General features: G+C 68.6%; 59 protein-coding genes (1 of these 59 only partly in view). 26 read left to right on the forward strand and 33 right to left on the reverse strand.

The genetic code is table 11. From position 1 onward, the window contains the following. Positions 1-262: 262 nt before the first annotated feature. Positions 263-2,548 carry a DUF1631 family protein gene (locus DX912_RS14625; protein ID WP_181902852.1) on the reverse strand — a complete coding sequence of 762 codons (2,286 nt, stop codon included), beginning with the start codon at positions 2,546-2,548 and terminating at the stop codon, positions 263-265. 123 nt (positions 2,549-2,671) lie between these two features. Between DX912_RS14625 and DX912_RS14630 the strand changes: the two genes are divergently transcribed. Genes DX912_RS14630 through DX912_RS14640 form a run of 3 tightly spaced genes read left to right on the forward strand, consistent with a single transcriptional unit; the run spans position 2,672 to position 4,822 of the window. Next, positions 2,672-3,274: a nitroreductase family protein gene (locus tag DX912_RS14630; RefSeq protein ID WP_115843578.1), complete on the forward strand. Its 603-nt coding sequence runs from the start codon at positions 2,672-2,674 to the stop codon at positions 3,272-3,274. Further along, positions 3,259-4,218 (forward strand): 5'-3' exonuclease, encoded by a 960-nt coding sequence (locus DX912_RS14635; RefSeq protein WP_115843580.1) that lies wholly within the window; start codon positions 3,259-3,261, stop codon positions 4,216-4,218. Before DX912_RS14630 ends, DX912_RS14635 begins: the two co-directional genes overlap by 16 nt. 37 nt (positions 4,219-4,255) lie before the next feature. Then, positions 4,256-4,822, forward strand: a complete 567-nt coding sequence (locus tag DX912_RS14640) for an NUDIX hydrolase (RefSeq protein ID WP_115843582.1) — start codon at positions 4,256-4,258, stop codon at positions 4,820-4,822. Between the two features lie 49 nt (positions 4,823-4,871). Here the strand turns inward: DX912_RS14640 and DX912_RS14645 are convergent, their stop codons facing one another. Beyond that, positions 4,872-6,284, reverse strand: coding sequence for a sugar porter family MFS transporter (locus DX912_RS14645; protein ID WP_115843584.1), 1,413 nt, complete (start codon positions 6,282-6,284; stop codon positions 4,872-4,874). Positions 6,285-6,414: 130 nt separating this feature from the next. Further along, positions 6,415-7,359 (reverse strand): prolyl aminopeptidase, encoded by a 945-nt coding sequence (gene pip, locus DX912_RS14650; protein ID WP_115843587.1) that lies wholly within the window; start codon positions 7,357-7,359, stop codon positions 6,415-6,417. A 162-nt stretch (positions 7,360-7,521) separates the two neighbouring features. On the opposite strand from pip, the gene DX912_RS14655 reads away from it, so the two are divergent. After that, positions 7,522-8,142, forward strand: a complete 621-nt coding sequence (locus DX912_RS14655; RefSeq protein ID WP_115843589.1) for a hypothetical protein — start codon at positions 7,522-7,524, stop codon at positions 8,140-8,142. Positions 8,143-8,198: 56 nt separating this feature from the next. Here the strand turns inward: DX912_RS14655 and prmC are convergent, their stop codons facing one another. Then, positions 8,199-9,068, reverse strand: coding sequence for a peptide chain release factor N(5)-glutamine methyltransferase (gene prmC, locus DX912_RS14660; protein WP_115843591.1), 870 nt, complete (start codon positions 9,066-9,068; stop codon positions 8,199-8,201). Between the two features lie 216 nt (positions 9,069-9,284). Here prmC and ahpC point away from each other — a divergent pair, with 216 nt between their 5' ends. The 3 genes from ahpC to DX912_RS14675 all read left to right on the forward strand — a co-directional run bounded on the left by ahpC (position 9,285) and on the right by DX912_RS14675 (position 12,682). Beyond that, positions 9,285-9,848 (forward strand): alkyl hydroperoxide reductase subunit C, encoded by a 564-nt coding sequence (ahpC, locus tag DX912_RS14665; RefSeq protein WP_115843593.1) that lies wholly within the window; start codon positions 9,285-9,287, stop codon positions 9,846-9,848. A gap of 209 nt (positions 9,849-10,057) precedes the next feature. Next, a complete protein-coding gene (gene ahpF / locus DX912_RS14670; protein ID WP_115843595.1) occupies positions 10,058-11,644 on the forward strand; it encodes an alkyl hydroperoxide reductase subunit F in 1,587 nt (528 codons plus the stop codon). A 102-nt stretch (positions 11,645-11,746) separates the two neighbouring features. Further along, positions 11,747-12,682: a LysR substrate-binding domain-containing protein gene (locus DX912_RS14675; RefSeq protein WP_115843597.1), complete on the forward strand. Its 936-nt coding sequence runs from the start codon at positions 11,747-11,749 to the stop codon at positions 12,680-12,682. A gap of 28 nt (positions 12,683-12,710) precedes the next feature. Here DX912_RS14675 and DX912_RS14680 read toward each other — a convergent pair whose 3' ends face one another. The 3 genes from DX912_RS14680 to DX912_RS14690 all read right to left on the reverse strand — a co-directional run bounded on the left by DX912_RS14680 (position 12,711) and on the right by DX912_RS14690 (position 14,196). Next, complete coding sequence (locus DX912_RS14680) at positions 12,711-13,262, reverse strand: hypothetical protein (RefSeq protein WP_147298654.1); 552 nt, start codon at positions 13,260-13,262, stop codon at positions 12,711-12,713. A gap of 89 nt (positions 13,263-13,351) precedes the next feature. After that, a complete protein-coding gene (locus DX912_RS14685; protein ID WP_115843601.1) occupies positions 13,352-13,873 on the reverse strand; it encodes an adenine phosphoribosyltransferase in 522 nt (173 codons plus the stop codon). Positions 13,874-13,920: 47 nt separating this feature from the next. Beyond that, a complete protein-coding gene (locus DX912_RS14690) occupies positions 13,921-14,196 on the reverse strand; it encodes a putative signal transducing protein (RefSeq protein WP_115843603.1) in 276 nt (91 codons plus the stop codon). 155 nt (positions 14,197-14,351) lie between these two features. On the opposite strand from DX912_RS14690, the gene DX912_RS14695 reads away from it, so the two are divergent. The 5 genes from DX912_RS14695 to DX912_RS14715 all read left to right on the forward strand — a co-directional run bounded on the left by DX912_RS14695 (position 14,352) and on the right by DX912_RS14715 (position 19,044). Next, on the forward strand, positions 14,352-16,118 hold the full coding sequence (locus DX912_RS14695; RefSeq protein WP_115843613.1) for a glutamine--tRNA ligase/YqeY domain fusion protein: 1,767 nt from the start codon (positions 14,352-14,354) through the stop codon (positions 16,116-16,118). 17 nt (positions 16,119-16,135) lie between these two features. Then, positions 16,136-16,567 (forward strand): hypothetical protein, encoded by a 432-nt coding sequence (locus DX912_RS14700; protein WP_115843615.1) that lies wholly within the window; start codon positions 16,136-16,138, stop codon positions 16,565-16,567. Next, a complete protein-coding gene (locus tag DX912_RS14705; RefSeq protein WP_115843617.1) occupies positions 16,567-17,142 on the forward strand; it encodes a nucleoside deaminase in 576 nt (191 codons plus the stop codon). The genes DX912_RS14700 and DX912_RS14705 overlap by 1 nt, the downstream gene beginning before the upstream one ends. 13 nt (positions 17,143-17,155) lie before the next feature. Next, a complete protein-coding gene (gene rlmM, locus DX912_RS14710) occupies positions 17,156-18,235 on the forward strand; it encodes a 23S rRNA (cytidine(2498)-2'-O)-methyltransferase RlmM (protein WP_115843619.1) in 1,080 nt (359 codons plus the stop codon). 119 nt (positions 18,236-18,354) lie between these two features. Next, positions 18,355-19,044 (forward strand): EF-hand domain-containing protein, encoded by a 690-nt coding sequence (locus tag DX912_RS14715; protein ID WP_115843621.1) that lies wholly within the window; start codon positions 18,355-18,357, stop codon positions 19,042-19,044. Between the two features lie 54 nt (positions 19,045-19,098). Here DX912_RS14715 and DX912_RS14720 read toward each other — a convergent pair whose 3' ends face one another. Next, the gene (locus tag DX912_RS14720; protein WP_115843776.1) at positions 19,099-20,292 is read right to left on the reverse strand and encodes an FAD-dependent oxidoreductase; all 1,194 of its coding nucleotides are present in this window, start codon (positions 20,290-20,292) and stop codon (positions 19,099-19,101) included. After that, the gene (ubiH, locus tag DX912_RS14725) at positions 20,289-21,581 is read right to left on the reverse strand and encodes a 2-octaprenyl-6-methoxyphenyl hydroxylase (protein WP_115843623.1); all 1,293 of its coding nucleotides are present in this window, start codon (positions 21,579-21,581) and stop codon (positions 20,289-20,291) included. The genes DX912_RS14720 and ubiH overlap by 4 nt, the downstream gene beginning before the upstream one ends. Before the next feature lie 53 nt (positions 21,582-21,634). Between ubiH and DX912_RS14730 the strand changes: the two genes are divergently transcribed. Genes DX912_RS14730 through DX912_RS14740 form a run of 3 tightly spaced genes read left to right on the forward strand, consistent with a single transcriptional unit; the run spans position 21,635 to position 23,757 of the window. Next, positions 21,635-22,261, forward strand: a complete 627-nt coding sequence (locus DX912_RS14730) for a DUF6580 family putative transport protein (protein ID WP_198173813.1) — start codon at positions 21,635-21,637, stop codon at positions 22,259-22,261. Positions 22,262-22,274: 13 nt separating this feature from the next. Next, entirely contained in the window at positions 22,275-22,829 is a 555-nt protein-coding gene (locus tag DX912_RS14735) for a cob(I)yrinic acid a,c-diamide adenosyltransferase (protein ID WP_115843625.1), read from the forward strand. A gap of 13 nt (positions 22,830-22,842) precedes the next feature. Continuing rightward, entirely contained in the window at positions 22,843-23,757 is a 915-nt protein-coding gene (locus tag DX912_RS14740; protein ID WP_115843627.1) for a histone deacetylase family protein, read from the forward strand. Between the two features lie 15 nt (positions 23,758-23,772). Here the strand turns inward: DX912_RS14740 and msrB are convergent, their stop codons facing one another. Continuing rightward, complete coding sequence (gene msrB, locus DX912_RS14745) at positions 23,773-24,192, reverse strand: peptide-methionine (R)-S-oxide reductase MsrB (RefSeq protein ID WP_115843629.1); 420 nt, start codon at positions 24,190-24,192, stop codon at positions 23,773-23,775. 129 nt (positions 24,193-24,321) lie between these two features. Between msrB and lptD the strand changes: the two genes are divergently transcribed. From lptD to DX912_RS14775, 6 genes are all read left to right on the forward strand, one after another. Next, positions 24,322-26,784, forward strand: a complete 2,463-nt coding sequence (gene lptD, locus DX912_RS14750) for an LPS assembly protein LptD (protein WP_115843631.1) — start codon at positions 24,322-24,324, stop codon at positions 26,782-26,784. After that, on the forward strand, positions 26,781-28,142 hold the full coding sequence (locus tag DX912_RS14755) for a peptidylprolyl isomerase (RefSeq protein WP_115843633.1): 1,362 nt from the start codon (positions 26,781-26,783) through the stop codon (positions 28,140-28,142). The genes lptD and DX912_RS14755 overlap by 4 nt, the downstream gene beginning before the upstream one ends. Positions 28,143-28,153: 11 nt before the next feature. Continuing rightward, on the forward strand, positions 28,154-29,146 hold the full coding sequence (pdxA, locus tag DX912_RS14760; protein ID WP_115843635.1) for a 4-hydroxythreonine-4-phosphate dehydrogenase PdxA: 993 nt from the start codon (positions 28,154-28,156) through the stop codon (positions 29,144-29,146). Positions 29,147-29,153: 7 nt separating this feature from the next. Continuing rightward, a complete protein-coding gene (gene rsmA, locus DX912_RS14765) occupies positions 29,154-29,978 on the forward strand; it encodes a 16S rRNA (adenine(1518)-N(6)/adenine(1519)-N(6))-dimethyltransferase RsmA (protein WP_115843637.1) in 825 nt (274 codons plus the stop codon). A 67-nt stretch (positions 29,979-30,045) separates the two neighbouring features. Then, positions 30,046-30,429, forward strand: coding sequence for a Co2+/Mg2+ efflux protein ApaG (apaG, locus tag DX912_RS14770; protein ID WP_115843639.1), 384 nt, complete (start codon positions 30,046-30,048; stop codon positions 30,427-30,429). A gap of 10 nt (positions 30,430-30,439) precedes the next feature. Further along, positions 30,440-31,450: a symmetrical bis(5'-nucleosyl)-tetraphosphatase gene (locus DX912_RS14775; RefSeq protein WP_233433605.1), complete on the forward strand. Its 1,011-nt coding sequence runs from the start codon at positions 30,440-30,442 to the stop codon at positions 31,448-31,450. Positions 31,451-31,722: 272 nt separating this feature from the next. Here the strand turns inward: DX912_RS14775 and DX912_RS14780 are convergent, their stop codons facing one another. The 8 genes from DX912_RS14780 to DX912_RS14815 all read right to left on the reverse strand — a co-directional run bounded on the left by DX912_RS14780 (position 31,723) and on the right by DX912_RS14815 (position 37,477). Next, positions 31,723-32,217, reverse strand: a complete 495-nt coding sequence (locus DX912_RS14780; RefSeq protein WP_115843641.1) for a dihydrofolate reductase — start codon at positions 32,215-32,217, stop codon at positions 31,723-31,725. A gap of 2 nt (positions 32,218-32,219) precedes the next feature. Next, positions 32,220-33,014 (reverse strand): thymidylate synthase, encoded by a 795-nt coding sequence (locus DX912_RS14785; RefSeq protein WP_115843643.1) that lies wholly within the window; start codon positions 33,012-33,014, stop codon positions 32,220-32,222. Between the two features lie 16 nt (positions 33,015-33,030). Beyond that, on the reverse strand, positions 33,031-33,912 hold the full coding sequence (gene lgt, locus DX912_RS14790) for a prolipoprotein diacylglyceryl transferase (protein ID WP_115843645.1): 882 nt from the start codon (positions 33,910-33,912) through the stop codon (positions 33,031-33,033). Between the two features lie 84 nt (positions 33,913-33,996). Further along, positions 33,997-34,485: a TPM domain-containing protein gene (locus DX912_RS14795; protein WP_115843647.1), complete on the reverse strand. Its 489-nt coding sequence runs from the start codon at positions 34,483-34,485 to the stop codon at positions 33,997-33,999. A gap of 10 nt (positions 34,486-34,495) precedes the next feature. Continuing rightward, positions 34,496-35,458, reverse strand: a complete 963-nt coding sequence (locus DX912_RS14800) for a TPM domain-containing protein (RefSeq protein WP_181902853.1) — start codon at positions 35,456-35,458, stop codon at positions 34,496-34,498. Positions 35,459-35,488: 30 nt separating this feature from the next. Beyond that, positions 35,489-36,151, reverse strand: coding sequence for a LemA family protein (locus DX912_RS14805; RefSeq protein ID WP_115843651.1), 663 nt, complete (start codon positions 36,149-36,151; stop codon positions 35,489-35,491). A 193-nt stretch (positions 36,152-36,344) separates the two neighbouring features. Further along, complete coding sequence (locus tag DX912_RS14810) at positions 36,345-37,079, reverse strand: TerC family protein (protein WP_115843653.1); 735 nt, start codon at positions 37,077-37,079, stop codon at positions 36,345-36,347. Positions 37,080-37,096: 17 nt separating this feature from the next. Next, positions 37,097-37,477 (reverse strand): diacylglycerol kinase, encoded by a 381-nt coding sequence (locus tag DX912_RS14815; RefSeq protein WP_115843655.1) that lies wholly within the window; start codon positions 37,475-37,477, stop codon positions 37,097-37,099. Positions 37,478-37,771: 294 nt separating this feature from the next. Here DX912_RS14815 and DX912_RS14820 point away from each other — a divergent pair, with 294 nt between their 5' ends. Both DX912_RS14820 and DX912_RS14825 read left to right on the forward strand, forming a co-directional pair. Then, positions 37,772-38,074, forward strand: coding sequence for a putative quinol monooxygenase (locus tag DX912_RS14820; RefSeq protein WP_115843657.1), 303 nt, complete (start codon positions 37,772-37,774; stop codon positions 38,072-38,074). A 72-nt stretch (positions 38,075-38,146) separates the two neighbouring features. Further along, entirely contained in the window at positions 38,147-38,623 is a 477-nt protein-coding gene (locus DX912_RS14825; RefSeq protein ID WP_115843780.1) for a VOC family protein, read from the forward strand. Between the two features lie 233 nt (positions 38,624-38,856). On the opposite strand, the gene DX912_RS14830 is transcribed toward DX912_RS14825, so the two are convergent. The 6 genes from DX912_RS14830 to DX912_RS14855 all read right to left on the reverse strand — a co-directional run bounded on the left by DX912_RS14830 (position 38,857) and on the right by DX912_RS14855 (position 45,679). Beyond that, complete coding sequence (locus DX912_RS14830) at positions 38,857-39,888, reverse strand: isoaspartyl peptidase/L-asparaginase family protein (RefSeq protein WP_115843659.1); 1,032 nt, start codon at positions 39,886-39,888, stop codon at positions 38,857-38,859. 106 nt (positions 39,889-39,994) lie between these two features. After that, the gene (locus DX912_RS14835; RefSeq protein ID WP_115843661.1) at positions 39,995-41,236 is read right to left on the reverse strand and encodes an ABC transporter permease; all 1,242 of its coding nucleotides are present in this window, start codon (positions 41,234-41,236) and stop codon (positions 39,995-39,997) included. Further along, a complete protein-coding gene (locus DX912_RS14840; RefSeq protein WP_115843663.1) occupies positions 41,233-41,961 on the reverse strand; it encodes an ABC transporter ATP-binding protein in 729 nt (242 codons plus the stop codon). The genes DX912_RS14835 and DX912_RS14840 overlap by 4 nt, the downstream gene beginning before the upstream one ends. Continuing rightward, positions 41,958-43,532 carry an efflux RND transporter periplasmic adaptor subunit gene (locus DX912_RS14845; RefSeq protein ID WP_115843665.1) on the reverse strand — a complete coding sequence of 525 codons (1,575 nt, stop codon included), beginning with the start codon at positions 43,530-43,532 and terminating at the stop codon, positions 41,958-41,960. The genes DX912_RS14840 and DX912_RS14845 overlap by 4 nt, the downstream gene beginning before the upstream one ends. Positions 43,533-43,675: 143 nt before the next feature. Further along, the gene (locus tag DX912_RS14850) at positions 43,676-44,953 is read right to left on the reverse strand and encodes a sensor histidine kinase (protein WP_115843667.1); all 1,278 of its coding nucleotides are present in this window, start codon (positions 44,951-44,953) and stop codon (positions 43,676-43,678) included. 9 nt (positions 44,954-44,962) lie between these two features. Next, complete coding sequence (locus DX912_RS14855) at positions 44,963-45,679, reverse strand: response regulator transcription factor (protein ID WP_115843669.1); 717 nt, start codon at positions 45,677-45,679, stop codon at positions 44,963-44,965. 97 nt (positions 45,680-45,776) lie between these two features. Between DX912_RS14855 and DX912_RS14860 the strand changes: the two genes are divergently transcribed. Further along, positions 45,777-46,127: a DMT family protein gene (locus DX912_RS14860; protein WP_425477955.1), complete on the forward strand. Its 351-nt coding sequence runs from the start codon at positions 45,777-45,779 to the stop codon at positions 46,125-46,127. 21 nt (positions 46,128-46,148) lie between these two features. Here the strand turns inward: DX912_RS14860 and DX912_RS14865 are convergent, their stop codons facing one another. From DX912_RS14865 to nudE, 4 genes are read right to left on the reverse strand one after another with little or no spacing between them, the layout of a single operon-like run. Further along, positions 46,149-46,451: an Mpo1-like protein gene (locus tag DX912_RS14865; protein ID WP_115843673.1), complete on the reverse strand. Its 303-nt coding sequence runs from the start codon at positions 46,449-46,451 to the stop codon at positions 46,149-46,151. 35 nt (positions 46,452-46,486) lie between these two features. Next, complete coding sequence (gene mazG, locus DX912_RS14870) at positions 46,487-47,350, reverse strand: nucleoside triphosphate pyrophosphohydrolase (protein ID WP_115843675.1); 864 nt, start codon at positions 47,348-47,350, stop codon at positions 46,487-46,489. 50 nt (positions 47,351-47,400) lie between these two features. Further along, complete coding sequence (gene cysQ, locus DX912_RS14875; RefSeq protein ID WP_115843677.1) at positions 47,401-48,210, reverse strand: 3'(2'),5'-bisphosphate nucleotidase CysQ; 810 nt, start codon at positions 48,208-48,210, stop codon at positions 47,401-47,403. Continuing rightward, complete coding sequence (gene nudE, locus DX912_RS14880) at positions 48,207-48,758, reverse strand: ADP compounds hydrolase NudE (RefSeq protein WP_115843679.1); 552 nt, start codon at positions 48,756-48,758, stop codon at positions 48,207-48,209. Before nudE ends, cysQ begins: the two co-directional genes overlap by 4 nt. 90 nt (positions 48,759-48,848) lie before the next feature. Here nudE and bioA point away from each other — a divergent pair, with 90 nt between their 5' ends. Together bioA and DX912_RS14890 are read left to right on the forward strand one after the other, a co-directional pair. Beyond that, on the forward strand, positions 48,849-50,258 hold the full coding sequence (gene bioA, locus DX912_RS14885; protein ID WP_115843681.1) for an adenosylmethionine--8-amino-7-oxononanoate transaminase: 1,410 nt from the start codon (positions 48,849-48,851) through the stop codon (positions 50,256-50,258). Continuing rightward, complete coding sequence (locus DX912_RS14890; protein WP_115843683.1) at positions 50,249-50,986, forward strand: 16S rRNA (uracil(1498)-N(3))-methyltransferase; 738 nt, start codon at positions 50,249-50,251, stop codon at positions 50,984-50,986. Before bioA ends, DX912_RS14890 begins: the two co-directional genes overlap by 10 nt. 25 nt (positions 50,987-51,011) lie before the next feature. On the opposite strand, the gene DX912_RS14895 is transcribed toward DX912_RS14890, so the two are convergent. The 5 genes in view from DX912_RS14895 to DX912_RS18645 are tightly spaced (at most 20 nt apart) and all read right to left on the reverse strand, a layout consistent with a single transcriptional unit that may run on beyond the window. Next, positions 51,012-51,350, reverse strand: coding sequence for a hypothetical protein (locus DX912_RS14895; RefSeq protein ID WP_115843685.1), 339 nt, complete (start codon positions 51,348-51,350; stop codon positions 51,012-51,014). 20 nt (positions 51,351-51,370) lie between these two features. After that, complete coding sequence (locus DX912_RS14900) at positions 51,371-52,522, reverse strand: acyltransferase family protein (protein ID WP_267896524.1); 1,152 nt, start codon at positions 52,520-52,522, stop codon at positions 51,371-51,373. After that, positions 52,519-53,034 carry a chemotaxis protein CheW gene (locus DX912_RS14905; RefSeq protein ID WP_115843688.1) on the reverse strand — a complete coding sequence of 172 codons (516 nt, stop codon included), beginning with the start codon at positions 53,032-53,034 and terminating at the stop codon, positions 52,519-52,521. The genes DX912_RS14900 and DX912_RS14905 overlap by 4 nt, the downstream gene beginning before the upstream one ends. 17 nt (positions 53,035-53,051) lie before the next feature. Next, positions 53,052-54,734: a chemotaxis protein CheB gene (locus DX912_RS14910; protein ID WP_147298655.1), complete on the reverse strand. Its 1,683-nt coding sequence runs from the start codon at positions 54,732-54,734 to the stop codon at positions 53,052-53,054. Next, positions 54,727-54,852, reverse strand: the end of a protein-coding gene (locus DX912_RS18645; protein WP_233433606.1) for an Hpt domain-containing protein. Its footprint extends 6,339 nt past the window's final position; the window shows 126 of its 6,465 coding nt (coding positions 6,340-6,465); its start codon lies off the right edge, out of view; the stop codon is at positions 54,727-54,729. The genes DX912_RS14910 and DX912_RS18645 overlap by 8 nt, the downstream gene beginning before the upstream one ends.

The following is a 54,852-nucleotide window of genomic DNA, read 5'->3' on the forward strand; positions in this document are numbered from 1 at the left end:
ATGACGGTGATGTAACTCACCGCTGCCGGAGTGCCCGGATGTTACGGGCCTGGATCCCGGCTTTCGCCGGGATGACGCGGTGTGGTTTTCCGTCGATGGAGTGCCGGGACGTTACGAGCCTAGGTCTCAGGCCTACGGAATGACGGTGAGGTGGTTCGCCGTCATCGGAGTGCCCATTCGCTACGGGCCTGGGCCCCGGCGTTCGCCGGGATGACGATGAAGACGATCGGCCGAGCAAACCGCTCGCCTGAAGTCGGAGAACTCAGCGCGTCGCCGACGCCCGGTCCAGATGGCGCTTCACCTGTCGCATCGCCTCGTCGAACGCCGTGCGCTCCGCGCCGATCGTCAGGCGGCCGGCGCCGGCCAATGCGGCCAGTTCCTCGGCCGAGGCGACCAGCACGCGCAGGCCGCGGCGGTTCACCAGCAGGTAGCGCGAGGTGAGCGGGCTCAGCCAGGCCACCTTCACCGCCGTGCTCTCGCCTTCGACGTTGGTCAGGCGCAACCAGTCGCCCACTTCCAGCGTGCTCATGCGCTCGGCCAGCAGCGGGTCGTGGCGAACGCCGTCGGCATCGCCGACCAGCCACAGGCGACGCTCGGCTTCACCCGCATCGTCCTCGGGCATGGACTCGGGCGATACCGGTACGTGGCGGCGCGGCGTATCCGGCGTCGCCAGTGCGCGCACCAAGCCGGCCATGCCGTGCTGGGCGGCGCTGTCGTCGAGGCCGGAGCTGGCCAGGCAATCGATGATCGCCGGCTGCAGCGCGAGCAGCTGGTCGGCCAGTTCGCGGCCGCGCCCTTCGCCGGCGAGGCGGTCGGCCATCACCAGCGCGTCGCCGAGCGCGATGGCCTCGGCGTGGCGGCGCTGGTCGGTGTTCTCGCGCAACAACGTCTGCACGACGTGGTGGCGCCACGGCATGGCAAGGAAATCCGCCACCGCCTGCGTCAGGGTCGACTCGCCCAGGCGTTCTTCCAGCGCCGACTCGGCCTGCGCGCGCGCGGCGCCCAGGCGCTCCCGGCCGTAGGTGGCCTTGGCGGCGCGCTGTTCCTGCAGCTCGAAGCGGCGGCGCTGCTGCGCCAGTACGGCATCGAGTTCGGCGTGCGCCAGTTCGAATACCGCGAGGTCTTCGTTGTAGTCGGCGACGATACGCTGCGAAATCTCGGTGGCACGGTCGAGCAGCTCGCGATCCTGCGGCGTTTCGCCGTCGTTGCCCTCGCAGGCCTCGGTGATCGCGTCGAGCAGCCGGCGCGCCGGGTGTTCGCGCTTCACGAACACGGCGTTGTCGGTCAGCGCGACCTTCACGTACGGGAGCACCAGGCGCGCGTACAGGCGGCGCGCGCGGTCCTGCAGCGCGTTGTGGCGGAACAGCGAGTCGAAGAGCATCGCCACCAGGTCGATCGCGTCTTCCTCTTCCGGACTGAAGCAGGCCTGGTCGGGGTTGAGCCCGAGGCGGCGCGCGCCGTCCTGCAGATGGTCGCGGATGGTTTCGCCCAGGCGGCCGGTGACGGCCAGCGCGCGTGCGAACGCGTCCGGCGGCTCGGCCTGGAGGAGCGATGCGACGTTGAGGATCTCGTCCACGCGCATCTCGCGACGCTGCATGACGGGACGCTCGGGCGCGTGGCCGCCCCCGGTGGCGACGTCGCCGCGCGAGATCGACTCGCGCCACGCGTGCAGCTGGCCGCGTAGCTGGGCCAGTTCCTGCGCCATCGCGGCGATGTCCTGCTGCGACATCGGCGGGCCGGACGAGCGGCCGGTCGGCTCGCCGACCATGCCCGGGCCGGGACCAAGGCCGGCGCCGTAGCCGCCACCGCCCGCGCCGAAACCGTCCTGCGCACCGTAACCGCCGTAGCCACCGGCGGGCGCGCCGCCATCGCCACCGCGCCGCGCCTCTTCCGGCGGACGCGACGCGACCGGTGCGCCGTAACCCGAGCTGGCCAGCAACGCGTTGACGCGCGCGTACAGATCGCCGAGCAGGCGGATCAGCTCGGTCTCGTAATGGCGGAACAGGCGACCGCGCAGCGTGTCGGGCACCTGCGCGTCCAGCAGCGTCTGCGAGAACGCGGTGACCAGGCGCTCCGGACCGATAGGGTTCAGCCCCGCCGGCACACGCAGGGATTCGGAGAGCGCCTGCAGGCGGCTCTGCAACGTATCCAGCGGGCGGGCGAAGCGGGCGACCAGCGATTCGTTGAGGCGGCCGCTGGCCAGTTCGTATTCCAGCTGCTGTTCGTCGAGCAGCCGCAGCGTGACGTCGCCGCCGCTGCGGATGCGCAGGGCGCGGAAATCGTCGAAGGCCTGCGCGATCTGCTGGCGGTACTTCATGACGTGCGATGCCTGGTGCTGGCGCAGCACCCACAACGCCGCCTGTTCCTCGTAATGATTGGACTTGCCGTCGCCCTTGAGCGAGGCGACCTTCAGGGCATCTTCCACCGGGCCATACAGCGTGCCCGGCAGGCCGCCGAGGACCTCCAGGGACAAACGCTTGATCTCCTCGAGCACGCGCAAGGGATCGGTACGCGTGGCTTGAGCGACGCCGTGCGGGTAGCCGGACACTTCGATGTCCCCTGTTACATGAAGCGGAACGTGGGCCGAATCTGCCGCTTGCCGGCAGTTCCCCGGCGCATAGTGGCAAGATACGACACCGTCTTGCAGGCCCACATTAGATAATTGTGACTGATGTCGCTAAACACTTCTGACCCTCGGCAAATCGACCTGGCCCTGGCCGGGCTGGATGCCCGCCGGTCGGTCCCGCCGAAGCAGCTCGGCGAGCCCGCCCCCGATCCCGACACCCTCCTGCGCATGCTCCAGTCGGCCGTCCGCGTGCCCGACCACGGCAAGCGGGTGCCCTTCCGGTTCCTGAGCTTCCGGGGCGAGGCCCGGCACGCGTTCGGCGAGCGCTTGGCCGCCCGCAGCCGCGAGCGCGACCCGGGGGCCAGCGAGGCGGTGTTCGAGAAGGACCGGAGCCGATTCTCGCATGCGCCGCTGGTCGTGGCCGTGATCGGTCAGTTCGGTCCGGACGAAAAGATTCCTGAATCCGAGCGGTTCTCGACCGCCTCGTGCGTCTGCTTCGCCCTCCTCCAGGCCGCCCAGGCACTGGGCTTCGGCGGGATCTGGCTGACCGGCTGGCTCGCCTACGACGAGCAGGTCGACCGCTGGCTGGGCCTGGGCGAGCACGAGCGCGTGGTCGGCTACATCCACATCGGCACGCCGAAGCTCGACGCGCCCGAGCGCGAGCGCCCCGATCCGCGCGAGCTGCTGACCGAATGGACGCCGTCGTGAGCGCGCCTGTCGCTCCGTCCGCCACGGCGGCCAGCGGGACGCTGTACCTCGTCGATGCGAGCATGTACGTGTTCCGCGCCTGGCACTCGATGCCCAACGAGTTCCACGACAACGACGGCTGGCCGACCAACGCCGTGCACGGCTTCGCGCGCTTCCTGCTGGAACTGCTCGACCGCGCGCGGCCGCAGCACATCGCCATCGCGTTCGACGAGGCGCTGGATTCGTGCTTCCGCAACGCGATCTATCCCGCCTACAAGGCCAACCGCGAATCGGCGCCGGAAGAGCTGCGGCGCCAGTTCGTCCACTGCCGCACGCTGTGCGCGGCGCTGGGCCTGGCGGTGCTCGCACATGGCGAGTACGAGGCCGACGACCTGATCGGCAGCGCCGTTGCGGCGTCGCGCGCGCACGGGTTCCGATCGGTCATCGTCTCGGCCGACAAGGACCTCTCGCAGCTGCTGGGCGACCACGACGAGCAGTGGGATTTCGCGAAGGGCCAGCGCTGGGGGGCGGCCGGCGTGCCCGAGCGCCATGGCGTGCTCGCGCACCAGATCGCCGACTACCTGGCGCTGACCGGCGACGCGGTCGACAACATCCCCGGCGTGCCCGGCATCGGGTCGAAGACCGCGGCCGCGCTGCTGGGGCATTTCGGCTCGCTCGATGCCCTGCTCGAGCGCGTGGAGGAAGTGCCGTTCCTGCGTCTGCGCGGCGCGGCGTCCACCGCGGCGAAGCTGCGTCTGCATCGCGAACAGGCACTGTTGTGCCGTCAGCTGACGACGATCGCGCTGGATGCGCCGCTGGGCGAAACCTCGCTGCACTTCACGCGTGGCAGTGCGGACGCGGCGATCCTGGGTTCGCTGTGCGATTCGCTGCGCTTCGGCCCGATGACGCGTCGCCGCCTCTACCAGTCCGCCGGCCTCGACTTCGCCCCGTCACAGGCGTCGTAATACGATCGGACGCAATCGCAACGAGCACCCGCACCGCATGAACGCAAAGCCCGCCGGACACGACGACGACCCCGTGGAAACGCTGTACGAGGGCCCGTGGCTGCGCATGCTGCGGCGCGGTCGCTGGGAGTACGTCGAACGCACCACCGGCGAAGGCATGGCGGTGATCGTCATCGCCGTCACGCCCGACGACAAGCTGCTGTTCGTCGAACAGTTCCGCGTTCCGCTGGGCGCGCCGACCATCGAGATGCCCGCGGGCCTGGTCGGCGACAACCACGATACCGATACCCTCGAAGCCGCCGCCGGTCGCGAGCTCATCGAGGAAACCGGCTGGTCGGCGCAGCGGCTGGAAGTGCTGCTGGTCGGCCCGACCTCCGCCGGCATGAGCAGCGAGCGCATCGCCTTCGTGCGTGCGCGCGGATTGACGCGTGTCGGCGCGGGCGGCGGCGTGGACAACGAGAACATCACCGTCCACGAAGTCCCGCGCGCGCAGGCGCCGGCGTGGCTCATGCAGAAACGGCGCGAAGGCTACGAGCTGGACCTCAAGCTCTGGGCCGGCCTGTGGATGCTCGAACACAACCCGGACGGCACGCCGGCCGACTGATCCGGAACCCTCCCTCTCCCGTCGCGGGAGAGGGAGTGATGCATGGCGCTCAGCCCTGCATGTCTTCCAGTTCGACGCCGCGCGTTTCGCGTACGGCCTTCAGCACGAACACCAGCGAGAGCAGCGCGAACGTCGCGTACAGGCCGTAGGCGAAACTCAGGCCGATTTCCGCCAGCTTCGGGAAGCTCACCGTGACGGCGAAATTCGCCAGCCATTGCGCCGATGCCGCCACCGCGAGCGCGATCGCGCGGATGCGGTTGGGGAACATCTCGCCGAGCAGCACCCACACCATCGGTCCCCAGCTCAGGCCGAAGAACACGACGTAGGCGTTCGCCGACACCAGCGCGACCATGTTCCAGGGCTGCGGCAACGACAGCGACGCGCCCTCGCCGGTGGCCTGCGCGAAGCACAGCGCCATCAGGCCCAGCGTCACCGTCATGCCGACCGAACCGACGACCAGCAGCGGTTTGCGGCCGACCTTGTCGACCAGCGCGATGGCCAGCAGCGTCACCAGCACGTTCACGACCGAGGTCACGACGGTGATGGTGAACGCATCGGATTCGCTGAAACCGACCGAATGCCACAGCGTGGAGCTGTAGTAGAAGATCACGTTGATGCCGACCGCCTGCTGGAACACCGACAGCGCGATACCAACCCACACGATCGGCAGCAGGCCCAGGCGCTGGCCGCGCAGATCGCGCAGACGCGGGCGCACTTCGCTGGCGAGGCTGCGCTGGATGTCGTGCAGCTTGGCCTCGAGCGCCGGACCGTTCGGCAGTGCGAGCATCTGGCGCAGCACGTCGCGCGCTTCGTCGATGCGTCCCTTCGCGACCAGGTGACGCGGGGATTCGGGAACGCCGAGCACGAGCGTGCCGTAGATCAGCGCCGGCACCGTGGCGACCAGGAACATCCAGCGCCACGCTTCCATACCCAGCCACGCGGACTTGGCCGCGCCGCCGGCCACGCCGGCGATCCAGGCATCGCTGAGCAGCGCCGCGAAGATGCCGAGCACGATCGCCAGCTGCTGCAGCGAACCCAGTCGTCCGCGCACGTGCGCCGGCGAGACTTCGGCGATGTACGCCGGCGCGATCACCGACGCCACGCCGATGCCGACGCCGCCAACGAAACGCCACGCGATGAGGTCCCACAACCCGACGACCAGCCCGGAGCCCAGCGCGCTGGCGAACAGCAACACGGCCGCCACCTGCATCGTGCGCACGCGGCCCCAGCGGTCGGCGACGGGCCCGGCGTACCACGCGCCCAGCGCCGCGCCGAGCAACGCGCACGACACCGCGAAACCAATGCGCGCCGCGTCCAGCGCGAAGCCGCCGCGGACCGCATCGACCGCGCCGTTGATCACCGCCGAATCGAAGCCGAACAAAAAGCCGCCCATCGCGGCGGCCAGGGAAACCAGCACCACGCGCGAAGTGGCGTGCTGCTGCGCTTGCATCGTCGTATCCATCGTCTCTCCGGAGCGCCCACGATGGGCGCCGTGCGCGGCCGATTGTGCGTGGCCGCGCGCGCAGCGGAAGGCTTGAATACGTATGCAGTCGCCGGGGCCGGGCGTTCCAGCCCCGGGTTTTCAGAAAAAGTCAGCGGGCGAAGCGGTCGGTGGCGCGCACCAGGGCATCGACGTTTTCCGCTTCGAACGCGGAGTGCCCGGATGCCGGGGTGATCTCCAGGTCCGCTTTCGGCCAGGCTTTTTTCAGGTCCCACGCGTTGGCGACGGGACACACGACGTCGTAGCGGCCGTGCACGATCACGCCCGGGATGTCGGCGATGCGATGCGCGTCGCGGAGCAACTGATCGTCGACTTCGAAAAATCCGCTATTGACGAAGTAGTGGTTTTCGATACGCGCAAACGCGAGCGCGAACTGCGGATCCTCATGGCTCGCCGCGAAATCCGGATCGACGTGCAGGAAGCTCGTCGCGCCTTCCCAGACGCTCCACGCCTTGGCGGCGGCCAGTCGGGTGGCTTCGTCCGGCGAGGTCAGGCGGCGATGGAATGCGCTGATGAGATCGTGCCGCTCGACGACCGGAATCGCCGACAGGTAGTGCTCCCACGCATCCGGGAACAGGCGCGAGGCGCCTTCCTGGTAGAACCACTCCAGCTCCCAGCGACGCAGCATGAAGATGCCGCGCAGCACCAGTTCGGTCACGCGCTGCGGATGCGCCTGCGCGTAGGCGAGCGCGAGCGTGGAGCCCCACGACCCGCCGAACACCTGCCACGTGTCGATGCCGAGCTTGCCGCGCAGGCGTTCGATGTCGGCGACCAGGTCCCACGTGGTGTTGTCGACCAGGTCGGCGTGCGGCGTCGAGCGCCCGCTGCCGCGCTGGTCGAACAGCACGATGCGGTAACGCGCCGGATCGTGGAAACGCCGCATCTTCGCGCTGCAGCCCGCGCCCGGACCGCCGTGCAGCAGCACGACGGGCTTGCCGTCGGGATTGCCGCACTGCTCGTAGTACAGCGTGTGCCGGTCGTCGACCTTGAGCGTGCCGGTGTCGAAGGGTTCGATGTCGGGGTAAAGCGTGCGCATCGCGGGGTCTCGCCGAATGAGTGGCGAAATTCTAGCGCGCACGGGCCGACGACCTTTTCTCGGCGAACGAATTTTTAAGAACCGTCCGATGTGGACGGCGAAACGCCGCGGGTCTACTGCGCGCCCCGGCGACCGCCGGGAAGCCCCCACAAGGAAACACCCGTGAAGAAGTCCCTCCTCGCCGTGGCGCTCGCCGCCGCTCCCTTCCTCGCCAACGCCAGCGAATCCAACGGCATCGGCTACGACTACGCCCAGCTCGACTACACCTACCAGGATGCAAGCGGCCCGTATCTCAACGGCGGCACGCTGAGCGGCTCGTACTCCTTCAACGACAACGTGTTCGGCACGGCCAGCTACGGCAAGGTCACCGACACATACAACGACTGGTTCTCCGACGCGCGCGTGCACGTCAAGTCGGAAGCCTGGTCGCTGGGCGTCGGCATGAACACCGCCATCGGCTCGCGCGCCGACTGGGTGTCGCAGATCGCCTACGTCGACAACGACATCAGCGCCCGCGTGCACCACGACGTGTGCCCGGACTGCAACGCAAGCGTGAACTACAAGGGTGGCAAGATCAGCACCGGCATCATGGGGCGCGTGACCGACCAGCTCACCGCCAACGCCTACCTGGGCTACGAGGACTACGATCACGGCTACGATGGCAACTACTTCGCCGACTTCGGCGTCGTCTATGCCTTCAACTCGACCTGGGGCCTGCACAGCAGCCTGACGCTGGCCGACGGCAGCGATACGTACAACATCGGCGTTCGCGCCAGCTTCTGATCGCATCGCGATCAGTACGACCAAGCCCGCTCCGGCGGGCTTTTTCGTTGGCGTCGTCAGCGACGTCGCCCGAGGGTGACGCGGTCGCGGTGCTCCCAGTCCTGCACTGTCTCGACTGCCTCGAAGCCTGCGCGCGCGAACACCTCGCGAACGGCGTCGCCCTGATCCCACCCGTGCTCCACCAGCAACCAGCCGCCTTCGTGCAGATGAATCGGCGCTGCCGCCGCGATGCGCCTGATGTCGTCGAGACCATCCGCACCCGAAGCCAACGCGCTCGCCGGTTCGAAGCGGAGATCGCCCTGCCCCAGATGCACGTCGTCGTCGGCGATGTACGGCGGGTTGCTTGCGATGAGGTCGAAGCGCTCGCCGGCGAGCGGCGTGAGCCAGTCGCCCTCGCGGAAGTCCACGCGCGACAGCCCCAGCGCCTGCGCATTGGCCCTTGCGACGACGAGCGCCTCCGCGCTGGCGTCGGTCGCCACGATCTGCGCCAGCGGACGTTCGAACGCGATCGCCAGCGCGATGGCGCCGGTACCCGTGCCGAGGTCGGCCACGCGCAGCGGCACGCCTTCCGGCAGCCGGTCGAGGGCGAGTTCGACCAAGCGCTCGGTTTCCGGCCGCGGGATCAGCGTCGCCGGCGTCACCGCCAGGTCGAAGCGCCAGAAACCGCGGTGGCCGATCAGGTACGCAACCGGCTCACCGGCCAGCCGACGGTCGATCAGGCGGTTGAATTCGGCGACGTGGGCAGCTGAAGGGGCGTCGTCGCGATGCGTGTACAGCCACGTCGGTCCGACGCCGAGCACGTGGGCGAGCAGGCGTTCGGCTTCGGGGCGGGCTTCGTCGCCGGGCAAGCGGGCGGCGGCCTCGGCCAACAGCCCGCCGACCGTCGTCCGAGGAGGTTCGACGCCTGTTGGAGGGGATTCATGCATCCGGGCATTTTCGCGTGCTGGTTCGCCGCCGGGGAGCCCTTGCGAGGGCCACTGGTGCCCCGCATGTCGAATAGGAGCGGCTTCTATCGTTGGACCAATTCAATAGTCAATGCCTATTGAATCAATTCCATCAATCAACTTGATGGATTGGATTGGTCTGCTTACCCTGTCCGCACTGGTTTTTACCCCTCACCCACCCAGCCAAAGGAACCTCCTATGTCGCTGATCAACACCGAAGTCCTGCCGTTCAAGGCCACCGCCTATAAGGCCGGTGAGTTCATTGAAGTCACCAATGCCGACCTGAAGGGCAAGTGGTCCGTCGTGTTCTTCTACCCGGCCGACTTCACCTTCGTCTGCCCGACCGAGCTGGGCGACCTGGCCGACAACTACGCCGAGTTCCAGAAGCTGGGCGTCGAGATTTACGGCGTGTCGACCGACACCCACTTCACCCACAAGGCGTGGCACGACACCTCCGACACGATCAAGAAGATCCAGTACCCGCTGGTCGGCGACCCGACGGGCGTCATCACCCGCAACTTCGGCGTGATGATCGAAGAAGCCGGCCTGGCCGATCGCGGCACGTTCGTGATCGATCCGGAAGGCAAGATCCAGCTGGTCGAGATCAACGCCGGCGGCATCGGCCGCGACGCGGGCGAGCTGCTGCGCAAGGTGAAGGCCGCCCAGTACGTCGCCGCGCATCCGGGCGAGGTCTGCCCGGCCAAGTGGAAGGAAGGCGAGCAGACCCTGAAGCCGTCGCTGGACCTGGTCGGCAAGATCTGACGACCCACGCCGCGCCCTGATCGCAGGGCGCGGCACGGAACGGGGCGGGCCGCAACCGGACCCGCCCTGCTCCACCGCCTCCCGCACGGAGGCGCGCCGGTCGCCAGGCGACCTCTCTCTTTTCGAATGTCGCGACGCCCGGGTTCTCTCCCTCCCTCCGCCCGGGCGCTCGCGGCGTTCATCCCCACGAAACACATTGGAGTCATCGCATGTTGGACGCCGATCTCAAGACCCAGTTGAAGGCCTACCTCGAAAAGGTCACGCAGCCGATCGAGCTCGTCGCCTCGCTCGATGACGGCGACAAGTCGCGCGAGCTGGAAGGCCTGCTGCAGGACATCGCCGCACTGTCGGACAGGATTTCCTATTCGCGCCGCGACGACGATGCGCGCCGCCCGTCCTTCGCGATCAACCGCGCCGGCACGGACGTGGGCGTGCGCTTCGCCGGCATTCCGATGGGCCACGAGTTCACCTCGCTCGTGCTCGCCCTGTTGCAGGTAGGCGGGCATCCCTCCAAGGCCGCGCCGGAGCTGCTGGAGCAGGTGCGCGACCTGGAAGGCGAATACCACTTCGAAACCTACTTCTCGCTCTCGTGCCAGAACTGCCCGGACACGGTTCAGGCGCTGAATCTCATGAGCGTGATCAACCCCAACATCCACCATGTCGCCATCGACGGCGCGCTGTTCCAGGACGAGGTCGAGCAGCGCCAGATCATGTCGGTGCCGACGGTGCTGCTCAACGGCCAGCCGTTCGACCAGGGCCGCATGACCATCGAACAGATCATGGCCAAGCTCGACACCGGCGCATCGACGCGCGATGCCGAGAAGATCAAGGCCAAGGACGCGTTCGACGTGCTCGTGATCGGCGGCGGCCCGGCCGGTGCCGCGGCGGCGATCTACGCCGCGCGCAAGGGCATCCGCACGGGCGTGGCGGCCGAGCGTTTCGGCGGCCAGGTGCTGGACACGATGGCGATCGAGAACTTCATCTCCGTCACCTACACCGAAGGCCCAAAGCTCGCGTCCGCGCTCGAACAGCACGTGCGCGAGTACGACGTCGACATCATGAACCTGCAGCGCGCGAGCAAGCTGGTTCCGGCGAGCGAGCCGGGCGGCCTGATCGAAGTGCAGTTGGAGAACGGTGCGTCGCTGAAGTCGCGCAGCGTGGTGCTGTCGACCGGTGCGCGCTGGCGCCAGATGAACGTGCCGGGCGAGCAGGAATACCGCAACAAGGGCGTGGCGTACTGCCCCCACTGCGACGGCCCGCTGTTCAAGGGCAAGCGCGTGGCGGTCATCGGCGGCGGCAACTCGGGCGTCGAGGCCGCGATCGACCTGGCGGGCATCGTTTCGCACGTCACGCTGATCGAGTTCGATGGCCAGCTGCGCGCCGACGAAGTGCTGCAGCGCAAGCTGCGTTCGCTGGCGAACGTCACGGTCATCACCAACGGGCAGACGACCGAAGTGCTCGGCGACGGCCAGAAGGTGACCGGCCTGATTTACAAGGACCGCGTTTCGGGCGACCCGATCCAGGTCGACCTGGAAGGCATTTTCGTGCAGATCGGCCTGTTGCCGAACACCGAATGGCTGAAGGGCGCCGTGGCGCTGTCGCCGCGCGGCGAAATCGAGGTCGATTCGCACGGCCGCACGTCGGTGCCGGGCGTGTTCGCCGCCGGCGACGCCACGACCACGCCGTTCAAGCAGATCGTCATCGCGATGGGTGAAGGCTCGAAGGCCGCGCTGAGCGCCTTCGACCACCTGATTCGCACCAGCGCACCGGCGCAGGCCACCGCCGCCGCGGCGTAAGGAACCGGCCGCGCCGCTCCCCTGCTTGCGGGGGAGCGGCGCGAGGCCGATGCTTCGCCTACCACGCAGCATCCACGCAGTCTCCGACGCGAGGGACCCGCCTTGAACCTGCGCGATCTCAAGTACCTGGTGGCCCTGGCCGACCACAAGCATTTCGGCCGCGCCGCCGCGGCCAGCTTCGTCAGCCAGCCGACGCTGTCGACCCAGATCAAGAAGCTCGAGGACGAACTCGGCGTCGCGCTCGTCGAACGCGCGCCGCGCCGCGTGATGCTCACGCCGGTCGGCCGCGAAGTCGCCGAACGCGCGCGCAAGGTCATCGCCGACGTGGAGCAGATGGCGGAGATCGCGCGCCGCAGCCAGGATCCCGAAGCCGGCACCGTGCGGCTCGGCCTGTTTCCCACGCTCGGCCCGTACCTGTTGCCGCACGTCGTGCCGCGGCTGCGCCAGCGTTTCCCGCGCCTGGAACTGCTGCTGATCGAAGAGAAGACCGACCAGATCCTGCAGCGCCTGCGCGACGGGCGGCTCGACGCGGGCCTGCTCGCCTTGCCGATCCACGACGACCAGCTGCACGTGGAAGTGCTGTTCGACGAGCCCTTCGTGCTGGCGGTGCCGCAACAGCATTCGATGGCCGAACACGATTCGCTCGAACTTGGCGACCTCGACCACCAGCACCTGCTGCTGCTCGAGGAAGGCCACTGCCTGCGTGACCAGGCGCTGGACGTCTGCCACATGGCCGGCGCCGACGAACGCGATGGTTTCCGCGCGACCAGTCTGGAAACGCTGCGGCAGATGGTCGCCGCCGGCGTCGGCATCACGCTGCTGCCGGTGCTCGCGGTGCAGCCGCCGGTGCCGTCCTCCCCCGACATCCACCTGCTGCGTTTCCGCGGCCAGCCGCCGCACCGCCAGATCGCGATGGTGTGGCGCCGCAGCTCGGCGATGGGCGACTTCCTGATGCAGCTGGCAGCCGAATTCCGCAAGTTGCCCGAGCAGCTGCTGCGCCCCCCGCAACCGGCGCCGTCGCAGGACAGCCGGCTCTGATCAGCCACGCCTGATCAGCCACGCCTGATCACGCCATCTGCGTCTGCCCCAGCCGGTAACGCGTGAGCAGCGTCGTGCTCACCAGCATGACGATGACCAGGAACGTGCATCCAGCGTGGACGCGCCGGTTCGTCGTCCACGCGCACCAGATCATCAGGAAGATGCCGAGCACCTGCACGAGGCGGAACGGCACGATGAGCGAGCGCAGACCCATCGCCGATTCCAGCACCAGCGCCCACGCGCCGGCCGCCGCGAGCAGGCCGAAGAAGACGGTGCGCGTGTCGTAGTAGTGGCGTTCCACGTCGATGGTGCCGTCGACCAGTTCCGGCAGCAGCACGTGGCTGGCGATCACCAGCGTGGCCGGGCCGAGCAGCACGAACGCGAAGCCGGTGTAGGTCCATTCGGCGACGCCGCGCATCATCCAGAACGACCACCACATCTGGACGTGCAGGCCGATCATCAGCACCAGCCAGATCGCGTGCAGCCAGTAGAACCTCACGCGACGGCGCACCTGCACCATGTTGCCGATGCCCGCGATCAGCTGCGTCAGGCCCAGCCCGAGCACCATGGACACCATCACCGACAGGTAGTTTTGAACGCGTCCATAGGCCCGACCTCGCAAGGTGGACTGGCACGTCGTGGCGCGCGATGGCGGCGCGCCGCGAAGGATCAGTAGTGCAGCAGCGCCTGCAGCGGCACGCCCTGCGGCCAGCGCGAACGGCCGCCCAAAGCGTCCAGTTCGATCAGCACGCTCGCGCCGACGAGGCTCGCGCCGAGCTTGCCCGCCAGTTCGCGCGCGGCCGCCAGCGTGCCGCCGGTGGCGAGCACGTCGTCGACGATCAGCGTGCGTTCGCCCGGGCGTAGCGCGTCGTTGCGCGCCTGCAGCCGGTCGGTGCCGTATTCCAGCGCGTAATCCACCTCGACCAGCGGCGGCGGGAGCTTGCCCGGCTTGCGCAGTGGGACGAAACCGGCATGCAGCTTCTGCGCAAGCGCCGCGCCGAAGATGAAACCGCGCGATTCGATCCCGCACACCGCCTGCACTTCGCTGCCCTGCCACGGCTCGGCCATCGCGTCGATGCAGCGCGCGAAACCGCCGGCGTCGGCCAGCAGCGGGGTGACATCGCGGAAGGTCACGCCGGGCTTGGGAAAGTCGGCGACGGCGCGGATGAGCGAATCGAAATCGAAGGACATGGCGCGGGGCCCATGAAACGGCCGGTCACGATACCGGAAAGCGCCGTTCAGGCCGGAAGCCAGCCCTGTGACGCGTCCGGGGCTTCGTCGTCGTCCGGAAGCGCTTCGACCGGCTGGTTCAACGGGAGCGTGTCGACGATGTCCTTCGCCTGTGGCCAGACGATGTCGGGCACGCAGACCAGGATGGTCCCGAACAGCGGCAGCTCGCCCATGCCGCCGGTCAGCGCCTCGCCCTGCAGGAAGACGGGGATTTCCTCGGCTTCCAGCGCGTGCCGCACCAGGTGGGCGTCGATCAGGTTCGCGGCTTGGTAGACGATTTTCATGGCGATGCTCCCGGCAGCGGCCTTCGGAGAGGCTCGCCGACAGCATACGCCCGGCCTGAACACGCCGAAGCGGTGCCCGCGCGCCACAACGGGGATGACGGCGGGGACCGGCCGCACCGGCTAAACTTGCCGGTCTTCCCCGCCCTGGCTCAAGCATGTCCGCTACGCCCCACCACGCCGCTCCCGCCAATCCGTCCGCCCCCGAGTCCGCCGCACCCGCGAAGCAGGACTTCATCCGGCAGATCGTTCGCGAGGACCTGGCCAGCGGCAAGCACCAGGCGATCCGCACGCGTTTCCCGCCCGAGCCCAACGGCTACCTGCACATCGGCCACGCCAAGGCGATCTGCCTGGACTTCGGCATCGCGGCGGAGTTCGGCGGCGACTGCAACCTGCGCCTGGACGACACCAACCCGGTGAAGGAAGACCCGGAGTACGTCCGCGCGATCCAGGACGACGTGCGCTGGCTCGGCTTCGAGTGGCACGACCTGCGCCACGCCTCGGACTACTTCGGCGTGCTCTACCTCGCCGGCGAGAAGCTGATCCGTCAGGGCGACGCGTTCGTGTGCGATCTCACGCCGGAACAGGTGCGCGAATACCGCGGCACCCTGACCGAGCCGGGCCGCGAGTCGCCGTTCCGCAACCGCAGCGTCGAGGAAAACCTTGATCTGTTCCGTCGCATGCGCGCCGGCGAGTTCCCGGACGGCACGCGCACGCTGCGGGCGAAGATCGACATGGCCAGCGGCAACATGAACCTGCGCGATCCCGCGCTGTACCGCATCAAGCACGTCGAGCACCAGAACACCGGCCGCGAATGGCCGATCTACCCGATGTACGACTTCGCGCACTCGCTCAGCGACGCGGTCGAAGGCATCACGCATTCGCTGTGCACGCTGGAATTCGAGGACCATCGCCCGCTGTACGACTGGTGCGTGGACAAGGTGGACCTGGCGAATTCGCCGGAGCTGCTCGAACCGGTGCTGTCGAAGGGCTACCCGAAGGAAGCCAGCAAGCCGCGCCAGATCGAGTTCTCGCGCCTGAACTTCAACTACCTGGTGATGAGCAAGCGCAAGCTGCTGGCGCTGGTGAACGAAGGTCTGGTCGATGGCTGGGACGATCCGCGCATGCCGACGCTGCAGGGCATCCGCCGCCGCGGCTACACACCGAGCGCGCTGCGCCTGATGGTCGACCGCGTCGGCATCAGCAAGCAGAACTCGCTGCTCGACATCTCCATCCTCGAAGGCGCGCTGCGCGACGACCTCGACGCCGCGGCGCAGCGCCGCATGGCGGTGATCGATCCGCTGAAGCTGGTCATCACCAACCTGTCGGCGACGCACGAGGAATCGCTGACGTTCCCGAACCATCCCAAGGACGAGAGCGCCGGCACGCGCAGCGTTCCGTTCTCCAACGAGCTGTGGATCGAGCGCGAGGACTTCGAGGAAGTGCCGCCGAAGGGCTTCAAGCGCCTGATCCCGGGCGGCGAAGTGCGCCTGCGCGGAGCCGGCATCTTCCGCTGCGATGAAGTGATCAAGGACGGCGACACGGTCGTGGAGATCCGCGGCGAACTCGATCCCGAATCGCGCCCCGGCATGGCCGGCGCCGATCGAAAGATCAAGGGCACGATCCACTGGGTGAGCGCGAAGCACGCGGTGAAGGCCGAAGTGCGCCTGTACGACCGCCTGTTCCTCGTGCCCGATCCGGACAACGACGAAGGCGGCAAGACGTACAAGGATTACCTGAACCCCGACTCGCGTCGCACCGTCACCGGCTACGTCGAACCGGCGGCGGCGAACGCGAACCCGGAGCAGTCGTTCCAGTTCGAGCGCATCGGCTACTTCGTGGCCGACCGCTTCGATCACCGCAGCGACGCGCCGGTGTTCAACCGCAGCGTCACGCTGCGCGACACCTGGACCACGAAGGGCTGATCGACAAGGAGCACGCCATGCGCCGCCTGCTGACCGCACTGCTGGTTTCGTCCCTGCTCGCGCTCGCCGCGTGCGCGCCGCATTCCGAGAACGCGATCGCCGCCACGCCTGCAGCGGATGCGGCGCAGGCCACCGCACCCCAGCCAACGCGCGCACGGGCCCCTGAGCCTGCGCCGAAGGAGCGCCAGGCCGAGCCGGCCGGCACGCCCGTCAAACTCGATTTCAGCTGCAAGACCGATGCCGACTGCGCGGTGAAGAACGTCGGCAACTGCTGCGGCGCCAAGCCCGCATGCGTCAACGCGAACAGCCCGACCGATCCGGAGGGCGTCAAGGCCGAGTGCGCGCGCAAGGGCATGATGGCGATGTGCGGCTTCAAGGCCATCGAGGGTTGCACGTGCGAGCAGGGCCAGTGCAAGGACAAGATCGCCGAAGTGGAAGCGGTGCACTGATGCTCTACGCGCAGGTTCATCTCACGCTGCCGGCATGGGTGCACGAGTCGGTCGATACGCAGCGCCTGTACGTCGGCGACGCCGCCAAGGTCGAACTCGCCATCGCGCTGTCGCGCATGAACATCGAGGCCGGAAGCGGCGGGCCGTTCGGCGCGGCGGTGTTCGGGCCGGACGAGCGCATCATCTCCGTCGGCGTGAACCGCGTACTGCCGCACACCTGCTCGCTCGCGCACGCCGAAACGATGGCCTACATGCTCGCCCAGCAGCGCACGCAGCGCCCGCGCCTGAACGAGGACGCGATCGGCGAGCGGCTCGGCCCCATCACGCTGGCGACCTCGTCGCAGCCGTGCTGCCAATGCTATGGCGCGACGATCTGGGCCGGCGTCGATCGCCTGGTCATCGGCGCGCGCAGCGAGGACGTCGAAACGCTTACCGAATTCGACGAAGGCCCGCTGCCGGCGGACTGGATCGGCGAACTCGAACGCCGCGGGATCGAAGTCGTGCGCGACGTGCATCGCGACCTCGCACGCGATGTGCTGCGCGCGTACGGCGAGTCCGGCGGCGAGCGTTACTGACGCACGCACCCTCATGACCACGCCAGGCGACGCCCTGCTCTGCTACTGCCGCCCCGGCTTCGAGCCCGAACTCGCGGCCGAACTCAACGAACGCGCCGCGCACGCCGGTCATCCGGGCTATGCGCGGACCGAACGAAACAGCGGCTTCGTCGAATTCCTTGGCGCCGACGCCGGAGCGCTGAGCCAGGCGCTTCCCTTCCAGTCGCTGATCTTCGCGCGGCAGAAGCTCACGCGGATCGCCGAACTTCGCGACCTCGACCCGAAGGACCGCATCACGCCAATCCTGCGCGCGCTCGAAACCACGCTGGGCAACGCGCACACCTTCGGCGAGCTGTGGGTCGAGCATCCCGATTCGGACGAAGCCAAGCCGCTTGCGGGCCTGGCGCGTGCGTTCGGCAACGCGCTGCGTCCGGTGCTGCGGAAGAACGGCTGGCTCAAGCAGTTCGACGATTCGCGGCGCGCGCGGCTGCATGTCGTCTTCCTCGCCGGCGACCACGTGCTGCTCGCGGTCGGCGAAGCCGGCGACAGCGCGCCGTGGCCGCTCGGTATCCCCCGCCTGCGCATGCACGCCGACGCCCCCAGCCGTTCCGCGCTGAAGCTGGAAGAAGCGCTGATGGTGCTGATGACCGAGAAGGAACGCGAGCGCCTGTTTCGTGAAGGCATGCGCGGCGCGGATCTCGGCGCCGCGCCCGGCGGCTGGACCTGGGTGATGGTGCGCCAGGGTTTGAAGATGATCTCGGTCGACAACGGGCCGTTGCGCGAGCACCTGCTCGAAAGCGGCCGCGTCGAGCATTTGCGCGAGGACGGCTTCCACTGGCAGCCGCGCGCGCCGCTGGACTGGATGGTGTGCGACATGGTCGAACAGCCGCGTCGCGTCGCCGAACGCATGGGCACCTGGTTCCGCGAAGGCTGGTGCAGGCACGCCATCTTCAACCTCAAGCTGCCGATGAAGAAGCGCTGGGACGAAACGCGCCTGTGCCTATCGCTGTTCGAGGAAGGCGCCGGCAAGCCGCTGCTGGTGCGCGCGCGTCAGCTGTACCACGACCGCGAGGAGATCACGGTGTTCGCGACGCCGCCTTCGACCGCGCGATGACGCTGCACTCACGTGGATGAACGTCCGGTGTCGCGCTTTCATGCGCGCGACCGGATTTGACCTGCGGTTGATCCGGGCGGGACTAGCGTCGGCCCGTCCCACCAGCGAGGTCCAATGACATGAAGTCCACGCATCACTCCAATCCCACGCTGCTCGCGATCGCGCTCGTCGCCGTGCTCGGCGTCGCCGGTCCCGCCGCGGCACAACGTACGCAGGGCGAGCCGGCCAAGTCGAAGGTGCAGGCCGAGGCGGCCGCCGAGGTCGCTTCCGACCAGGCCGAAGCGGCGCGCGCCAGCGCAGAGACCGCGCGTCAGGCGACCAGCGTCAGCGGCGGCGTTTACACCACGATCAACCAGCAGGCCGATGCGGCCAACAAGGCTGCCAACCAGGCGGTCAACGCGGCGCACGACGCGCGCAGCGCGCAGTCCGCCGCTCAGAGCTCGGCCAATCCGAAGCAGGGCGCGGCTGAAGCGCGCGAGGCGGCCAGCGCCGCCACGAGCGCGAGCCTGCAGGCGCAGGCCTCGGCCGACAGCGCAGTGCAGCAGGCCTATCCGCAGCCCGCTCCGGCGCCGGCGCCGGCACCGGCCTATACCGGCGCGCAGCCGAAGCAGGAAGTCCATGCGACTTCCAGCCCGCCGAACTCGACGCTGGCCAACAAGGTGAACTTCGAAGCGCTCGATGCGAACCGCGATGGCTCGCTGAGCAAGACGGAGGTCAGCAGCGAGACGACGATCTCGGCCGACTTCAACAAGATCGACGCGAACCACGACGGCCGCATCACCAAGGCGGAGCTTGCCGGCGGTAAGTGATCCATCGAAACCGCGGGCGACGGCGAACCCCTCCCAGGCCGGGAGGGGTTCGCTTTATTGGCCGGCGGCGTGGCGCCAGAACGCGTGCGTCAGCGGCGGCAACTTGCCGGCCAGACCCAGCAGCGGCCCGCGCAACAGCGTCGCGGCGACCGAATCGTTCGAGAACAGGCGATTGATGCCGTCGAACGCATGCGCGGACAGCGCGTTCTCGCTGCGCTGCGCACGCGCCCAGCGCGGCAGTCGCGCCGCGAGGTCCAGCCCGCGCGAGCGTGCATCGGCGAGGGTGCGCCGCAACGTTGCGACATCACGCAAACCGAGGTTCACGCCCTGCCCCGCGAGCGGATGCACCGCATGCGCGGCATCGCCGACCAGCGCGACGCGACCGGACGCGAGCGATTGCGCCAGCTGCAGCCGCAGCGGGAACGCCGCACGGCGCGACACGCCTCTGGACTCGCCGAGCGTTCCGGCGAACGCGTTGTCCAGCTCGCGCAGGAACGCGGCGGCGTCCACGTCGAGCAGACGCTGCGCTTCGGCATCCGGCAACGTCCACACGATCGAACTGACATGGCCATCGTCGAACGGAAGGAAAGCGAGCGGCCCGGTCGACAGGAAGCGCTGCCAGCACGTCGACCGGTGCGGCTTCCCGCTTTCGACGAACGCCACCAGCCCACGCTGGCCATAGTCGTGGCGTGGCGCTTCGATGCCTGCGAGCGAGCGCAGCTTCGACTCCGCGCCATCGGCGGCGACCACGATTTTCGAGCGCAGCGAAATCCCGCTTTCGAGCACGACCGTGGCGCCACTCTCGTCCTGCTCCAGGGCGACCACGCTGTCCGGGCAATGCACCTGCACGCCAGCACCGGGCAGCGCGTGCCACAGGCGATCGACGAGCAGCGCGTGTTCGACGATCCAGCCCAGTTCGCGACGACCGAAGGCGTCGGCATCGAACGTAAGTTCGCCGCCGCCGGCGGCGTCCCACACGCGCATCGCGCGGTACGCCTGCAGGCGCGCGTCGGCGACACCACGCCACACGCCCAGGTCATCGAGCAGCGCCGCGTTGTCCGGTGCGAATGCATAGACGCGCAGGTCGATGCGGTCGGAATCGGTCGGCAGCTTCTGCCATGCGGGCGGCTGGCGCGTTTCGACGAGCGCGACCTGCAAGCCGTCACGCGCGAATGCAAGCGCCGCCGCTGCGCCGACCACGCCGGCACCGACGACGATCACGTCGAACCCCGATCCGCGGCGGCTCATGCGCGCACCTCGCGGCACAGCGCCGGCACGTCGCCGCGATAGCCCATCGCGCCACCGACCAGGAACGATTGCGCCGAAGCGACGCGATCCACCGCGAACAGCCCCAGGCTGCGCAACGGACGAAGCAGCGACGCGTCATTGGCGGTGAGCCGCGCGAGGCCATCGGAGAAACCGATGGTGCGCTCGCGATCTTCGCGACGACGCTCGGCGTATCGCTGCAGCAGGGCGTCGCTTCCGCAGTCGGCGTGCGAGTCCTGCGCGCGTGCATCGGCGATGAGTTCGGCCAGCGTGAGCGCGTCCCGCAGGCCGAGGTTGAAGCCCTGCGCGCCGATCGGATGGATCGTCTGCGCGGCGTTGCCGACCAGCACGGCGCGCGGCGCGACGGTCCGCTGGGCGACGAGACGGATCGCCGGATGCGAGCTGCGCGGCCCGCATGAAAGAAGGCGCCCCGCGCGCCAGCCGAACACCTCCTGCGCGCGCGCGAGGAAGCCGGCTTCGTCGAGTGCCGCCACGTCGCCGGCCTCTTCGCGGGCGACGGCGTGGATCAGGCCGTAATGACGATCGCCGCGCGGGAGCAGCGCGGTCGGACCGTCGCCGGTCAGCCGTTCGTATGCGGTGCCGTCTGGTGCGCGCGAGCCGCGCACGCGCGTGACGAACAGCATCTGTCCGTAATCGTGCTCGTCCACGCCGATGCCCAGCGCGTCGCGCACGCCGCTGCGCGTGCCGTCGGCCGCGACAACGAGCCGCGCATGCAGCAGGCGTTCGCCGTCGGCGTCGGCCACGCGGATGGCGCGCACATCGTCGGTGCTTTCGGCGAACCCGAGGAAACGCACCCGGCGATGCCGCACCAGGCGCGCGGCCTCTGCAAGCCGCGCTTCGAGCGCGTCGCCGAAATCGCGCGCGACCACGACGCGACCGAACTCGGTGCGTCCATAGCGCGAGGCCTCGAGCAGGCTGCGGCCGAAATCGCCGCGCCGGCTGATGTGGATGCGCGCGATCGCACCGGTGGGCGCACGCAGTTTCTGCATCACGCCCAGCGCGGTCAGCGCGTTGATGGTGGCTTCGGCGAAGCTGAGGTTGCGCTCGTCGAACACCGGCGGCAGCGCGCCGGGCGGCGTGGCTTCGACCAGGCCCACGTGAAGGCCGAGGCGTTCCAGCGCGATCGCCAGGCTGGCACCGACCAGGCCACCGCCTACGATGAGGACATCGTGGACGTCTCGGGTCGAACCTTGGGCGGGGGAGTCTCCGGGCGCGCCGGAGGGCGGATTTGAGGGGGCCGCGACAGGCATTGCGCTATGCTAGCCGTTCCTGAAGGCCGTGACCTTCTCAAGACCCGAACACGATGAACCGTCCCGTTTCCGCCTCGCCTGCCACCTCCGGCCCGTCCGCTTCCAGCCTGTTCGCGCCCGGCCCGCTGGTGCTCATCGGCATGATCGTGGTCGCCGCGCTCACGCGCCTGCTGCCGCATCCGCCGAATTTCTCGCCGGTCGAAGCGGTCGCGCTGTTCGGTGGCGCCTACTTCGCCTCGCGCGCGATGGCCGTCGCCGTGCCGCTGGTGGCGATGCTGGTGTCGGACCTGATCCTCGGCCTCACGCTGGGCGGAACGTATTTCGAACACTTCACCAGCCCGGCCTACCTGGCGACGTGGCTGTCGGTCTACGCCTGCATCGCGCTGTCGGCGGTGCTGGGCTTCGGCCTGCGCGGCCGCGTCAACGGCGCGCGCGTGCTGGGCTACTCGCTGATGGGATCGGTGCTGTTCTTCGTGGTGACCAACTTCGCCGTGTGGGCAACCGCCACGCCGATGACCGCGCACCCGTCGTGCATGATCGGCCTGGCACCGTGCTACGCCGCGGCGCTGCCGTTCTTCCAGTGGACGCTGCTGGGCACGCTGTTCTACGCCGCGCTGCTGTTCGGCGGCTTTGCGCTGCTGCGCCGCCGCGTCCCGGCGCTGCGCGCGCAGACGGTGTAAGCGGCCTCGCCGCGTGGGCAACCGCCTCTCGAAGATCTACACCCGCACCGGCGACGACGGTACGACCGGCCTCGGCGACGGCAGCCGCGTCGCCAAGGACTCCGACCGCGTCGCCGCCTACGGCACGGTGGACGAAGCCAATTCGTGCATCGGCCTGGTGCTCGCCGCTGATGTCCCGGAGGACGTCCGCGCCCTGCTCACCACCGTGCAGCACCAGCTGTTCGACCTCGGTGGTGAACTGTGCATTCCGGGGCATGCGGCGATCTTCGATGCCGACATCGAACGCCTGGAACAGCAGCTCGACGCCTTCAACGAACCGCTCCCGCCGCTGAAGGATTTCATCCTGCCCGGCGGCGGCGAAGCAGCGGCGCGCTGCCACGTCGCACGCACCGTGGTGCGTCGCGCCGAACGCGAGGCGGTGTCGCTCTCGCGCATCGAGGACGTACGTCCGGAAGCGGTGCGCTATCTCAACCGCCTGTCCGACCTGCTGTTCGTGCTGGCCCGCGTGCTCGCGCGTGCCAGCGGCCACGGCGAAGTGCTGTGGAACCACGAGCGGCGCAAGGCCTGACGCGCCGCGCGCCATGCGCATCTACACCCACCCGGCGTGCACGCGCCACGATCCCGGACCGGGCCATGCGGAGCGTCCGTTGCGGCTGGTCGCCGTAACCGAAGCGCTGCGCGAGGCGTTTCCGGACGCCCTTCACTGGGAAGAGGCGCCGCGTGCGAGCCGCGGGCAACTGCTGCGCGTGCACGACGATGCGCTGCTCGCGCTGGTGCTCGACACGCCGGTCGACGGCCCGATGGCGCTGGATCCGGATACCGTACTCGCCCCTGGTTCGGCCGAGGCCGCGCTGCGCGCGGCCGGCGCCGGCATCGCCGCGGTGGATGCGGTGATGCACGGCGAAGTACGCCGCGTGTTCTGCGCGGTGCGGCCACCCGGTCACCACGCAACCCCGTCGGCCGCGATGGGCTTCTGCCTGTTCAACAACATCGCCGTCGCCGCAGCACACGCCTGCGACAAGCACGGCCTGTCGCGCGTGGCGGTCGTCGATTTCGACGTTCACCACGGCAACGGGACGCAGGCGATCTTCGATACCGATGCTCGCGTGATGTACCTGTCGTCACACCAGATGCCGCTGTATCCGGACACCGGCTACGCCAACGAACGCGGCGTCGGCAACATCGTCAACGCCTCGCTGCCGCCGGGCTGCGACAGCGATGGCTTCCGCCGCATCTGGCGCGAACGCCTGCTGCCGACGCTCGATTCCTTCCGTCCGCAGCTGCTCTTCATCTCCGCCGGATTCGACGCGCACAAGCGCGACCCGCTGGCGCAGATCGAACTGGAGAGCGGCGATTACGAGTGGATCACGCGCGAGCTCGTCGCCATCGCGAAACGGCATGGCGACGGTCGCGTCGTATCGATGCTTGAAGGCGGCTACGACCTGGCCGCGCTGCGCGAAGCCAGCGTCGCGCACGTGGGTGCGCTGCTCGACTGAGCCTGCGCCCGACGGTCACTTGTCGGGCGTGAACTCCAGCGATGCCGAGTTGATGCAGTATCGCAGGCCGGTCGGCGGCGGGCCGTCGGGGAACACGTGGCCCAGGTGCGAATCGCAGCGCGCGCACTTGATCTCCACGCGGCGCATGCCGTGGCTTTCGTCCACGTGCTCGGTGACGGCGTCCTTCGACACCGGCTCCCAGTAACTCGGCCAGCCGCTGCCGGAGTCGTACTTCGCCTTGGACGAGAACAGCGGCGTCCCGCACGCGACGCAGGTGTAGGTGCCGGCTTCCTTGTGGTTCCAGAAGCGGCCGGTGAAGGCGCGTTCGGTGGCCGAACAGCGGCACACCGCGAACTGCTCCGGGCTCAGGCGCTCGCGCCATTCGTCGTCGGTCCGGCAGACCGGCGCGGTGTCGGTAGAAGGCTGCTGGGACATGGGCCACTCCTGTCTTGACGCGGAAATGAACAGTGCCGGGAGCAAGATGGTGCTCGCGTTGCCCCCTTGCAAGGGATACGGCAAGCTAGCGACCCCGTTTTCCTGAACGCCGACGATCACGGATCCCGAGTGCACCGACCCCTCCGACTGCTCCCGTTGTCGCTGTGCATCGCGCTGGCCCTGCCGGCGTACGCTGCCGACGGCGATGAGGACAACTGGGGCCTGTGCCCGATCATCGACGTGGTTCCCGTGTTCGAGGATGCCCCCGCTCCGGTGGGCGGCATCGAGAACCGCGGCAGCGAACCGACCGACATCGACGGCGGACAGCTTGAGCGCGCGGGTACCGCCGAAGACATCGTCGTGCAGGACAACGTACGCCTGAATCGTGGCGACCAGTTCCTGGGCACGGACAAGCTCACCTACAACGCCGAAACCGGTCGCTACAGCGCGGTGGGCAATGTGCGTTACCAGGACAGCGGCATGCGCATCCTCGCCGAGCGCGCCGAAGGCGACCAGAACGCCGACCGCCACCGCATCGAGGACGTGCAGTACCAGCTCACCCAGCGTCGCGGCAACGGCGGCGCCGAGCGCATCGAACTGGAAGGCGCGCGCGGACGGCTGGTCGGATCTACGTACTCGACCTGCGCGCCGAACCAGCGTGCGTGGGAACTGCGTGCAAGCCGCATCGAGATCGACACCGCCAAGGGCATGGGCGTGGCACGCAATGCCACCGTGCGCATCGGCAGCGTGCCGGTCCTCTACGTGCCGTGGTTCATGTTTCCGGTCGACGACCAGCGACGCACCGGCCTGCTGTACCCGCAGCTCTCGCTGTCCGGCCGCAATGGCTTCGACTACAAGCAGCCGATCTACCTCAACCTCGCGCCGAACTACGACGCCACGCTCTACCCGCGCATCATGGCTGATCGCGGCGGACTGCTCGGCGCCGAGTTCCGCTGGCTGTACGAACGCGGCAAGGGCGAGGTCTACGGAAACTGGATGCCGAGCGACAAGCTGCCGGGCGATGAGCCCGACCGCTACCTCAATCCCGAAGTCGGCTTCCCGGTGTCGAGCCTGCCGGAGAAGAACCGCGGCCAGTTCGCGTTGTCTGCAACGCACAACATCAACAGCGCCTGGTACGCCAATACCAACCTCGGCTGGGTCAGCGACACCCACTACTTCGAGGATTTCAGCAGCAGCCTGTACGGGATCTCGCAGTATTCGATCCGCAGCGATGCGGGCGTGTACGGCCGCGGCCGCTACTGGTCCGGCGGCGTCATGGCCGACCACTACCAGTTGGCCGACTACACGCTGAGCGAGGTCAACCTTCCCTTCGATCGCCTGCCACGTGCCTATTTCAGCTGGGCGCAGCCGTTCATGCCGTGGCTCCAGGCCGGCGTGGATGCCGAAGGCGCGCGCTTCGAGCACCAGGAATTCCTCGGCGGCACGCGCATCGACGTGAAGCCGTTCGTGACGATGCCGCTGGAAGGCGCAAGCTGGTTCATCCGACCGAAACTGGCTTGGCGCTACACGGCGTACCAGCTGGACGGCAACGCGCAGAGCCGCGCCGAAGAGTTCGCGCAGCGCAATGGCGGCCCGGTGGATCCCGCGCGGTTCCAGGACAGCAACCTAACCCGCAGCCTGCCGATCACGTCGGTCGACGCCGGCCTGTACTTCGACCGCAACACCACCTTCCGTGGCACGAGCTACCTGCACACGCTCGAACCGCGCCTGTACTACCTCAACGTCCCGTACCGGAACCAGGACAACTTCCCGGTCTTTGATACCGGCCCGATGACCTTCAGCTGGGGCCAGCTGTTCCGCGACAACCGCTATACCGGCGCGGACCGGCAGATGGACGCCAACCAGCTGACCGCCGCCCTCACCACGCGCTTCATCAGCGAGGAAGACGGTCGCGAGCGTCTGGCCGCCAGCATCGGCCAGATCCAGTACTTCGACGACAGCCGCGTCACGCTGCCGAACCAGACCACGATCGAATCGGGCAAGTCGGCGTGGGTCGCCGATGCCAGCGTCTCGCCGAACGACCGCTGGAACCTCGGCGCGACCTACATCTGGAACCCGAAGTACCGCGGCGAGGACTTCGTCAGCGCCCGCGTGCGTTACCTGTTCGAACGCGGCGGCGTCGTGAACCTCGGCTACCGCTATCGCCGCAACGCCGCCTTCCGCCAGGACATCGATCCGCCGGAGCTGCGCGACCAGCTGGAGCAGGCCGACTTCTCCTTCCTCTATCCGATCAACGAGACCTGGAGCGTCGTCGGACGCTACTACTACTCGATCCTGGACAAGAAGGAACTGGAGACCATCGCCGGTGTCCAATGGGAAAGCTGCTGCCTGGCCGCGCGCCTCGTCGGCCGCCGATACCTGCGTAATCGCGACGGTGAACTGGACACCCGCATCATGTTCGAATTCGAGCTGAAGGGCCTGGGCTCCGCGGGCCAGAACACGGAGCGGGTCCTGCGCCGTGGTATCCTCGGCTACGACCGCGACGACCTCTATCTCGTGCCGCCCACGTCCACGCAACGCCTGAACAGCGGCAGCGGCCAAGTCGAATCCACCCCCGACCCGACCCTATGAAGAAACTACTCGCGTCCGCCCTTGCCGTCGCGGTGCTCTCCGGCGCCGTCCTGCCCGGCGCGACCGCCCTGGCCCAGACCGCGGCCTCCGTCGAGCCGATCGATGGCATCGCCGCCATCGTCGACGAGGACGTGATCCTCAAGACCGAGCTGGATCGCGCGGTGAACAACATCCTGGCCCAGTACGCAGGACGCGAGAACCAGCTGCCGCCGCGCGACGTGCTCCAGCGCCAGGTGCTCGAGCGCCTGGTCCTGGTGAAGCTGCAGGTCGCCCGCGCCCAGGGCACCGGCGTGCGCGTGACCGACCAGGAAGTCGAGCAGGCCATCGCCGGCATCGCCCAGCAGAACCGCGTCTCGCCCGAGCAGCTCCGCCAGCAGCTGGCGCGCGAAGGCACCCCGTACACCGATTTCCGCAACTCGATCCGCGACGAACTCCTGATCCAGCGCCTGCGCCAGCGTTTCGCGCAGAGCCGCGTGTCGGTCAGCGAGGCCGAGGTCGATGCCGCCATGGCCGCGCAGGCGAACCAGGGCGCGCAGTACCACCTCGCGCACATCCTCGTGGCGCTGCCGGAAGGCGCGACGGCCGAGCAGATCGCGACCGCCCAGAAGAAGGTCGAAGGCGTCAAGGCGCTGATCGACAAGGGCGAGATGGACTTCTCCGCCGCGGCGGTGCGCTATTCCGACAGCCCGAACGCGCTGGAAGGCGGCGACCTGGGCTGGCGCAGCGTCGATGAAATCCCGAACGCGTTCGCCTCGCTGATGCGCAACATGTCGCCCGGCCAGGTCACCGATCCGATCCGTGGCCCGAGCGGCTTCCAGCTGCTCAAGCTCGTCGAGGTGCGCGACGCCTCGCAGGCCGGCCCGAACATGGTCACGCAGTACCAGGCGCGCCACATCCTGATCCGCACCAGCGATTCGGTCGACGACGCCAAGGCCAAGGCGCAGGCGCAAACCCTGCAGGCCCGCCTGATGGGCGGCGCCGACTTCGCCCTGCTCGCGCAGGAGAACTCGCAGGACCAGAGCTCCGCGCCGAAGGGCGGCGAGCTGGGCTGGTTCACGCGCGACGAATTCGGCCCCGAATTCGGCAACGCCGTCGCCGGCCTCCAGCCGAACCAGGTGTCGCAGCCGATCCGCACCCAGGCCGGTTACCACCTGATCAAGCTGGAAGCCACGCGCGAAGCCGACGTCGGCGAGCGCAACCGCCGCGCGCAGGTCCAGGAAACGATCGGCCGCCGCAAGCTGGAAGACGAGTGGAACCGCTTCCTGCGCGAAATGCGCGGCGAAGCCTTCGTCGACGTGCGCGTCGGCAAGACCGCCGACGCCGAAGCTACCTCCGCCGCTCCGGCCAGCAACGGCTGAGCGAGCCGGACATGACCCCTGTTCGGCTCGCGCTGGTGCCGGGCGAGCCGGCGGGTGTCGGTCCCGAGCTCTGCGTCCGACTGGCGCAGCGCTCCCGCGATTACTCCCTGACGACCTTCGCCGACGCGCGTACGCTGCAGACGGCGGCTAAAGCGCTTTCGCTGCCCTTGCGCCTGCTCGGCCCGGACGAGCCCGCGACGCAGCCAGGCGAACTGGCTGTGGTCGATATTCCCAACGCCGTCGTTCCGGCCTTCGGCCAGCCCGATCCGCGCAACGCCGCCGCCGTGATCGGCGCGCTTCGCGACGCCGCGCAGGGTTGCCTCGACGGTCGCTTCGCCGGCGTGGTCACCGGCCCCGTGCACAAGGCGGTGATCAACGAGGGCGGGATCGCCTACACCGGCACGACCGAGCTGCTCGCCGAGCAGGCCGGCCGCGAGGTCGTGATGATGCTGGCCAACGACGTCGTGCGTGTCGCGCTGGCCACCACGCACCTGCCGTTGCGCGAGGTCGCCGACGCGATCACCGCGCCGGTGCTGGAACGCACGCTGCGTATCACGCACGACGCCCTTCGCCACGACTTCGGCATCGCCGACCCCGTCATCGCCGTGCTCGGCCTCAACCCGCATGCGGGTGAAGCCGGGCATCTGGGGCGCGAGGAGATCGAAGTCATCGAGCCGTTGCTTGCGACGCTGCGTGAGGGCGGCATGCGGCTGATCGGCCCGCTGCCGGCCGACACCGCCTTCCTGCCGGCCAAGCTGCGCGGCTTCGATGCCGTGGTCGCGATGTACCACGACCAGGGCCTGCCGGTGCTCAAGTTCAGCGGCTTCGAGCGCGCGGTGAACCTCACCCTGGGCCTGCCCTACCCGCGCGTCGCGGTCGACCACGGGACCGCGCTGGAACTGGCCGGACACGGCACCGCCGACCCGTCCAGCCTGTTCGCGGCGGCCGATACCTGCGCCCGCATCGCACGCACCCGAATCGACGCCCGCCAGATCCCGGCATGATGCCCGCATGAGCACGCGCAGCCCCCATTTCACCGAGCCCGCCAAGAAGCACCTCGGCCAGCATTTCCTGACCGATCGCGGGATCATCGACAGCATCGTGCTCGCCGTGGATCCCCGGCCCGGCGATCGCCTCGTCGAGATCGGCCCCGGCCAGGGCGCCATCACCTTCCCGCTGCTCGATCGCCACAAGGAACTGACGGTCATCGAGTTCGACCGTGACCTCATCTTCCCGCTGACCGAAGCCGCGCGTGCGCACGGCACGCTCGAAGTGATCCATCGCGACGTGCTCACCGTCGATTTCACCGCGCTGGCGCGCAACGCCGGCGACGAGGGCGGACAGATCCGCCTGGTCGGCAACCTGCCCTACAACCTGTCTTCGCCGATCCTGTTCCATGCGCTCGAACATGCATCGGCGATCCGCGACATGCACTTCATGCTGCAGAAGGAAGTCGTCGACCGCATGGCCGCCGGCCCGGGCAGCAAGGTGTACGGGCGCCTGGGCGTGATGCTGCAGGCGTACTGCCACGTGACGCCGCTGTTCGACGTGCCGCCGGGCGCGTTCCGTCCGCCGCCGAAAGTGGACTCGGCCGTGGTGCGATTGGTGCCGCGCGCACCCGAGTCGATCGGCATCGACGATCACGCGCTGTATTCGGCCGTGGTGCGCGACGCCTTCGGCCAGCGCCGCAAGACGCTGCGGAACGCGCTGTCGAACCAGTGCGATGCCGCCGCGATCGAGGCCGCCGGCGTGCGCCCCGGTGCGCGCGCCGAACAGATCGAGGTCGCCGATTTCGTGCGGCTGGCCAATTCGCTCGCGCGCCAGCGCAACGCGTGACGCCCGCGGCAACGCGTTCTCCACGGCGCGTTGACCTATCGCGCACCGCAGCCCCTACACTGTCCGCATGAACCGCAGTACCGACTATTCCTTCGACATCACCGTGGCGACCCGTTACCTCGACAGCCAGTCCGAGCCGGGCCAGGACCGTTACGTCTTCGCCTACACCATCAGCATCCGCAACAGCGGCAGCGAGGCCGCGCGCCTCACGCGCCGCCACTGGCTGATCACCGACGGCAACGGCAAGGTGCAGGAAGTCGAGGGCGAAGGCGTCGTCGGCGAACAGCCGTGGCTGCGTCCGGGCGACGATTTCGAATACACCTCCGGCGCCGTGCTCGAAACCACGCACGGGATGATGGAAGGCACCTACACGATGGTCGGCGACGACGGCACGCCGTTCGAGACGCCGATTCCCGCCTTCACGCTGTCCGTGCCCCGCACGCTGCACTGACGGGCACGCCATGAGCATCTGGGCCATCGGCGACCTGCAGGGCTGTTACGACGCGACGCAGCGATTGCTCGAGCGCATCAACTTCGATCCGGCGCGCGACCGCCTCTGGTTCTGCGGCGACCTGGTCAATCGTGGCGGCCAGTCGCTGGAGACGCTGCGGCTGGTGCATTCGCTGCGCGATCACAGCACCGTCGTGCTGGGCAACCACGACCTGTCGCTGCTGGCGATCGGCGAGCGTCGCGAGGACGAGCAGCGCAAGGTCAACCCCGACCTGCAGCGCATCGTGCTCGCCGAGGACCGCGACGTGCTGCTCGACTGGCTGCGCATGCAGAAGCTGGTGCACGTGGACCGCTCGCTCGGCTGGATGATGGTGCACGCCGCGCTCGCGCCGCAGTGGACCACGCAGATGGCCGAGCGCTTCGCGCGCGAGATCGAGGAGCGCCTGCACGGCGACCAGTTCCGCCGCCTGCTGAAGAACATGTACGGCGACAAGCCGGCGTGGCACCCGAAGCTCGCCGGCATCGACCGCCATCGCGCGATCATCAACGTGTTCACGCGCATGCGTTACTGCACGCCGCGCGGACGCATCTCGTTCGAGGACAAGGGCGCGCCGGGCACGCAGCCGGTCGGCCTGTATCCGTGGTACGAGGTCCCGGGGCGCGTCGAGCGCGACCTGAAGATCGTGTGCGGCCACTGGTCGACATTGGGCCTGTTCATCGGTCACGGCGTGCACGCCATCGACACCGGCGCGGTCTGGGGCGGAAAGCTCACCGCGCTGCAGCTGGACACCGACGAGCTGCGCATCGTGCAGGCGCCGGGCCGCGACGTCCCAGCCCAGCCGCCACGTCCGCGCCCGCCGTACCACGGCGACGACAAGCGCGCGCAACGCCCGCGTCCGAACCACAACGGACAGCAGCGTCGCCACCACGGACGTCCGCCGCACCCGAACGGCCAACAGGGGCCGCGCAACGAAGCGCAGGCCGCTGCGCCGAAGGCGACTGCGGATCAGGATCGCGACTGAGCGCTTGCGCTTAGCCCCTCTCCCCACGGGAGAGGGGTTGGGGTGGGGGCAACGAAGCCGTACCGGTGAACGAACGTTGCAGCACAGCGCTGCGTTGTTGCTTCGCACCTCAGAAACCGCGGAAGCAAGATGGATTCCAGCTTTCGCTGGAATGACGATGCTGTGGGTCACCGAAACGAGCGTGCCCGCGCGTTGCCGGCCTGGGTCCCGGCCTTCGCCGGGATGACGGTGTCGGAATTACGTGCGCCGCCTGCAAGCTGAGGCGCGAACCATCAAGCCCGCACGTAATCCACGAACTCGAACGCGAACGCATGCTTCGCATCGGCCTCGTGCCGTTCGCGCGAGACCACACGCCACTGCGTCGCATCGAAGTCCGGGAAGAACGCGTGGGCGCCATCGACCTGCGTGTCGACATGCGTCAGGAGCAGATGCGTCGCGATCGGCAGCGTCAGCGCATACACCTCGCCGCCACCGATCACGCACAGCTCGTCGGCACCGTCGGTTTGCGCGATGCGCACGCCTTCGTCGATGGACGAAACCGCGGTCATCCCCTCGAACGGCACAACGCCCGACCGCGTCAGCACCAGGTTGCGCCGCCCCGGCAGCGCGCGGCCCAGCGATTGCGCGGTCTTGCGGCCCATCAGCACCGGCTTGCCCAGCGTGAGCGCCTTGAAGCGCTTGAGGTCGTCCGGCAGCCGCCACGGCAGATCGTTGTCGCGGCCGATCGCGTTATGGCGATCGAGCGCGGCGATGAGGCTCACCTTCATCGTCACACCGCCACCGGCGCCTTGATGGCCGGCAGCGGGTCGTAGTTCTCGATGGCGACGTCGTCGAAGGTGAAGCCGAAGATGTCCGTCACCTCGGGATTGAGCCGCAGCTGCGGCAGCGCGCGCGGCGTCCGCGACAGCTGCTCGCGCGCCTGGTCGAAGTGGTTCGAATACAGGTGCGCGTCGCCCAGCGTGTGCACGAAATCGCCCACGCCCAGCCCGCATACCTGCGCCACCATGTGCGTCAGCAGCGCGTAGCTGGCGATGTTGAAGGGCACGCCGAGGAAGATGTCGCCGCTGCGCTGGTAGAGCTGGCAGCTGAGCTTTCCGTTGGCGACGTAGAACTGGAACATCGTGTGGCACGGCATCAGCGCCATGCGCGGCAGGTCGGCGACATTCCACGCACTGACGATGAGCCGGCGCGAATCGGGATTGCGTTTGATCTCGTCGACGACCCAGCGGATTTGGTCGATCTCCGCGCCGTCGGCGCCCGCCCAGCTGCGCCACTGCTTGCCGTACACAGGACCGAGCTCGCCGTCGGCGTCGGCCCATTCGTCCCAGATCGAGACCTTGTTGTCCTTCAGGTAGGCGATGTTCGTCTCGCCCTGCAGGAACCACAGCAGCTCATGCACGATCGAGCGCAGGTGCAGCTTCTTGGTGGTGACAAGTGGGAACCCTTCGGACAGGTCGAACCGCATCTGCCACCCGAACACGCTTCGCGTACCGGTGCCGGTGCGGTCGGACTTGTCGGCGCCGTGTTCCAGCACGTGGCGCAGCAGGTCGAGGTACTGCTTCATCGCGGATGTCCTTTCGTTACTTCGCGGGCACGAACGGCTGCGGCTCCAGCGTCGGCTGGCGGCGCGACCACACGAACAGCCAGAACAGGCCCAGCGCGATCAGCGGCAGGCTCAGCACCTGGCCCATCGTCAACCAGCCGAAGGCGAGATAACCGATCTGCGCATCGGGCACGCGGACGAACTCGACGAGGAAGCGGAAGCAGCCATACAGCAGCGCGAACAGGCCCGACACCGCATAACGCGGGCGCGGCTTGCTCGAGAACCACCACAGCAGCAGGAACATCGTCAGGCCTTCCAGCGCCGCCTGGTAAAGCTGCGACGGGTGACGCGCGAAACGATCCAGCGCGCCCGTTGCGAACTGCGCCTGCAACTGCTGCAGGTTCATGCCTGCCAGTTCGGCTTCCGCCCGCGGGAATACCACGCCCCAGCCGGCCTGCGTGTACTTGCCCCAGAGTTCGCCGCCGATGTAGTTCCCCAGTCGGCCGAAGCCCAGCCCCGGCGGCACCAGCGGCGCGAGGAAATCGACGGTGTCCATCAGGTGCAGCTTGTGCTTCCACGACCACCACCACGCGGCGGCGACGACGCCGAGCAGACCGCCGTGGAAGCTCATGCCGCCTTCCCAGATGCGGAACAGCATCAGCGGGTCGCGCAGCAGGTCGGAGAAGGAATAGAAGAAGACGTAGCCAAGGCGCCCGCCGAGCACCACGCCCAGCATCGCGTAGAACAGCAGGTCGCCGTAGGACTGCTCGTTGACGCCCGGCAGGCGCCCGGCGCGCACGCGCATCCGGCCCAGCCACCACGCCGTACCGAAGCCCAGCAGGTACATGATCCCGTACCAGTGCACCTGCAGCGGGCCGAGGTGGAAGGCGATCGGGTCGATCTGGTGCAGGACGGTCATGCGGCGGCTCGGGAAGGCGTCGTCGTATTGTGCCGCAGGCCGGTCGCATGCGGCTTGCCCGTGAAGGGGCAAGGGCCTCGCGGATCAGAGCACGTACGGCAGGTCCGGCAGCTCGTTGACGTCGTGCGTGCCTTCCTCGCGCGGGAAGTGCTCGACCAGGATGTCCGTGAGCGCCGACACGCCGGCCAGCACGCCCGCCTCGGCCTCCCCGGCACGCAGGCGTTCCTCGATCAGCTGGCAGACGCCGCGCCACTGCTCGTCGCTGACCCGGCCGAGGAAGCCGCGGTCGGCCACGATCTCGATGCGGTGATCGGCCAGCAACAGATACAGCAGGACGCCGTTGTTGGCGTGCGTGTCCCACACGCGCAGCTGGGCGAACGCCTCGTGCGCGCGGTCGCGCGCCTGCACACCGGACATCACCGCGCGCGGATGGAGCGCGGGTTCGACGGCGAAGCAGATCTCGCCGGTGTGGTGACGCTCGCTCTCGGCGATCGCGTCGGTGATGCGCTTGAGGCTGTCGCCCGGAAACAGGCGCTTGGCCGAGGGCGCGAACAGGTGCTTGAAGAGCCTCATCGCGTGCGCCTCACCAGCTGCCGGAGGCGCCGCCGCCTCCGCTCATGCCACCGCCACCGCCCCAGCCGCCACCGCCGCCGAAGCCCCCGCCTCCACCGAATCCACCGCCGCCCCAGCCGCCGCCACCCCACCCGCCGAACCCGCGATCGCGCGCGTAGCGGCCGGTCGGCATCGAGGCCAGCCCGAAGAAGAAGCCGATGAAGGCGCCGATGCCGCCCACCACCAGCAGCGACGAAATCAGCCACGCCACGCCGCCGGCCGCGGCGCCGCCGAGCACGCCGCGCACGATCGACGGCGCGCGGCCGAAAATCCCGCGCACGACCTGCGCCACGATGAACGCCACGAACAGCGCGACCAGCCAGCCGCTGCCGCTACCCTGCCCGCGTTCGGCGCGGTGGTCGGCCATCGGCGCAGGCAAGGGTTCGCCGTCGATCAGCTTGACCAGTGCGGCGGTCGCGTCGGTGATGCCGCCGGCGAAGTCGCCGTTGCGGAACTTCGGCACGAGGTATTCCTGGATCACGCGCGCCGACGTCGCATCGGGAATCGCGCCCTCCAGTCCGTAGCCCACTTCGATGCGCACGCGTCGGTCGTTCTTGGCGACCACCAGCAGCACGCCATCGTCGACGCCCTTGCGGCCGATCTTCCACTGCTCGAACGCACGCACCGCGTACTCGGCGATGTCTTCCGGCTCCGTGGTCGGCACCATCAGCACCTGCAACTGGCTGCCCTTGCGCTGCTGCAACGCGAGCGCCTGCGCTTCGAGCCGCTGCTTCGCCGCCGCGTCGAGCGTTCCGGTCGTGTCGACCACCGGCGACGTGAGCGGCGGAACTGCCGCGAGGTCCTGCGCGTTCGCGATCGCGCAGCACAGCGCCAACACGATCAGCGCGAACAGGCGACGCCATGCGTTCGGCGTGGCGCGTGCGGACGCGTCATTCCCGCGCACGTGCGGGAATGACGACAGACGTTGCGACATCGACATCGCGACCGGCCCGTATGCGACGAATCAACCGTTCGACGGCGCCGGCTGCTGCGGCGGCTGCGGGGTCTGCGGCGTTTGCGGGGTCTGTTGCTGCGGCTGCGCGGGTGCACCGAAATCGACATTCGGCGCTTCCTGGATCTGCGCTTCGTTCTCCACCGTGAAGTTCGGGCGGGTCTTGTGGCCGAACATCATCGCCGTGAGGTTCACCGGGAAGCGGCGGATCGTGGTGTTGTAGTCCTGCACCGCGCGGATGAAGCGCTGGCGCGCCACGGTGATGCGGTTTTCCGTGCCTTCCAGCTGCGCCTGCAGCTGCAGGAAGTTCTGGTCGGCCTTGAGCTGCGGGTAGTTCTCGCTGACCACGAGCAGTCGGCTGATCGCGCTCTGGAGTTCGCCCTGCGCCTGCTGGAACTGCGCGAGCGAGGCCGGATCGTTCGCGTTGACGTTGATGCTGCCCACGCGCGAGCGCGCTTCGGTCACCTGCGTCAGCACCTGCTGCTCGTGGCTGGCGTAGCCCTTCACCGTGGCGACCAGGTTGGGCACCAGGTCGGCGCGGCGCTTGTAGTTGTTGAGCACTTCCGACCAGGCGGCGTTGGCCGCCTCGTCCTTCTCCTGGATGGTGTTGTAGCCGCAGCCGCTGAGGGTGGCGACCATCACCAGCAGCACGAACGCTTGCACCAGACGGACCATGGGGAACTCCTGACGTGACGATTGGCCGGCATTCCAGCACCGGGGCGGTCATGAAGCAATGAGGGTCTTGGACGACCCGTTACGAAGGCGTTACGGCCAAGGCGTCCGGCTTGCATGAAGCGGCCGGCGTCGAAAACGAAAACGGCCTTCCGCGAGGAAGGCCGTTCGAAGGCAACCGCGTGGGCCGCCCGTGTTATTCGGGTTGCAGGCGACGCTGCGCGCGGCGCTTGGCCCACAGGTTCAAGCACTCCACCAGCGCCGAAAAGCCCATCGCGCCGTAGATGTAGCCCTTCGGGATGTGCATCTCGAACCCGTCGGCGACCAGGTAAACACCGACCAGCACGATGAAGGCCAGCGCCAGCATCTTGATCGTCGGGTTGTGGTCGATGAACTGACCCAGCGGCTTGGACGCCAGCAGCATCACGGCCACGGCGAGCAGGATCGCGGCGACCATCACCGGCGTGTGGTTGGCCATGCCGACGGCGGCGATCACCGAGTCGAGCGAGAAGACGATGTCGATCACCGCGATCTGCGCGATCACGCCCATGAACGACGCCTTGGGCTTGGTGTGGATGTCCTCTTCCTCGCCCTCACCGACGATGAGGTCGCGGATCTCCATCGTGCCCTTCACCAGCAGGAACGCGCCGCCGAGGATCAGCACCAGGTCGCGCACCGAAATGCCCTGCCCCAGCACGTTGAACAGGTCGTTGGTCAGGCCGGCGAGCCATGCGAGCGTGAGCAGCAGCGCGATACGCGTGATGCACGCCACCGCGATGCCGAACTTGCGCGCCTTCTCGCGCTGCGCGTACGGCAGCTTGCTGACCGCGATGGAGATGAAGACAAGGTTGTCGATGCCCAGCACGATCTCGATCGCGCTCAGGGTCACCAGGGTCAGCCACACATGCGGGTCGGTCAGCAGTTCGATCACTTTCGGTTCCTACCTGATCAGAGCAGACGGGGCAGCACGATCGCGCCCCAGGTCAGCAAGACGTTCATCATCACCACGAACACTGCGGCCGAGCCCATGTCCTTGGCGCGGCCGGCCAGTTCGTGGAATTCCGGGCCGTAGCGTTCGATCACCGCTTCCACGGCCGAGTTGAGCAGCTCGACGCTGAGCACCAGCATCATCGAGCCGATGAGCAGCACGCGTTCGACCGGCGTCTGCCCGAGCCACCAGCCCAGCGGGGCCAGGATGACGAACAGGTACACCTCCAGCCGGAAGGACGATTCGTGCAGCCATGCGGCGCGCAGGCCCTGCATCGACCATTGGGTGGCTTTGGCGATCCGCGCGGGGCCGCGCGGAAGGTGTCCGAATTCGTCGGCCATGCGTTGGACTCAGGCCGCCTGCCCGGCGCGAACGAGGCCGCGCACGGCGGCCACGCGGCCGGGGATCCCGGCGGGCGCGCACACGGCGTGGAGCGGATCGGCGATCGGCATGGGAGGCGGTCGTGGACGGAAAGGTCGCGGACGGGCCGCGGCAGGGGGCCGATTTTGCCACAAACCCCTGAACCGACCCGGGCCGTTGGTTGGGGTCGTCCGTGTCATGGAGCGGTAGCAGGTTTTTCGCGCCCCGTTAGCGGCGCCGGCCGTAGCCTGACCGACCCGCCCGGAGGTGCGCCCATGTCCCGCTGCGCGTTGCTGGCCCGCCTGGAGGCCAAACCGGGCAAGGAAGAGGAAGTCGAGCGCTTCCTGCGCGGCGCCCTGCCGCTGGCCGAAGCCGAACCCGGCACGCGGACCTGGTTCGCGCTGCGCTTCGGGCCGACCTCCTTCGGCATCTACGACACCTTCGACACCGAGGCCGGCCGCCAGGCGCACCTGGACGGCCCCATCGCCGCCGCCCTGACGGAGCGCGCCGGCGACCTGCTCGCCTCGCCGCCGCAGATCGACCGCGTCGACCTGCTGGCGAGCAAGCTGCCGCATTGAGCGGCCAATCGCGTTCGCCTTCGGAGTTTCCCCACTGGCGCGCCCGCGCCGCCCACGTCCATGGAGGTCGAAATGAGTGTCCCCACCACTCCCGAGGGTTACCACAGCGTCACGCCCTACCTGATCGTCGACGACGCCGTCGCCGCGCTCGATTTCTATCGCGATGCACTCGGCGCGCAGGAGGTGTTCCGCCTGCCGATGGGCGACAAGATCGGACATGCCGAGATCCGCATCGGCGATTCGATGCTGATGCTGTCTGACGAATGGCCCGACATGGATGCCTACGGCCCGAAGCGCCGCGGCGGCGCGACGGCGACGTTCGTGATCTACGTGCCGGACGTGGATGCGTCGTTCGATCGCGCGGTGAAGGCCGGCGCGAAGGTCGACCGCCCGCTGGAGAACCAGGCCTGGGGCGACCGGATGGGCACGGTGATCGACCCGTTCGGCCACAAGTGGAGCCTGGCGACGCACGTCGAGGACGTGGACCCGGACGAACTCAAGCGCCGCATGGACGAGTGGTCGCAGCAGCAGGCGGGATTGACGGCGTAGCGCTGCCTCGCGCCATCTCGCGATCGGATCGCGATGCTTCAGCCCCTCTCCCGCTCGCGGGAGAGGGGTTGGGGTGAGGGTCGGGGCGCGCGGGCTGCTCGCGCTCGCGGTGCACGCACAGCCCAAAATCAAAATGGATTCCAGCTTTCGCTGGAATGACGATCAGGAAGGTCAATCGCGAAGCGAGAGAACCCGAACGCTACGCGCCTGGGGCCCCGCCTTCGGCGGGAGCATCACTCCCCTTCGTGAATCGCCGTCCCACGGCTGCCGTCGGGCTTGATCCATCCACGGAACATGCTGCCGCTGTTGAACGGCATCGCGATGTTGCCGTCGCGGTCGAGCGCGATCGCACCGCCGTCGCCGCCGGCCTTGGTCACGATCCTGTTGACCACCTCGTTCGCCGCGTCTTCCAGCGAATCGCCGCGATAGGCCACGCGCGCGCAGATGTCGTGCGCGACGGCGTTGCGGATGTAGAACTCGCCCCAGCCCGTGCCCGAGACGCCGCAGCGTTCGTCGGCCCAGGTGCCGGCGCCGATGATCGGCGCGTCGCCGACGCGGCCCCACTTCTTGTTCGTCATGCCGCCGGTGCTGGTCGCCGCGGCGATGTGCCCCTGCGAATCCAGCGCGACGGCGCCGACCGTGCCCAGGTACGTCGGCGGATCGAGCGTGCCGTCGAAGGCCTGGCGCTTGCCGTCGGCGGCTTCCTTGGCTTCCTTCGCCTGCGCGCGCTTGAGCTGCTCCAGGCGCTTGTCGGTATCGAAGTAGCTGTTGGGCACGCGCTGGATGTCGGGATGTTCGTCCGCGAACGCCTCCGCGCCCTCGCCCGCGAGCATCACGTGCGGGCTCTTTTCCATCACCGTGCGCGCGAGCTTGATCGGGTTCTTGATGGTGGTGACGCCCGCGATCGCGCCGGCGCGACGCGTGTGGCCTTCCATGATCGCCGCGTCGAGTTCGTGCCCGCCCTTCGCGTTGAACACCGCACCCTTGCCGGCGTTGAACTGCGGCGCGTCCTCGAGCACGACCACGGCTTCGGTCACCGCATCCAGCGCGGTGCCGCCGCGGCTGAGCACGGCGTTGCCGGCGTCGAGCGCGCGGTTCAGCGCTTCGTGGTACGCCTTGCGCTCGCTCGGCGTGATCGACTGCATCGGCACGAAGCCGGCGCCGCCATGGATGACCAGTGCCGTCTTGCCGGTGGCCGGCGCTTCGGCGGCGGAGAGGTTGAAGGACATGGCGAACAGGACGGCAAGCGGGAGCGAAAGGCGCATGGCAGGGCCGGATGGGAACTCCGGCCGAGCATAGCGACTTTTTCCCATGCGACAGAGTCGCGGTCTGGCGAACCTCGGCCGGGATGTCTTACGACATCCCGCGTCCTCACTGCTGGCGCAGCGCCTCGATCGGATCCAGCTGCGAGGCCTTGCGCGCCGGGTAATAGCCGAAGAAGAGGCCGGTCATGATCGAGAACGTCGCCGCGAGCGCGATGACCTGTCCGTTCAGTGCTACCGGCAGGTCGCTGAAGCGGCCGACCGCCAGCGCACCGACGACGCCGATCACGATGCCCAGCACGCCGCCGCCGAGCGACAGCAGCATCGCCTCGGCGAGGAACTGCCGCCGCACGTCCGACGGTCCCGCGCCCACCGCCATGCGCAGGCCGATCTCGCGGATCCGTTCGGTCACAGACACCAGCATGATGTTCATGATCCCGATACCGCCGACGATCAGCGAGATCGTCGCCACCGCGCCCAGCAGCAGCGACATCAGCCGCGTCGTCGCCGTTCGCGTGGCGACGATCTCGGAGATGTTGCGCACGTTGAAGTCGTCTTCCTCGCCCGGCTTGATGCGATGGCGCTGGCGCAGCAGCGCTTCGACTTCGCCCTGCGTGTACGACAGGTCCTTCGCATCGGCCACGGTCAGCGCGATCTGCATCACCGCACCGGACGGCAGGCCCATCGCGCCCATCAGGCGACGACGCGCGGTTTCCAGCGGCACCATCACCACGTCGTCCTGGTCCTGGCCGAAACCGCCCTGCCCCTTCGGATTGAGCGTGCCGACCACGGTGAACGGCACGCGGCCCAGGCGGATCGTCTGGCCGACGCCGGTTTCGTCGCCGAAGAGCGTGCGCCGCACGGTCTCGCCGATGATCACCGACTTGCCCGCGCTGGTGTAATCCTGCGTGTCGAAGCCCGAACCGTTCGCGATCGTCCAGCCGTTGATGTCGAAGAAATCGGCCTGCACGCCCTGCCAGCTCGTGGACGCGTTGTTCTCCGCGTAGACGACCTGCGTGTTGCCGCGCAGGGCGCCGGCGACGTATTGCACTTCGGGGATCTCGTTGCGGATCGCGTCGACGTCACCCTCGTTGAGGGTGAAGAAACTCGACGAACTCATGCGCACGCCGCCACCGCCGGGACCCCGACCCGCGCCGGGGCTGATGTCGAGCCGCTGCGAACCCAGGCCCGACACCATCTTGTCGATTTCCTGCTGCGTGCCCTGGCCGACGGACACCATCACGATCACCGCCGCGATGCCGATGATCACGCCCAGCGACGTCAGCGCGCTGCGCATCCAGTTGCCGCGCAGCGCGTAGATCGCGGTGCGCAGGATGTCGGAGAAGTTCATGCCGCGCCCTCCGGATGCAGTTCGCCGTCGCGCATGACGTACACGCGATCGGCGTGCGCGGCGACATCGGCGTCGTGCGTGATCAGCACGACGGTGTGGTCGTCGTCGCGCAGGCGCTTGAACAGCGCGAGGATCTCTTCGCCCGTCTTGCTGTCCAGTGCGCCGGTCGGTTCGTCGGCGAGCAGGATCGGCGGCCGGTTGATCAGCGCGCGCGCGATCGCCACGCGCTGCTGCTGGCCGCCGGACAGTTCGCTCGGGCGGTGGCCGACGCGTTCGCCCAGGCCGACCGATACCAGTGCCTCGCGCGCGCGCTCGGTACGTTCGTGCGGCGGCACGCGCGCGTAGCCGAGCGGCATCGCGACGTTGTCCAGCGCGCTCATGCGCGGCAGCAGGTTGAAGCCCTGGAAGACGAAACCGATCTTGTCCCGGCGCAGCGCAGCGAGGTCTTCGGGATCGAGCGTGGAGACGTCGACGCCGTCGCATTCGTAGACGCCGGAGGTGGGCGTGTCGAGGCAGCCGATGAGGTTCATCAGCGTCGACTTGCCCGACCCGGATGGCCCCATGATCGCGACGAATTCGCCGCGATCGATGCGCAGGTCGACGCCGCGCAGCGCCTGCACCTCGGCTTCGGTGTGCGCGGCGTAGGTCTTGCTCAGCGCGCGGGTGAGGATCACCGGCGCGGCTGCGGCATCACGTGCATCGCTTCCCTGTGAGGCGCCACTCATTCGCGCGCGGCCCGTTCGCCGGTGACGATGGGATCGCCGGCCTTGAGGCCGCCGCCCGAGATTTCCGTGTCGGTGCCGTCGCTAGCGCCCAGGCGCACCATGACGCCCTGCGGCGCCCCGTCGACCAGCTGGTAGATCTGCACGCGCTTGGCGTTGACGAGGTTGGAGATGGCGGCGTCCCACTGTTTCTTCTGCGCGTCGTCGAGCGTCGCGCGGAAGGTGGCGAAGTCTTCCTTGAAGCGGTCGGCCATGCGCTGGCGCATCTGCGCCTGCATGTTGCCGGCGCCTGGGCCGCCGATCATCACGGGACCACCGGCACCGCCCGGGCCGCCGCGGCCACCGCCGCCGCCGAACAATCGATTGCCACCGCCGCCGCCCTGCTGGGACGCCTGCGCCTGTCGCGCGGCCTGGCGCGCGCGCACGGCTTCGGCCGCGGTGTCGAACGCCGCCTGCTGGTTCGCGTTCAAGTTCATCGACGCCGCGGTGCGCGACAGGTCGTCGAGCATGCCCGAGCCGCCGCGCGGACCACCCGCGCCCGGCGCTGCAGGCGTCGCCGACTGCGCGTCGTCGGACGGCTTGAAGCGCAGCGCGGCATTGGACACCTTGAGCACGTCCTCGCGCTTGCTGACCTCGATTTCCGCGTTGACCGTGAGGCCCGGCAGCAGCGTGCCGTCGCTGTTGTCGACGGTGACGACGACCGGATACGTCACGACGTTATTGGTAGTCGTAGCCGACAGGCGCACCTGTTCGACGGTGCCGCGGAACTGGCGGTCCGGAAACGCATCGACGGTGAACGACACGTTCTGCCCGGTACGCACCTGACCGATGTCGGCTTCATCGACGGCCAGTTCGATCTTCATCTTCGCCAGGTCCTCGGCGATGGTGAACAGCTCCGGCGCCTGCAGGCTCGCAGCCACGGTCTGGCCGGGCTCGATGCTGCGCGTGAGCACCACGCCGTCCACCGGCGAGCGGATCACGGTGCGATCCAGGTTGACCTGCGTGGTCTGCGTGGACGCCGCCTGCTGGCGGATCGACGCCTGCGCCGCGTTGACCTGCGCGCGCGCCTGGTCGAGCGCGGCCTTCGCAAGATCCACGTCGCTGCGCGCGACGAGCTGGCGCGCGCCGAGATCGGCCTTGCGCTTGTAATCGAGTTCGGCGTTGAGCAGCGTCGCCTGCGCCTGGCTCAGCGACGCACGCGCACTGGCGACCTGTGCGTTGCCCTGCGCGATCTGCGCCTCGTACGTCTTCGGGTCGATGCGCGCGATGACCTGGCCGCGGGTCACAGGATCGTTGAAGTCGACCAGCACGTCGGTCACCTGGCCGGACACCTGGCTGCCGACGGTGACGGTGGAAATCGCGCTGAGCGTGCCGGTTGAGGAAATCGCGACCCGGATATCGCCGCGTTCGACCTGCACGGTGCGGAACGCGCCTTCGGCCGCATCGCTACCGCGCTTTGTGTAGAAGTACACGCCGCCCGCGATCAGGGCGACCACCACCGCGGCGGCGATGCCGTGGCGGATCCAGGGCGTGGGCTTGCGGGCATTGCGGGACGACGGGCGGGCTGCGCTCATGGGGCTCGATCGAAGGGTTATGCCGGCGCGAACGCACCAGCGGCCAGTGCGTTGACAGCGGGTCGGCGGAATCGTTCAGCCGAGCCCAGCGTCATCCGGCGGATACCGGGCTGACGCCGAAGATTACCGAGCGCTGGCGCGCATTACCGCGTGAACCGGATCACCGCCGTCGTGCCCTGCCCCGGCGCGCTGGCCAGGCTCACCGGCCAGCCGAAGCGTTCGCCGAGCCGGCGCACGATCGACAGCCCCATGCCCTTGCCGTCGCTGTCGGCCGAATCGGCGCGGAAGAACGGATCGAACGCCTTGGCGAGGATTTCCGGCGACATGCCGATACCGCTGTCGCGGATCACCACGCGGTCGGGCATCAGGCGGACCTCGATCTCGCCCGATTCGGTAAAGCGCGCGGCGTTGCCCAGCAGGTTGCCGACCATCACCCGCAGCACGTGCGGCGGCGCGACCAGGCGCGGCGCGCCTTCGTCGTGCAGGGTGACGGTGACGGGACGGTCGCCCAGCAGCGGACGAATGCGCTCGACCTCGGCGGTGACGATCTCGCGCACCTCGAACTCCTCGCTCTGCGGCGCGACATCCGCTTCGCGCGCGAGGATCAGGAACGCCTCGATCACCGCCTCCATGTCGCGCCCGGCCTGCTGGATGCGCGACAGCGAACGCCGCGTGCGCGAGCTGTTCTCCGTATCGGCCAGCATCAGGTCGGTGGCGACGCGGATGACGGTCAGCGGCGTGCGCAGCTCATGGCTCGCATCGCGGGTGAAGTTGCGCTCGCGCTGGACGAAATCGCCCACGCGCTGCGACAGGCCGGTCAGCGCGCGCGACAGCTTGCGCACCTCGTCGCCCGCTTCGGCCGGCAGATGCGCAGAGGCGATCGCGCTCGCGTCGGGATCGCGCGGATCCCAGTGCGCGACCTGGTTTGCCAGCCAACTCACCGGCGTGACCATGCGCTTGGACGTGCGGTAGGTCATCCAGATCAGCACGCCGCTGGTCACCAGCGACAGGATCAGCGACACCAGTCCGGTCAGCAGCACCGACTGATCGGCGAGCCATGCGGAAAAGATGATGTACAGCGTGCCCTGCGGACGACGATCGACGTAGACCAGGCGTCCGCTGTCGGGCAGGCGCTGCACGCCGCTGCCGGTGACGCTGCGCAGTTCGGCCGGAAGCGGCGCCTGCAGGTTGCCCGGCACCACCAGGTAGCTCGACATCGTCGAGCTGCCCGGCAGGCGGTGCGAGGGATCCTGCGCGTAGGCCTGCCAGAAGGCCTCCGCCTCCTGCTCCACGCGTTTTTCCACGACCTTCTGGCGCACGATGACGCCGGTGAGCAGGATGCCCACCGTGATCACGATGCTGCCGATCAATGCCTGCGTGATGAACGCGAGTTTGATCCTGCGCGGAAGTCCGTGCGCCATGTGGTGCGATTACTCGGGCGGCTGGGAGATGTCGGCCACGCGATAGCCCGCACTCTGCACGGTGTGCAGCAGCTGCTTGTCGAAGGGCTTGTCGATGGTCTTGCGCAGGTTGTACAGATGGCTGCGCAGCGTGTCCGAATCCGGCAAGCCGTTGCCCCAGATCTCGCGCTCGATTTCCTGCCGGCTCACCACGCGCGGCGATTCGCGCATGAGGATCGTCAGCAGGCGCAGGCCGATCGGCGAGAGCTGCAGCTCGCTGCCGCCGCGCGTGACGCGCAGGCTGGCCGGATCGAGCACCAGATCGGCAACCTTCAGCACCTCGCCGCCCACCTGGCGACGTTCGCGGCGGATCAGCGCGCGCAGGCGCGCTTCGAGTTCCTGGATCGCGAACGGCTTGGTGAGGTAATCGTCGGCGCCGGCGCCCAGGCCGGTGAGCTTTTCGTCGAGCGTGTCGCGCGCGGTGAGCATGAGCACCGGCGTCGACTTGCGCGCTTCCTCGCGCAGCTTCTTGCACAGCTCCACGCCGTCCATGCGCGGGAGCATCAGGTCCAGCACGATGACGTCGTAGTTGTTTTCCGTCGCCAGCCGATAGCCGTCGAGGCCGTCGCTCGCGTAATCGACCTCGAATCCACGGCCTTCGAGGTATTCACCGACCATCTCGGAGATGTTCCGGTTGTCCTCGACAATGAGGACCAGGCCGCCATCTCGTGTTCCGGTACCCTGCATGCAAAACCTCCCGACGCTTCAGCTTTGTGAAGGCTGCCGGGCCGCGAGTGGAGAGGCCGTGAAGGCCCCCCACACAAACTGAACGAAACCCTAGCGAATCCTTACCATGCCCCTTGAACGCATCCTTCCCATCGCCCTGCTGCTGGGCTCGAACGTCTTCATGACCTTCGCCTGGTACGGGCACCTGAAGTACAAATCGGCGCCGCTGGCGGTGGCGATCTTCGCCAGCTGGGGCATCGCCTTCTTCGAGTACTGCCTGATGGTGCCCGCCAACCGCATGGGCAGCGCAGTCTACTCGGCGCCCCAGCTCAAGGGCATGCAGGAGGTCATCACCCTACTGGTCTTCGCCGGCTTCTCGACGTGGTATCTCGGCCAGCCGCTGAAGTGGAACCACTGGGCGGGCTTCGCGATGATCGTCGTGGCGGCCTGGCTGATCTTCCTTGATTGAGTGGAACCCGGGCGGCGCGTCCTAAAACCGGATCTTCCCGCTCAGGATGTCCTTGAACATCACCCAGTCGCCGACGAACGAATAGAACGGGTGCTTGAACGTCGCCGGCCGGTTCTTCTCGAAGAAGAAATGCCCGACCCACGCGAAGCCATAGCCGCACAGCAACGCGGCCAGCAGCCACCACGCGTTGCCCCGCACGATCGCCAGCGCGGCCAGCGCCAGCACGCCGCAGCTGCCGATGAAATGCAGCCGCCGGCTGGTGCGGTGGCTGTGTTCGCTCAGGTAGAACGGGTAGAACTCGCGGAAGCTCGAAAAGCGCGACATGCGGTCCTCTCGTGACGATGCGCTGCGGCCGGCGCTCAGGCCTTTTCGTCGGCCTTGGCGCGATTCCAGAGGCGATCCTGCGCCTGCAGCGGCAGGTCGGCAAGCGATGTTCCGTCGGCCTGCGCCAACGCCTCCATCGCGCGGAAACGCCGCTCGAACTTGAGGTTCGCGCGACGCATCGCGGCACCCACGTCGACGTTCGCGTGCCGTGCCAAGTTCGCGCAGACGAACAGCACGTCGCCGATCTCGTCCTCCAGCCGGTCGCGTGCGGCGGCATCGTCGGGATTCGCGTCGAGCGCGGCGAATTCGGCGCGCACTTCGTCGATTTCCTCGTGCAGCTTGGCGAACACCGGCGTCACATCGGGCCAGTCGAATCCCACGCGCGCGGCGCGCTTCTGGAGCTTCGTCGCGCGCTGCCATTCGGGCAGGCCGCGCGCGATGCCGGCCAGCGCGGAACGGTCTTCGGTACCGCTTGCCTCGCGCTCGCGACGCTTCTGTTCTTCCCACGCGACGGTCTGCGCGTCGGCGTCTTCCACCGACGCATCACCGAACACGTGCGGATGCCGGCGCACCATCTTGTCGCAGATCGCCGCGACGACGTCGCCGAACGAGAACGCGCCCTGCTCCGACGCCATCTGCGCATGGAAGACCACCTGCAGCAGCAGGTCGCCGAGTTCGTCCTTCAGGTCCGCCAGGTCGCCACGATCGATCGCGTCGGCGACTTCGTACGCCTCCTCGATCGTGTACGGCGCGATCGTGGCGAAGTTCTGTTCCAGATCCCACGGGCAACCACCTACCGGATCGCGAAGGCGGGACATGATGTGGAGCAGGTATTGGATGTCGTCGGGGTTGTGCACGTGTTCGTTCCGCTGAGCGTTGCTGCGTGTTTCGGCTGTCATTCCCGCGAAGGCGGGAATCCATGCATCCCGGGGATCATGCCGTCCGGGAACTACGGCGCCACCCATTCCCGCCATGGCAGCGCCACATCGCCCAGCCCGATGAAGTCGCCGTTGAGGATCCGCTCGCGCTGGTTGTAGCGGAACGGGCGCCCCAGCGGATCGAGCACCGCGCCGCCCGCGCCTTCGAGCACGCACTGGCCGGCGGCCGTGTCCCATTCGCTGGTCGGGCCGAACCGCGGATACACGTCGAGCGTGCCTTCGGCGAGCTTGCAGAATTTCAGCGACGAGCCGAGCCCGACCGGCTCGGTCTCGCCCATGCGGTCGATGAACGCCTGCGTGCGGCTGTCGCGATGCGAACGGCTCGCTGCCACGCGCAGCGGCGCGGTGGCCGGCGCGCGCACGCGGATCGCGGTTTCGCCCGAGCCCAGCCGACGGAACGCGCCAATGTTCGCACCGCCATGCCACAGCTCGCCCGTCACCGGCGCCTGCACGACGCCCCACACGGCCACGCCATCGACGATCAACGCGATGTTCACCGTGAACTCGCCGTTGCGCTTGACGAACTCCCGCGTGCCGTCGAGCGGATCGACGAGCCACAAGCGCTGCCATTGCCGGCGCGTCGCGGTCGGAACCTCGTGCGCGGACTCCTCCGACAGCACGGGAATATCGGGCGTGATCCGCGCCAACCCGTCGACGATGCAGCGATGCGCGGCGAGATCGGCGGCGGTGAGCGGCGAATCGTCGTCCTTGTGCTGCACGGCGAATTCGCTGTCGTAGATGCCGAGGATCGCGGAGGCGGCATCGTGCGCCAGCGCGATCACATCCTCGCGGATCGCGGCATCGGGGAGAGGTGACGTCATCGGGATTGCATCCTCAGCCACTCGCGGGCGATGAACAGGGCGGCGATGCTGCGGCCTTCGGAGAAGTCCTCGCGCAGGATCAGTTCGTGTAGTGCGTCGAGCTTCCACGGCACGACTTCGAGTTCTTCCGGTTCGTCGCCGGGCAGGCGCTCGGGATACAGATCGCGCGCGATCACCAGGTGCGCCTGGTGGCTCATGTACGTCGGCGCGAGCGTCAGCGCGCGCAGCACGCGCACGTCGCGCGCGCCGTAGCCGGCTTCTTCCTTCAGTTCGCGATCGGCCGCCTGCTCGGGCGTCTCGCCGGCGTCGATGCGGCCCTTCACCAGTCCCAGCTCGTAGCGATGCACGCCGGCCGCGTACTCGCGCACGAGCAGCACGGTGTCCTCGTCGATCATCGGCACCACGACCACCGCGCCGTGCCCGCGCCCATGCAGGCGCTCGTAGTGGCGGCGCTCGCCGTTGGCGAATTCCAGGTCGAGGCGTTCGAGCCGGTACGGGCCGGCGTCGTGTTCGGTGATGCGGTGGATGGTGGGCAGACGACGCGACATGCGGGCTCCGGAATGCCATCCGAGCGGGCGCGTGCGTCGGGCGTGGAAGGTCCCGGCCGGTCGCGCGGCTAGAATGGCGGGATGCAGCGAATGGACCACATCATAGCGCGCGACGACACGGCGGCCGCCTGGCGCGAGCGCGACCTGGCGGTGCTCTGGCACCCGTGCACGCAGATGCGCGAACACCTCGATCCCGCCGGCACCCTGCCCCTGTTGCCGGTCGAGCGCGGCGAAGGCGCATGGCTGATCGGCCGCGACGGACGCCGTTACCTCGACGCGATAAGCAGCTGGTGGACCAACCTCTTCGGCCACGCCGAGCCGCGCATCGCCGCGGCGATCGCGCGCCAGGCGACGACGCTGGAGCACGTGATCCTCGCCGGCGTCTCGCACGCGCCGGCGGTCGAACTCGCCGAGAAGCTGCTGTCCATCGCGCCGCGCGAGGCCGGCCGCGAACCGCTGGCGAAGGTGTTCTATGCCGACAACGGCTCGGCCGGGGTCGAAGTCGCGCTGAAGATGGCCTTCCACTGGTTCCGCAATCGCGGCATCGACGGGCGCACGAAGTTCATCGCGCTGGACAACGGCTACCACGGCGAAACGCTGGGCGCGCTCGCGGTCGGCGACATCCCGCTGTATCGCCGCGTCTACGCGCCGCTGCTGGCCGAGGCGATGTTCGCTCCCTCGCCCGACGCATATCTGTGCGAGGAAGGCGAAACGCCGGCGCAGCGCGCGCATCGCGCCGCGGACGCGCTCTCGGAGCTGCTCGAACGCCACGCGGGCGAAGTCTGCGCGCTGATCCTCGAACCGCGGGTGCAATGCGCCGGCGGCATGCGCATGCACGATCCGGCGTACCTCAAGCGTGCGCGCGAACTGTGCGACGCGCACGGCGTGTTCCTGATCTGCGACGAGATCGCCGTCGGTTTCGGCCGCACCGGCACGCTGTTCGCGTCCGAACAATCCGGCGTGCAGCCCGACCTTCTGTGCCTGTCGAAAGGCCTGACCGGCGGCGCGTTGCCGCTGGCGGCGGTGCTCGCGACGCAGTCGATCTACGACGGCTTCCTCGACGTATCGCGCGAGAAGGCGTTCCTGCATTCGCACAGTTACACCGGCAATCCGCTCGCATGCGCGGCGGCGCTGGCATCGATGGCGATCCTCGAGCAGGACGACGTGATCGTGCGCAATGGCGATACGTCGCAACGCATGGCGACGCTCGCTGCGCCGTTCGCGGACCATCCGCACGTCGCCGACGTGCGCCAGGCCGGCATGATCGTCGCCTTCGAACTCACGCGCCGTGGCGACAAGCGCACGCCGTTCGATGCAGGCGCGCGCATCGGCCTTCGCGCATATCGCGCCGCGCTCGAACGCGGCGTGCTGCTGCGCCCGCTCGGCGACGTGCTGTACTGGATGCCGCCGTACTGCGTCGACGACGACGCGCTGCAACTGCTCGCCGACACCACGCGTGCGGCGATCGACCACGCCATCGAGGAAGCCGCATGCGCCTGACCCGCGTCCACGTCGACGAATCGCTCAGCGTCGGCCGCGAAGTCGCGCTGCCCGAAAGCGCGGCGGCGCACCTCGTGCGCGTGTTGCGCCTGGGCGTCGGCGATGCCTGCGTACTGTTCAACGGCGACGGCCACGATTACGCCGCGCGCATCGTGTCCTCAACCAAGCGCGAACTGCGCGTCGCGATCGAATCTTCCGAGCCGGTTTCGCGCGAATCGCCGCTGAAGCTCGTGCTGCTGCAGGGCGTGGCGCGCGGCGAGAAGATGGACCTGATACTGCAGAAGGCCACCGAGCTGGGCGCGACCGCCTTCCATCCGCTGTGGTCGCAGCGCAGCGAGGTGAAGCTCGACGAGGCGCGCGCGGAGAAGCGGCTGGCGCATTGGCGCAGCGTCGTATCGTCGGCGTGCGAGCAGAGCGGCCGTGCGTTCGTGCCGGAGGTCGTCGCGCCGGTGTCGCTTTCGGCCGCGCTGGCCGCGCTTCCGGCGGGTGGATTGCGCCTGATCCTCGATCCGGAAGGCGAGTTCTCGTTCGGCACGCTCGATCTAGATGTCTCTCAACCGGTGTACGTGGCGATCGGCCCGGAAGGCGGCTGGTCCGACCTCGACCGGACGCAACTGCGCGCGGCGGGCTTCCGCGGCCTGAAGCTCGGCCCCCGCATTCTTCGCACCGAAACCGCGGGGCTGGCGGCGATTGCGGCGTTGCAGGCGAAGTTCGGGGATTTCGCCTGAGTGTTGACGTACGACGCGGCGACGCTCAGTGATAACGCATCGAGAGCAGCGCCACCAGAAAGGCGAAGAGGACGAACACGACGGTGGCGACAACGGTCGCGTAGCGAGTCAGCAGCGAAGTGTCCGTGTGCTCCAGCATCGCCTCGAACGCTTCTGCATCCACCTTCAGACTCGGTTCGTGCGAAGGGTCGTGCAGCAGCCGGCGAACATCGTCAGCCTGTTCGTTGATGCAGCAGAACAGCGCCCAGAAGCTGGGACTACGGCCCCCGCCCGGCGCTACGTGCGTTGGGATGCCTTTGCTCCTCAACAGCTCCCGAACGTCGGCCAGATCGCCGCTGTCGTGGAATCGCCTGATGAACTCCATCGAATGGGCTCCTGCCCTGATCAGATCTTGAAGTAGACCTTCCGCGCATCCAGCACCCGCACGACCATCCACCACACCAGCACGAAGGCGACGGCGTACGCCAGCGACGCGACATACGGCCCGAACCGCGGCGTGATCCAGCTGGCGAACGCATGCTGGTAGAGCGGATCGAGCCAGCCGAAGGCGACCAGCGCGTAGAGCATGAACGCCGAGCCGGCGTAGGCGGCGATCGCATTCACGCCGAACGTGCGGCCTACCGGCGGCCAGCCGCGCAGGTCGATGAGCGAGTGGAACAGCGCGAGGATCCAGCACGCGAGGCCACCGGTCCACAGCACGTACGACGGCGTCCACAGGTTCTTGTTGAGCGGCTGCAACAGCGACCACGCGAGGCCCGCTGCGATCGCGAGTGCACCTGCGATCACCAGCGTGCGGCGGTCGCCACGACGCAGCCAGTCGCCTGCGCGCAGGCCGAACAGCGTCGTCGCCAATGCCCCGAGCGTGCTGACGAGCCCTTCGGGATCGTGGCCGCGACCGGTCGCCGGATCGAGCTGGTATACGTGAACGCCGAGCAGTGCGTGGTCGATGCGGCTGGCGATGTTCACGAACGGCTCCAGCGTGCCGCCTGCCGCGAGCAGTGCGCCATACGCCAGCAGAAGCGCGGCGAAGGCCACCCATTGCGTGCGTTGCCGCGTGTGCAGCGCAAGCACGCCGACCGCTGCGAAACACAGACCGATGCGCTGCAGTACGCCCGGCACGCGGTAGTGCGCCAGGTCGAACGCCCACAGCGCGCACACGTGCAGCAGCAACCCGAGGCCGAGGATGCGTGCGCCGCGGACGAGCACGGTCTTCGTGAGGACGCGGCGGTCATCGCCGCGCTCGACGCGCGGCATCAGCGCCAGCGCGATCGACACGCCGACGATGAAGAGGAACATCGGGAAGATCAGGTCCGTCGGCGTGAAGCCGTGCCACGCGGCGTGCTCAAGCGGCGCGTAGACGTGTCCCCAGTCGCCGGGGTTGTTGACGAGCAGCATCGCCGCGACGGTCAGGCCGCGCAGCGCGTCGACGGAGGCGTAACGCGCGGCACTTCGACGCTGCGCGCCGACGGCGTTCCCGTCAGCGCGCGGTGCAGGTTCGAGTTTCTTGTCGAGCCCCGGCATCGGGGTTCGGCTCAAGCGGCCTGCGCCTGCGCGAGCGCGATGCCGATCTGGTCTTCGATCGTGCCGAGATCGGGCAGGAACGCCGCGTCTTCGTTCAGCAGCACGCGCGCCTGCACGCCGTTGGGCAGTGCGTTGTGGTCGTCGACGACCATCAGCGTGTCGCGGGCCACGGTGACCAGGCGCGGGAAGCCCTGCGTCAGCAGCGCGAAATACGGAGTGCGGCGACCTTCGACCGGCGTGTTTCCGCCCAGCGCGCGCAGCACCAGGACCTTGCTGCCCAGGCCGCCGCGCTCGTTGGCGAGGCCCGAGAAGCGGCCGAAGGCGATCAGCGGCAGCTGCCAGCCGCGCCAGCGGATGCGGCCCAGCAGCCAGTCCGGTGCGCCGGCGACGGCGTCTGGTTCGGCGTAGGACAGCACCTCGGCGATGGTCGCGTTGGGCAGCAGCAGGCGCCCGCCGGCGACCTGGATCAGGACGCCCCGGATGTCGTTTTCGGAAGCGCCGGAAGCTTGGACGTGTTCGGTGGCCATGTCGTGTTCCTTGTCGCTCAGCGCCAGCGTTCGGCCAGGCGTGCCGACAGGTCGGCAGGCTGGCCCGATTGCGCGCCGCGCGCGATGAGTGCCGATGCCGCGGCCGCGTCGTAGCAGCCGTCCGCCGCCTGGCCGGCGACGAGCGCGCCGCTGCCGGACAGCTTCATCGCCGCATCGACCTGTGCCGGATCGGCGCCGCTGAGCATCAGCACCGCGGAGTCGCCCGGCGGCAGCATGGCGAGCACGTCGCCGCCGCCTTCGACGAAGCGCATGCCCGACTCGCTCACCGTGATGCCGATGTCGGCCGGGAGGATGTAGATCGTGCCGGCCATGGCGATGAGGCCCGGCTCGGCCAGGCGCACCTGCAGCGGCGTGGCGCGCTGCATCTGCGCGACGAGGCGGTCGTAACGGCCGCCGTCGAGGCGCTGCTGCACGAGCACCGGGCGCGGGAATTCTTCCGGCAGGCCGCCGAGCAGCTGGCGCACCGCATCCGGACCGCCGATGCCGGCAAGCACCAGGATCGCGCCGCCCAGCTGCGCCACGACGCGGTCCTCGACCAGTTCGAGCGAGGAAATGCGTCGCTCGATGTCGCCGAGGTCGCGCTGGAACTTGTGGTTCGGGTCGGCGTCGCGCGCGACGGACGCGGCGGCGTCGGTGGTGTCGTCGGTGAACGACCAATCGGGGGCGGCCGGCGCTTCCGGCTTCGGCGCAGCCGACGCTGACGCGCCATCGCGACTGGCCTCGAACATCAGCACCGGCGCAGCCGGCGCGTCGAACACGGGCGTTTCGATGACCTCGGGAAGCGAGGCTTCCAGCGTTGGGGCGTCGAAGACGGGAGATTCGAACACCGGCGTCGTGGTTTCAGCCACTTCGTAGTCGAAGCTCGATTCGAACGGCTGCACGACCAGTTCGGCGGATACGTCGATGGCGTCGGCCGCAACCATCGGCGCGTCGGACGCGAACGTCAGTTCGATGTCGGTCAGCACCGGCGCCAGTTCGACCGGCTCGTCGTCGAAGCTGGCTTCGGCGGCGACCGGATCGAAGGGGCTGTAGCTGGCCTCGTGCGTGTACTGGACCTGCTGTTCGTCGACCGTCAGTTCCAGTGTGGGTTCGGCGACTGCCACGTGCTCAACGGCATCGAGCGACACGGCGGCCTGCACCACGGGCCTCTCTTCGACCGGAGCGAGCGAGAGCGCCGCGAACGGAGCGGCCTCGACGAGCGCCGGCGCATTGGCAGGCGCTTGCACCGGCGCGACGGCGCGCGGCGCTTCGACGGGCGCGACCGGAGCGACGGCTTCGGCCGGACGCTGCACGATCGGCTCCGGCGGTTCCATGCCTTCGGGTTCATGGCCCGGCGGCAGTACGTCGCCATGGCCGTGCAGTTTCGCGCCGAGATGACGCGCCCAGCGCGCCAGGTCCCAGCCCTCGCGCGTGGCCGCCAGCGCGGCTTCCTCGTAGATCACTTCGACCGAGGGATCGGCCAGCACCGGATCGAACTTCTCGATCACGTCCTCGGTGACCGGATCCAGCGCGACGACGATCACCTGCGGCGCAACCTGCCCCAGCGCTTCGAGTTGCAGCGTGGTCGGATCGGCTTCCAGGACGACGTGCGCGCCCGCGTCGGACAAGGCCGAACGCAGTCGTTCGCAGGCTGCGCCCGGTCGCGCCAGAAGGACCGCGCGACGGGAGGACTCACTCATTCCGCGTCGCCCCCGCATCGATGCCCAGCAGGTCGTACACGTTGCGCATCAGTTCCGGCTCCTGGTACGGCTTGCCCAGGTAGCGCTCCACGCCGATCTCGAACGCACGCTGGCGATG

It is taken from the genome of Lysobacter soli (assembly GCF_003382285.1).
In the GTDB taxonomy this organism is placed as follows: Bacteria; Pseudomonadota; Gammaproteobacteria; order Xanthomonadales; family Xanthomonadaceae; genus Lysobacter_J; species Lysobacter_J soli.

Excerpts from the sequence above, each read along its gene's own strand:
- lgt (WP_115843645.1), bottom strand. The coding sequence starts at position 33,912 with ATGACCGTCCTGCACCAGATCGACCCGATCGCCTTCCACCTCGGCCCG.
- DX912_RS14890 (WP_115843683.1), top strand. The coding sequence starts at position 50,249 with ATGCGCCTGACCCGCGTCCACGTCGACGAATCGCTCAGCGTCGGCCGC.
- DX912_RS14845 (WP_115843665.1), bottom strand. The coding sequence starts at position 43,532 with ATGAGCGCAGCCCGCCCGTCGTCCCGCAATGCCCGCAAGCCCACGCCC.
- DX912_RS14830 (WP_115843659.1), bottom strand. The coding sequence starts at position 39,888 with ATGCGCCTTTCGCTCCCGCTTGCCGTCCTGTTCGCCATGTCCTTCAAC.
- DX912_RS14800 (WP_181902853.1), bottom strand. The coding sequence starts at position 35,458 with ATGTCGCAACGTCTGTCGTCATTCCCGCACGTGCGCGGGAATGACGCG.
- DX912_RS14855 (WP_115843669.1), bottom strand. The coding sequence starts at position 45,679 with ATGCAGGGTACCGGAACACGAGATGGCGGCCTGGTCCTCATTGTCGAG.
- DX912_RS14825 (WP_115843780.1), top strand. The coding sequence starts at position 38,147 with ATGAGTGTCCCCACCACTCCCGAGGGTTACCACAGCGTCACGCCCTAC.
- DX912_RS14895 (WP_115843685.1), bottom strand. The coding sequence starts at position 51,350 with ATGGAGTTCATCAGGCGATTCCACGACAGCGGCGATCTGGCCGACGTT.
- ahpF (WP_115843595.1), top strand. The coding sequence starts at position 10,058 with ATGTTGGACGCCGATCTCAAGACCCAGTTGAAGGCCTACCTCGAAAAG.
- DX912_RS14685 (WP_115843601.1), bottom strand. The coding sequence starts at position 13,873 with ATGTCCTTCGATTTCGATTCGCTCATCCGCGCCGTCGCCGACTTTCCC.
- DX912_RS14740 (WP_115843627.1), top strand. The coding sequence starts at position 22,843 with ATGCGCATCTACACCCACCCGGCGTGCACGCGCCACGATCCCGGACCG.
- DX912_RS14700 (WP_115843615.1), top strand. The coding sequence starts at position 16,136 with ATGCGCCGCCTGCTGACCGCACTGCTGGTTTCGTCCCTGCTCGCGCTC.
- apaG (WP_115843639.1), top strand. The coding sequence starts at position 30,046 with ATGAACCGCAGTACCGACTATTCCTTCGACATCACCGTGGCGACCCGT.
- DX912_RS14850 (WP_115843667.1), bottom strand. The coding sequence starts at position 44,953 with ATGGCGCACGGACTTCCGCGCAGGATCAAACTCGCGTTCATCACGCAG.
- DX912_RS14775 (WP_233433605.1), top strand. The coding sequence starts at position 30,440 with ATGAGCATCTGGGCCATCGGCGACCTGCAGGGCTGTTACGACGCGACG.
- nudE (WP_115843679.1), bottom strand. The coding sequence starts at position 48,758 with ATGTCGCGTCGTCTGCCCACCATCCACCGCATCACCGAACACGACGCC.
- rlmM (WP_115843619.1), top strand. The coding sequence starts at position 17,156 with ATGACCACGCCAGGCGACGCCCTGCTCTGCTACTGCCGCCCCGGCTTC.
- DX912_RS14630 (WP_115843578.1), top strand. The coding sequence starts at position 2,672 with ATGTCGCTAAACACTTCTGACCCTCGGCAAATCGACCTGGCCCTGGCC.
- DX912_RS14820 (WP_115843657.1), top strand. The coding sequence starts at position 37,772 with ATGTCCCGCTGCGCGTTGCTGGCCCGCCTGGAGGCCAAACCGGGCAAG.
- DX912_RS14755 (WP_115843633.1), top strand. The coding sequence starts at position 26,781 with ATGAAGAAACTACTCGCGTCCGCCCTTGCCGTCGCGGTGCTCTCCGGC.
- DX912_RS14635 (WP_115843580.1), top strand. The coding sequence starts at position 3,259 with ATGGACGCCGTCGTGAGCGCGCCTGTCGCTCCGTCCGCCACGGCGGCC.
- prmC (WP_115843591.1), bottom strand. The coding sequence starts at position 9,068 with ATGCATGAATCCCCTCCAACAGGCGTCGAACCTCCTCGGACGACGGTC.
- pdxA (WP_115843635.1), top strand. The coding sequence starts at position 28,154 with ATGACCCCTGTTCGGCTCGCGCTGGTGCCGGGCGAGCCGGCGGGTGTC.
- DX912_RS14905 (WP_115843688.1), bottom strand. The coding sequence starts at position 53,034 with ATGGCCACCGAACACGTCCAAGCTTCCGGCGCTTCCGAAAACGACATC.
- DX912_RS14715 (WP_115843621.1), top strand. The coding sequence starts at position 18,355 with ATGAAGTCCACGCATCACTCCAATCCCACGCTGCTCGCGATCGCGCTC.
- DX912_RS14640 (WP_115843582.1), top strand. The coding sequence starts at position 4,256 with ATGAACGCAAAGCCCGCCGGACACGACGACGACCCCGTGGAAACGCTG.
- DX912_RS14645 (WP_115843584.1), bottom strand. The coding sequence starts at position 6,284 with ATGGATACGACGATGCAAGCGCAGCAGCACGCCACTTCGCGCGTGGTG.
- msrB (WP_115843629.1), bottom strand. The coding sequence starts at position 24,192 with ATGTCCCAGCAGCCTTCTACCGACACCGCGCCGGTCTGCCGGACCGAC.
- DX912_RS14865 (WP_115843673.1), bottom strand. The coding sequence starts at position 46,451 with ATGTCGCGCTTTTCGAGCTTCCGCGAGTTCTACCCGTTCTACCTGAGC.
- DX912_RS14730 (WP_198173813.1), top strand. The coding sequence starts at position 21,635 with ATGAACCGTCCCGTTTCCGCCTCGCCTGCCACCTCCGGCCCGTCCGCT.
- DX912_RS14690 (WP_115843603.1), bottom strand. The coding sequence starts at position 14,196 with ATGAAAATCGTCTACCAAGCCGCGAACCTGATCGACGCCCACCTGGTG.
- DX912_RS14805 (WP_115843651.1), bottom strand. The coding sequence starts at position 36,151 with ATGGTCCGTCTGGTGCAAGCGTTCGTGCTGCTGGTGATGGTCGCCACC.
- DX912_RS14815 (WP_115843655.1), bottom strand. The coding sequence starts at position 37,477 with ATGGCCGACGAATTCGGACACCTTCCGCGCGGCCCCGCGCGGATCGCC.
- DX912_RS14695 (WP_115843613.1), top strand. The coding sequence starts at position 14,352 with ATGTCCGCTACGCCCCACCACGCCGCTCCCGCCAATCCGTCCGCCCCC.
- DX912_RS14835 (WP_115843661.1), bottom strand. The coding sequence starts at position 41,236 with ATGAACTTCTCCGACATCCTGCGCACCGCGATCTACGCGCTGCGCGGC.
- mazG (WP_115843675.1), bottom strand. The coding sequence starts at position 47,350 with ATGACAGCCGAAACACGCAGCAACGCTCAGCGGAACGAACACGTGCAC.
- DX912_RS14795 (WP_115843647.1), bottom strand. The coding sequence starts at position 34,485 with ATGAGGCTCTTCAAGCACCTGTTCGCGCCCTCGGCCAAGCGCCTGTTT.
- DX912_RS14780 (WP_115843641.1), bottom strand. The coding sequence starts at position 32,217 with ATGAAGGTGAGCCTCATCGCCGCGCTCGATCGCCATAACGCGATCGGC.
- DX912_RS14910 (WP_147298655.1), bottom strand. The coding sequence starts at position 54,734 with ATGAGTGAGTCCTCCCGTCGCGCGGTCCTTCTGGCGCGACCGGGCGCA.
- DX912_RS14785 (WP_115843643.1), bottom strand. The coding sequence starts at position 33,014 with ATGAAGCAGTACCTCGACCTGCTGCGCCACGTGCTGGAACACGGCGCC.
- ahpC (WP_115843593.1), top strand. The coding sequence starts at position 9,285 with ATGTCGCTGATCAACACCGAAGTCCTGCCGTTCAAGGCCACCGCCTAT.
- ubiH (WP_115843623.1), bottom strand. The coding sequence starts at position 21,581 with ATGCCTGTCGCGGCCCCCTCAAATCCGCCCTCCGGCGCGCCCGGAGAC.
- bioA (WP_115843681.1), top strand. The coding sequence starts at position 48,849 with ATGGACCACATCATAGCGCGCGACGACACGGCGGCCGCCTGGCGCGAG.
- DX912_RS14840 (WP_115843663.1), bottom strand. The coding sequence starts at position 41,961 with ATGAGTGGCGCCTCACAGGGAAGCGATGCACGTGATGCCGCAGCCGCG.
- pip (WP_115843587.1), bottom strand. The coding sequence starts at position 7,359 with ATGCGCACGCTTTACCCCGACATCGAACCCTTCGACACCGGCACGCTC.
- rsmA (WP_115843637.1), top strand. The coding sequence starts at position 29,154 with ATGAGCACGCGCAGCCCCCATTTCACCGAGCCCGCCAAGAAGCACCTC.
- DX912_RS14705 (WP_115843617.1), top strand. The coding sequence starts at position 16,567 with ATGCTCTACGCGCAGGTTCATCTCACGCTGCCGGCATGGGTGCACGAG.
- DX912_RS14720 (WP_115843776.1), bottom strand. The coding sequence starts at position 20,292 with ATGAGCCGCCGCGGATCGGGGTTCGACGTGATCGTCGTCGGTGCCGGC.
- cysQ (WP_115843677.1), bottom strand. The coding sequence starts at position 48,210 with ATGACGTCACCTCTCCCCGATGCCGCGATCCGCGAGGATGTGATCGCG.